The sequence below is a fragment of the Streptomyces sp. NPDC017529 genome (assembly GCF_044329785.1).
Taxonomy (GTDB): domain Bacteria; phylum Actinomycetota; class Actinomycetes; order Streptomycetales; family Streptomycetaceae; genus Streptomyces.
In genome coordinates, this window is sequence record NZ_JBIRJY010000002.1 from 440257 (window position 1) to 496688 (window position 56432).

At 69.4% G+C, this 56432-nt stretch carries 54 protein-coding genes and 1 pseudogene (2 of these 55 only partly in view); 25 read left to right on the forward strand and 30 right to left on the reverse strand.

Annotated elements, in window-relative coordinates; all coding sequences use genetic code 11:
* Positions 1-28: the end of an NUDIX domain-containing protein gene (locus ACH4K4_RS05680; protein ID WP_398165038.1), read on the forward strand. Its footprint begins 452 nt before the window's first position; only the last 28 of its 480 coding nucleotides appear in the window; its start codon lies off the left edge, out of view; it ends in the stop codon at positions 26-28.
* 23 nt (positions 29-51) lie between these two features.
* On the opposite strand, the gene ACH4K4_RS05685 is transcribed toward ACH4K4_RS05680, so the two are convergent.
* The 3 genes from ACH4K4_RS05685 to ACH4K4_RS05695 all read right to left on the reverse strand — a co-directional run bounded on the left by ACH4K4_RS05685 (position 52) and on the right by ACH4K4_RS05695 (position 4026).
* Positions 52-888 carry a pyridoxamine 5'-phosphate oxidase family protein gene (locus tag ACH4K4_RS05685; protein ID WP_398165040.1) on the reverse strand — a complete coding sequence of 279 codons (837 nt, stop codon included), beginning with the start codon at positions 886-888 and terminating at the stop codon, positions 52-54.
* Between the two features lie 177 nt (positions 889-1065).
* Positions 1066-2883: a globin domain-containing protein gene (locus tag ACH4K4_RS05690; RefSeq protein WP_398165041.1), complete on the reverse strand. Its 1818-nt coding sequence runs from the start codon at positions 2881-2883 to the stop codon at positions 1066-1068.
* A 510-nt stretch (positions 2884-3393) separates the two neighbouring features.
* Positions 3394-4026: an HAD family hydrolase gene (locus ACH4K4_RS05695; RefSeq protein ID WP_398165042.1), complete on the reverse strand. Its 633-nt coding sequence runs from the start codon at positions 4024-4026 to the stop codon at positions 3394-3396.
* 201 nt (positions 4027-4227) lie between these two features.
* Here ACH4K4_RS05695 and ACH4K4_RS05700 point away from each other — a divergent pair, with 201 nt between their 5' ends.
* Entirely contained in the window at positions 4228-4776 is a 549-nt protein-coding gene (locus ACH4K4_RS05700; protein ID WP_398165043.1) for a DUF2269 domain-containing protein, read from the forward strand.
* Here ACH4K4_RS05700 and ACH4K4_RS05705 read toward each other — a convergent pair.
* The gene (locus ACH4K4_RS05705; protein WP_398165044.1) at positions 4769-5200 is read right to left on the reverse strand and encodes a heme-binding protein; all 432 of its coding nucleotides are present in this window, start codon (positions 5198-5200) and stop codon (positions 4769-4771) included. The two genes, ACH4K4_RS05700 and ACH4K4_RS05705, sit on opposite strands and share 8 nt — an antisense overlap.
* A gap of 186 nt (positions 5201-5386) precedes the next feature.
* Positions 5387-6646 carry an MFS transporter gene (locus tag ACH4K4_RS05710; protein ID WP_398165045.1) on the reverse strand — a complete coding sequence of 420 codons (1260 nt, stop codon included), beginning with the start codon at positions 6644-6646 and terminating at the stop codon, positions 5387-5389.
* Between the two features lie 133 nt (positions 6647-6779).
* Between ACH4K4_RS05710 and ACH4K4_RS05715 the strand changes: the two genes are divergently transcribed.
* Together ACH4K4_RS05715 and ACH4K4_RS05720 are read left to right on the forward strand one after the other, a co-directional pair.
* Positions 6780-7346 carry a MarR family winged helix-turn-helix transcriptional regulator gene (locus ACH4K4_RS05715; RefSeq protein ID WP_398165046.1) on the forward strand — a complete coding sequence of 189 codons (567 nt, stop codon included), beginning with the start codon at positions 6780-6782 and terminating at the stop codon, positions 7344-7346.
* 24 nt (positions 7347-7370) lie between these two features.
* Positions 7371-7823: a GNAT family N-acetyltransferase gene (locus ACH4K4_RS05720; protein WP_398165047.1), complete on the forward strand. Its 453-nt coding sequence runs from the start codon at positions 7371-7373 to the stop codon at positions 7821-7823.
* 100 nt (positions 7824-7923) lie between these two features.
* Here ACH4K4_RS05720 and ACH4K4_RS05725 read toward each other — a convergent pair whose 3' ends face one another.
* From ACH4K4_RS05725 to ACH4K4_RS05735, 3 genes are all read right to left on the reverse strand, one after another.
* Complete coding sequence (locus ACH4K4_RS05725) at positions 7924-8715, reverse strand: TetR/AcrR family transcriptional regulator (protein WP_398165048.1); 792 nt, start codon at positions 8713-8715, stop codon at positions 7924-7926.
* A gap of 516 nt (positions 8716-9231) precedes the next feature.
* Complete coding sequence (locus tag ACH4K4_RS05730) at positions 9232-10386, reverse strand: pyridoxal-phosphate-dependent aminotransferase family protein (protein ID WP_398165050.1); 1155 nt, start codon at positions 10384-10386, stop codon at positions 9232-9234.
* 104 nt (positions 10387-10490) lie between these two features.
* Positions 10491-11972, reverse strand: coding sequence for a serine hydrolase domain-containing protein (locus ACH4K4_RS05735; protein ID WP_398165051.1), 1482 nt, complete (start codon positions 11970-11972; stop codon positions 10491-10493).
* 161 nt (positions 11973-12133) lie between these two features.
* Between ACH4K4_RS05735 and ACH4K4_RS05740 the strand changes: the two are divergent.
* A pseudogene (locus ACH4K4_RS05740) lies at positions 12134-12364 on the forward strand (MerR family transcriptional regulator); the annotation flags it as partial.
* A gap of 24 nt (positions 12365-12388) precedes the next feature.
* On the opposite strand, the gene ACH4K4_RS05745 reads toward ACH4K4_RS05740, so the two are convergent.
* The 4 genes from ACH4K4_RS05745 to ACH4K4_RS05760 form a co-directional block, all read right to left on the reverse strand.
* The gene (locus tag ACH4K4_RS05745) at positions 12389-13078 is read right to left on the reverse strand and encodes a hypothetical protein (RefSeq protein WP_398165052.1); all 690 of its coding nucleotides are present in this window, start codon (positions 13076-13078) and stop codon (positions 12389-12391) included.
* A gap of 13 nt (positions 13079-13091) precedes the next feature.
* Positions 13092-14195, reverse strand: a complete 1104-nt coding sequence (locus tag ACH4K4_RS05750) for a MerR family transcriptional regulator (protein ID WP_398165054.1) — start codon at positions 14193-14195, stop codon at positions 13092-13094.
* Positions 14196-14242: 47 nt separating this feature from the next.
* Positions 14243-14680 (reverse strand): hypothetical protein, encoded by a 438-nt coding sequence (locus ACH4K4_RS05755; RefSeq protein ID WP_398165055.1) that lies wholly within the window; start codon positions 14678-14680, stop codon positions 14243-14245.
* Positions 14681-14836: 156 nt separating this feature from the next.
* Positions 14837-15415, reverse strand: coding sequence for a winged helix-turn-helix domain-containing protein (locus ACH4K4_RS05760; RefSeq protein ID WP_398165056.1), 579 nt, complete (start codon positions 15413-15415; stop codon positions 14837-14839).
* A 107-nt stretch (positions 15416-15522) separates the two neighbouring features.
* Between ACH4K4_RS05760 and def the strand changes: the two genes are divergently transcribed.
* Positions 15523-16185 carry a peptide deformylase gene (gene def / locus ACH4K4_RS05765; protein WP_398165057.1) on the forward strand — a complete coding sequence of 221 codons (663 nt, stop codon included), beginning with the start codon at positions 15523-15525 and terminating at the stop codon, positions 16183-16185.
* A gap of 131 nt (positions 16186-16316) precedes the next feature.
* A complete protein-coding gene (locus tag ACH4K4_RS05770) occupies positions 16317-17330 on the forward strand; it encodes an NADPH:quinone reductase (RefSeq protein WP_398165059.1) in 1014 nt (337 codons plus the stop codon).
* A 75-nt stretch (positions 17331-17405) separates the two neighbouring features.
* On the opposite strand, the gene ACH4K4_RS05775 is transcribed toward ACH4K4_RS05770, so the two are convergent.
* Positions 17406-17993: a TetR/AcrR family transcriptional regulator gene (locus tag ACH4K4_RS05775; protein WP_398165061.1), complete on the reverse strand. Its 588-nt coding sequence runs from the start codon at positions 17991-17993 to the stop codon at positions 17406-17408.
* Between the two features lie 70 nt (positions 17994-18063).
* Between ACH4K4_RS05775 and ACH4K4_RS05780 the strand changes: the two genes are divergently transcribed.
* Both ACH4K4_RS05780 and ACH4K4_RS05785 read left to right on the forward strand, forming a co-directional pair.
* The gene (locus tag ACH4K4_RS05780) at positions 18064-18957 is read left to right on the forward strand and encodes an NADP-dependent oxidoreductase (RefSeq protein WP_398165062.1); all 894 of its coding nucleotides are present in this window, start codon (positions 18064-18066) and stop codon (positions 18955-18957) included.
* Positions 18958-19114: 157 nt separating this feature from the next.
* On the forward strand, positions 19115-19555 hold the full coding sequence (locus tag ACH4K4_RS05785) for a nitroreductase family deazaflavin-dependent oxidoreductase (protein ID WP_398165064.1): 441 nt from the start codon (positions 19115-19117) through the stop codon (positions 19553-19555).
* Between the two features lie 84 nt (positions 19556-19639).
* Here ACH4K4_RS05785 and dnaB read toward each other — a convergent pair whose 3' ends face one another.
* The gene (dnaB, locus tag ACH4K4_RS05790; RefSeq protein WP_398165065.1) at positions 19640-21103 is read right to left on the reverse strand and encodes a replicative DNA helicase; all 1464 of its coding nucleotides are present in this window, start codon (positions 21101-21103) and stop codon (positions 19640-19642) included.
* 464 nt (positions 21104-21567) lie between these two features.
* On the opposite strand from dnaB, the gene ACH4K4_RS05795 reads away from it, so the two are divergent.
* Positions 21568-22905: an MATE family efflux transporter gene (locus ACH4K4_RS05795; protein WP_398165066.1), complete on the forward strand. Its 1338-nt coding sequence runs from the start codon at positions 21568-21570 to the stop codon at positions 22903-22905.
* Positions 22906-22944: 39 nt separating this feature from the next.
* The gene (locus ACH4K4_RS05800; protein WP_398165068.1) at positions 22945-23823 is read left to right on the forward strand and encodes a trypsin-like serine peptidase; all 879 of its coding nucleotides are present in this window, start codon (positions 22945-22947) and stop codon (positions 23821-23823) included.
* 134 nt (positions 23824-23957) lie between these two features.
* On the opposite strand, the gene rplI is transcribed toward ACH4K4_RS05800, so the two are convergent.
* From rplI to rpsF, 4 genes are all read right to left on the reverse strand, one after another.
* Positions 23958-24404 (reverse strand): 50S ribosomal protein L9, encoded by a 447-nt coding sequence (gene rplI / locus ACH4K4_RS05805; RefSeq protein ID WP_360125336.1) that lies wholly within the window; start codon positions 24402-24404, stop codon positions 23958-23960.
* Positions 24405-24422: 18 nt separating this feature from the next.
* Positions 24423-24659 carry a 30S ribosomal protein S18 gene (rpsR, locus tag ACH4K4_RS05810; protein WP_003978893.1) on the reverse strand — a complete coding sequence of 79 codons (237 nt, stop codon included), beginning with the start codon at positions 24657-24659 and terminating at the stop codon, positions 24423-24425.
* A 98-nt stretch (positions 24660-24757) separates the two neighbouring features.
* Positions 24758-25339, reverse strand: a complete 582-nt coding sequence (locus ACH4K4_RS05815; RefSeq protein ID WP_398165069.1) for a single-stranded DNA-binding protein — start codon at positions 25337-25339, stop codon at positions 24758-24760.
* 81 nt (positions 25340-25420) lie between these two features.
* Complete coding sequence (gene rpsF, locus ACH4K4_RS05820; RefSeq protein ID WP_003978891.1) at positions 25421-25711, reverse strand: 30S ribosomal protein S6; 291 nt, start codon at positions 25709-25711, stop codon at positions 25421-25423.
* Positions 25712-25941: 230 nt separating this feature from the next.
* On the opposite strand from rpsF, the gene ACH4K4_RS05825 reads away from it, so the two are divergent.
* The 3 genes from ACH4K4_RS05825 to ACH4K4_RS05835 all read left to right on the forward strand — a co-directional run bounded on the left by ACH4K4_RS05825 (position 25942) and on the right by ACH4K4_RS05835 (position 28606).
* Positions 25942-26259 (forward strand): hypothetical protein, encoded by a 318-nt coding sequence (locus ACH4K4_RS05825; protein WP_398165071.1) that lies wholly within the window; start codon positions 25942-25944, stop codon positions 26257-26259.
* Between the two features lie 127 nt (positions 26260-26386).
* Positions 26387-27505, forward strand: coding sequence for a lipid II:glycine glycyltransferase FemX (locus ACH4K4_RS05830; RefSeq protein ID WP_398165072.1), 1119 nt, complete (start codon positions 26387-26389; stop codon positions 27503-27505).
* 69 nt (positions 27506-27574) lie between these two features.
* Positions 27575-28606 carry an alanine racemase gene (locus ACH4K4_RS05835; RefSeq protein ID WP_398165073.1) on the forward strand — a complete coding sequence of 344 codons (1032 nt, stop codon included), beginning with the start codon at positions 27575-27577 and terminating at the stop codon, positions 28604-28606.
* 79 nt (positions 28607-28685) lie between these two features.
* Here the strand turns inward: ACH4K4_RS05835 and ACH4K4_RS05840 are convergent, their stop codons facing one another.
* Positions 28686-30179 carry a glycosyltransferase family 87 protein gene (locus ACH4K4_RS05840; RefSeq protein WP_398165075.1) on the reverse strand — a complete coding sequence of 498 codons (1494 nt, stop codon included), beginning with the start codon at positions 30177-30179 and terminating at the stop codon, positions 28686-28688.
* 108 nt (positions 30180-30287) lie between these two features.
* Complete coding sequence (locus ACH4K4_RS05845; RefSeq protein ID WP_398165076.1) at positions 30288-32984, reverse strand: transglycosylase domain-containing protein; 2697 nt, start codon at positions 32982-32984, stop codon at positions 30288-30290.
* Positions 32985-33349: 365 nt separating this feature from the next.
* On the opposite strand from ACH4K4_RS05845, the gene ACH4K4_RS05850 reads away from it, so the two are divergent.
* From ACH4K4_RS05850 to ACH4K4_RS05860, 3 genes are all read left to right on the forward strand, one after another.
* Positions 33350-34027: a helix-turn-helix transcriptional regulator gene (locus tag ACH4K4_RS05850; RefSeq protein WP_398165077.1), complete on the forward strand. Its 678-nt coding sequence runs from the start codon at positions 33350-33352 to the stop codon at positions 34025-34027.
* Positions 34028-34075: 48 nt separating this feature from the next.
* Positions 34076-35158 (forward strand): inositol-3-phosphate synthase, encoded by a 1083-nt coding sequence (locus ACH4K4_RS05855; RefSeq protein WP_360125351.1) that lies wholly within the window; start codon positions 34076-34078, stop codon positions 35156-35158.
* 79 nt (positions 35159-35237) lie between these two features.
* Positions 35238-36497: an MFS transporter gene (locus ACH4K4_RS05860; RefSeq protein ID WP_398165078.1), complete on the forward strand. Its 1260-nt coding sequence runs from the start codon at positions 35238-35240 to the stop codon at positions 36495-36497.
* A 97-nt stretch (positions 36498-36594) separates the two neighbouring features.
* Here ACH4K4_RS05860 and ACH4K4_RS05865 read toward each other — a convergent pair whose 3' ends face one another.
* On the reverse strand, positions 36595-38070 hold the full coding sequence (locus tag ACH4K4_RS05865; protein WP_398165080.1) for a CCA tRNA nucleotidyltransferase: 1476 nt from the start codon (positions 38068-38070) through the stop codon (positions 36595-36597).
* 210 nt (positions 38071-38280) lie between these two features.
* Here ACH4K4_RS05865 and ACH4K4_RS05870 point away from each other — a divergent pair, with 210 nt between their 5' ends.
* From ACH4K4_RS05870 to trxA, 7 genes are all read left to right on the forward strand, one after another.
* The gene (locus tag ACH4K4_RS05870; protein ID WP_398165081.1) at positions 38281-40566 is read left to right on the forward strand and encodes a DUF6049 family protein; all 2286 of its coding nucleotides are present in this window, start codon (positions 38281-38283) and stop codon (positions 40564-40566) included.
* 46 nt (positions 40567-40612) lie between these two features.
* Positions 40613-42811: a murein biosynthesis integral membrane protein MurJ gene (murJ, locus tag ACH4K4_RS05875; protein ID WP_398165083.1), complete on the forward strand. Its 2199-nt coding sequence runs from the start codon at positions 40613-40615 to the stop codon at positions 42809-42811.
* 107 nt (positions 42812-42918) lie between these two features.
* Positions 42919-44643 (forward strand): protein kinase family protein, encoded by a 1725-nt coding sequence (locus tag ACH4K4_RS05880; RefSeq protein ID WP_398165084.1) that lies wholly within the window; start codon positions 42919-42921, stop codon positions 44641-44643.
* A 149-nt stretch (positions 44644-44792) separates the two neighbouring features.
* Positions 44793-45488: an RNA polymerase sigma factor SigM gene (gene sigM, locus ACH4K4_RS05885; protein WP_360125363.1), complete on the forward strand. Its 696-nt coding sequence runs from the start codon at positions 44793-44795 to the stop codon at positions 45486-45488.
* Positions 45485-46420: an anti-sigma factor family protein gene (locus ACH4K4_RS05890; RefSeq protein ID WP_398165085.1), complete on the forward strand. Its 936-nt coding sequence runs from the start codon at positions 45485-45487 to the stop codon at positions 46418-46420. The genes sigM and ACH4K4_RS05890 overlap by 4 nt, the downstream gene beginning before the upstream one ends.
* Before the next feature lie 117 nt (positions 46421-46537).
* Complete coding sequence (trxB, locus tag ACH4K4_RS05895; RefSeq protein WP_360125367.1) at positions 46538-47512, forward strand: thioredoxin-disulfide reductase; 975 nt, start codon at positions 46538-46540, stop codon at positions 47510-47512.
* A 46-nt stretch (positions 47513-47558) separates the two neighbouring features.
* On the forward strand, positions 47559-47885 hold the full coding sequence (gene trxA / locus ACH4K4_RS05900; protein ID WP_398165087.1) for a thioredoxin: 327 nt from the start codon (positions 47559-47561) through the stop codon (positions 47883-47885).
* Between the two features lie 70 nt (positions 47886-47955).
* Here trxA and ACH4K4_RS05905 read toward each other — a convergent pair whose 3' ends face one another.
* The 9 genes from ACH4K4_RS05905 to rpmH all read right to left on the reverse strand — a co-directional run bounded on the left by ACH4K4_RS05905 (position 47956) and on the right by rpmH (position 54723).
* A complete protein-coding gene (locus tag ACH4K4_RS05905) occupies positions 47956-48573 on the reverse strand; it encodes a GNAT family N-acetyltransferase (RefSeq protein WP_398165088.1) in 618 nt (205 codons plus the stop codon).
* 308 nt (positions 48574-48881) lie between these two features.
* Positions 48882-49982: a ParB/RepB/Spo0J family partition protein gene (locus ACH4K4_RS05910; protein WP_398165090.1), complete on the reverse strand. Its 1101-nt coding sequence runs from the start codon at positions 49980-49982 to the stop codon at positions 48882-48884.
* A complete protein-coding gene (locus ACH4K4_RS05915) occupies positions 49979-51049 on the reverse strand; it encodes an AAA family ATPase (protein ID WP_398165091.1) in 1071 nt (356 codons plus the stop codon). Before ACH4K4_RS05915 ends, ACH4K4_RS05910 begins: the two co-directional genes overlap by 4 nt.
* 255 nt (positions 51050-51304) lie before the next feature.
* On the reverse strand, positions 51305-52072 hold the full coding sequence (rsmG, locus tag ACH4K4_RS05920) for a 16S rRNA (guanine(527)-N(7))-methyltransferase RsmG (protein WP_398165093.1): 768 nt from the start codon (positions 52070-52072) through the stop codon (positions 51305-51307).
* Positions 52073-52130: 58 nt separating this feature from the next.
* Entirely contained in the window at positions 52131-52664 is a 534-nt protein-coding gene (locus ACH4K4_RS05925; RefSeq protein ID WP_360125379.1) for a R3H domain-containing nucleic acid-binding protein, read from the reverse strand.
* A gap of 14 nt (positions 52665-52678) precedes the next feature.
* The gene (gene yidC, locus ACH4K4_RS05930) at positions 52679-53848 is read right to left on the reverse strand and encodes a membrane protein insertase YidC (RefSeq protein WP_398165094.1); all 1170 of its coding nucleotides are present in this window, start codon (positions 53846-53848) and stop codon (positions 52679-52681) included.
* Positions 53849-53851: 3 nt separating this feature from the next.
* Positions 53852-54169, reverse strand: a complete 318-nt coding sequence (yidD, locus tag ACH4K4_RS05935) for a membrane protein insertion efficiency factor YidD (RefSeq protein WP_360125382.1) — start codon at positions 54167-54169, stop codon at positions 53852-53854.
* Positions 54166-54564, reverse strand: coding sequence for a ribonuclease P protein component (rnpA, locus tag ACH4K4_RS05940; protein ID WP_398165095.1), 399 nt, complete (start codon positions 54562-54564; stop codon positions 54166-54168). The genes yidD and rnpA overlap by 4 nt, the downstream gene beginning before the upstream one ends.
* 21 nt (positions 54565-54585) lie before the next feature.
* The gene (rpmH, locus tag ACH4K4_RS05945; RefSeq protein ID WP_003949374.1) at positions 54586-54723 is read right to left on the reverse strand and encodes a 50S ribosomal protein L34; all 138 of its coding nucleotides are present in this window, start codon (positions 54721-54723) and stop codon (positions 54586-54588) included.
* Between the two features lie 357 nt (positions 54724-55080).
* On the opposite strand from rpmH, the gene dnaA reads away from it, so the two are divergent.
* A protein-coding gene (gene dnaA, locus ACH4K4_RS05950) for a chromosomal replication initiator protein DnaA (protein WP_398165097.1) crosses the window boundary here: on the forward strand, positions 55081-56432 show its 5' portion. Its footprint extends 595 nt past the window's final position; only the first 1352 of its 1947 coding nucleotides appear in the window; it begins with the start codon at positions 55081-55083; its stop codon lies off the right edge, out of view.

A 56432-nucleotide genomic window follows, 5' to 3' on the forward strand; every position in this document is an offset into this window, starting at 1 on the left:
GGCCATGCACGCACCTGACCTGGGCTGACACACCTGCCGTCCACAGGCCCCTTACCCGAACCAGCCCCGGAAACCGCCACCCTCGGAGACGGGCGCGCTCCGCTCAGCGCGCGCGAGCACCCGCTCGACCTCCCGCTCCACTTCTTTCCTGACCTCTCGCACTTCGGGGATGCCGGGTGTTGCGGTGGCGGAGGGGATAGGGGGTGCGGCGGTGGCGGAGGTGCTGGGGTATGCAGCGGTGGCGGGGGTGGCAGGGGTGGCGGCCGGCTCGGCCTCGGTCATGGCGGACCGGTCACCGGCAGCCTTCCGGCGGGAGTCGGCCTCCGCCGCCGCGCCGAAGAAATCCCCGCCCTTGCGCTTGGCGTCATCCGTCCCCCAGGCGCGTGAACCAGCCGCCTGACGTGGCACCTTCTGTAGGTGCGGGATGTGCTTGGCGCAGTGAATATACGTTTCCTCTACGGTCACTTCCACCCACAGCTGAGCGCGCCGCCCGGGGATGGGATCGACGGGCAGGTGTGGGTGCCGCTCCAGCATCTCGTCGTCCATGACCACCCGCGCACGCCCGTTGACGTGCAGGCCGATGCGGTCGCCGGTGAAGTCGATCATCAGAATGCCGAGGTGCGGGTTCTCGGAGAGATTGCCGACGGACGCCATGACGCCGTTGCCGCGGTACTCCGGGTACGCGAGCGTGCGCTCGTCCAGGACCTGGAGGAAGCCCGGCGGCCCGGCCCTGAAGGTGGAGTCGCACTCACCGTGCCGGTCGGCCGTGGCCAGGAAGAACATCTCCTGCCGCCCGACGAACTCCCGCATGCGGTCGTTGAGATGGTCCAGCACCTGGTCATCGTAGAAACGGTCGGCGCGGTCGGTCGTGCCGAGTCGCTGCTGCACCAGGTGTTCCCCATCGCTCCCCGGCCGCTCCCCCCGCGCCCCTGTAGGCGAACCTGTAAGCGCATCCGTACATGCGTCCGTGCGTGTGTCCATACGTGTAGCCGTATCTATCCCCGGCGCCGCGGGACGGTACGCACCTGGTCCCGCCAAGCCGTAATCACCGTATGTCGTCACTGTTCAATCTCCCGCCGCGACCAGCTCTTCAACGGAGTCGTGCCGTATGCGGTCGGAGGGAATACCGACCCCCACCAATGCGTCCACGCCGTTTCGGATCATTCCGGGCGGCCCGGACAAGTAGGCGTCATATTCCCTCCAAGGCCCGTACTGACGCACCGCGTCCGGGAGTTGACCGCTGAGGCTGTTCATCGGACCGCCGGCCGGTCCGGTGGCGACGACCGGGCGCACCGACAACCACGGATGACTCTGCGCCATCCGCAGCATGGTGTCGATGTCGTAGAGGTCGTAGCCGCTGCGCGCGCCGTAGAAAACCTCCATCGGGCGCCGGCGGCCGCGCTCGGCCACGTCCTCGACCAGGGCCTTGATCGGTGCGATGCCGGTGCCTCCGCCCAGGCACAACAGCCCGTTGTCAGTGGTGTGGTCTACGGTCATGGAACCGGATGGGGGACCGAGCCGGAGGACATCGCCGGGGCGGGCGCGATGCACCATGGCATTGGACACCCAGCCGGCCGGCACGGCCTTCACATGGAAGGAGAGCAAGCCGTCGGAGCGGGGCGCCGCGGCGAAGGAGTAGTGCCGCCATACGCGCGGCCACCAGGGGGTTTCCAAGCTGGCGTACTGACCGGCCAGGAAGGGGTAGGGCTGGTCGGGACGGACGGTCACGACCGCGATGTCGGACGTACGCAGTTCGTGCGAGACAACCTCGGCATGCCACCAGGCGGGGGCCACCGCCTCGTTCTCGGCGGCGGCGTCGATCATGATCTGCGAGATCGTGGTGTACGCCCGCACCCAGGCGGCTTCGGCCTCCGGGTGCCAAGTGCCGGGCGCGTAGCGAGCGAGCGCGTTGAGCAGGCATTCGCCGACGGCCGGGTAGTGCTCGGGCAGCGTGCCGTACTTACGGTGCCCACGCCCGAGGTGCGACAGGTAAGCGGTGAGCGTGTCCGTGTCGTCGACGGCTTTGACGGAGGTGAGCAACGCCCTGAACAACCGGTCGCGTTGGGCCTCCATCGCAGCGGGAAAGAGCGCACGCAGGTCCGGATGCCGCACGAAGAGCAGTGCGTAGAAGTACGAAGTCGCCTTGTCCGCCACCGGCTCGATCTCATCCAACGTCCGCCGAATAAGCACCGCGTCGGGGGATGCGCCCTCGGGGCGAGGAGCGGGGTCCGCCGCGCCGGGGGCGTGCGTGGCGGGGGCGGACGGGCTGGTGACGTACGCACCCGCGGCAGGCGCGCTGGTGGCGGACGTGGTGGGCTCGCCGGACGGGCCACTGGCGTACGCGGCCGCGTCAGGCGCGCTGGTGGCGGCGTGTGCGCCGGTGGCCGAGGTGCTGCCGACGGGCGGGTCGGCGCGTGATGCGCTGGTGGCGGTGGAGGTGGTGGTGGGCGGGTGGGCAGGGGGAAGGGGGGAAGGGGAAGCGAACTCCGCCCCGACTCCGGCCCCGGCGCCCCCAGCCTCCGGCTCGCCCCCTGGCGTCTGCTCGCGCTCCGGCGTCTGCCCGCGCTCCGACGCGGTGCCCACGGGCGTTATGGAGCTGACCGGTCGGCTGGGCATGCGCTCCCGCTCGCCCCCGGACAGCCGCGCGTCGTTGTCACGGTGCGAATCGTGAACACCGTGCGAATGGTGAACGCTGTGTGAGTCGTGAGCACTGCGCGAGTCGTCAGCGCTGGGCGAGTCGTCGTGACCGTCCCGCTCTCTCTGGCCGTCCGGCCGCTTCTGGGAGTCTTCGGCGGACTTCTTCGACGGAGTGAACCATCCCCAATCGCCACTGTCGCCGCCAGAAGAGCCGTTACCGGCCGTCGTGGTGGTCGGAGCGTCCATGGTCTGCCTCGCCTCGAACGTCTTTCGATCGTCTTCGTACTTCCGCAGTCCGGAATGTGCCCGGAATTCCCCGCGCCGCTTCGGAATTCTTAATCGATCACCGCTATTCCGGCAACACCCTCCAAAGCAGACACGCCTCTCGCCCTCGCGACATGCAGCGCGCCCCCTTCTCCCCGCAGCCCTCTCCTCCTGCGGGGCCCGTCGCCGCAGCGTGCCATCCGGCCCGGCCGTACCGGGCGAACAGCCGGAAGTCCGTACGCCACCGCCCGCGTTGCCGCTAGGCTGACGGTCTCCGTGCGCCGTCAGGGACCATGGCACCAGGCCACGGACGCGCTCTCCTGCCGAACCGGACTAGACCATACCGGCAGTAGTTGAAAGCACAACCCCCGAACTCCGAAATCTTCCGTCGCCCTCCACTTTTCGCGCTTCTTGTCGTCCTCTTGACGCGACCTGTTCCGCAGAACGCAATTCACCGGGCATGGCGACGAATCGCACGCGTGCAGCCCGGAATTACCGGCCGGTCCGCACCAGTTCGTACGCCTCGCGCAGGTCACGGCCCTCGTACGTATATGAGGCCAGGTCGCTGACATGGTGGTCCGCATTCACCGCCACGGACGCGGGAACGGCGGCGAACAGCGCCGCGTCGGACATGGAATCGCCATACGCCACGCAGTCGGACCGGCCCAGTCCGAACCCGGCGCACAGTTCATCCGCAATCCTCACCTTTGCAGATGCGGAAAGTATCCCGGTCGGTTCCACCGGTTCCCGAAATGGCAAGGCAGGCCAGCGTGAGCCGTGCGCGGCGTCCGCTCCCCAACCCGTCAACCGCTCCACGAAGAAAGCGGGCGACAAGGAGATCACCGCGCAGCGCTCCCCCCGCGCCCGTATGTCGGCCCACACCTCACGGATGCCGGCCAGCCACGGCGCGCCGTCGAAGGCCGCCGTCACCAGTTCCTCGGTCAGCTCGGACCACAGTTCGCAGGCCAGCTGCGCGAAGCGCGGCGGCGTCAGCTCGCCGGCCGCGAAGGACCTCTCCAGTTCGGCGGTCTCTCGCTCCAGCCCGAGCTGCCGGGATATCTCGACAGCGGCAGCGGAACCGTAGAGCAGCGTTCCGTCCATATCGAATAGATGCAGCTTCGCCATACCGGCGAGCCTAGGACGTGGGTGTCGCCGACGCCCCGTACGTCGCTCTGCTCACCTGGTTCACGCCGGTGACCACCCGACGCGCATGTACCGCTTACTACCACCGCCGCGCCCGGAGGCCGCCCGTACTCGGGTATGCGTACCGCCGGATACTCCCTCGGACAGATGTCGCGGAAGCCGCCGAACGCGACCGTGGTTCACATGAAACAGCTCAGCCGGCCCGAGCGCCGCGCCCTCCTCGTCGTCCATGTCGCGGTATCCGTCGGCTGGCTCGGGCTCACACTCGGCCTGCTCACCCTCAGTGTCACCGGATACGCCTCGAAGTCGCCGGACACGACCGTGGCCGCGTACCGCGCCATGAAGATCTTCAGCGACTGGCTCGTCGTCCCGGTGGCGCTGCTCACCCTGGTCAGCGGGCTTGTGCTCGCGCTCGGTACGCCCTGGGGCCTGGCGCGGCACCGCTGGGTCGTCGTGAAGTTCTGGATCACCTTGGCGACGGCCATGCTGACCGCCTTCTCCCTGCGCCCGGGCATCGACCGGCTCGCGGCCGATGCCGTCGCCGGCATCCCGGACACCGGGCTGAGCATGGTGTCCGCCCCTGCCGTGGCGACGGCCACCTACCTCTTCGTCACCGCGATCTCCGTACTCAAGCCCTGGGGGCCCACCAAACGCGGCGGCCGACTGCGCGCTGCACAGTCGGCCGGGGATCGCGATCGGGCCCGTAATCGTACGAGGGAAGTGGTCAGTTGAGCCCCGCCGCCTCGATGGCGGTGCGGGCGATGCGGTCGTCCTGCTCCGGAGCGCCACCGCCGACACCGATCGCACCGATCAGCCGCCCGTCCCGGTGGACCGGCACACCGCCCGCGATGAACAGAAGCGGGCGGTCGAGCGCGGTGGGCAGCGTGTGGAAGAGGCCGTCGGGACGTACCGCGTCGACGAGGTCCGCGGTCGGCGCGTCCAGCTGCAGGGCGGTGTAGGCCTTGCGGGTGCTGGTCTCGCCGGAGATCAGCACGGCGGTGTCGTCGCGCCGGAAGCCGAGCAGGTGGCCGCCTGCGTCCAGAACGGTGACGCTGCCCTGCACACCGAGCCCGGCGGCGGCGCTGCGAGCGGCTTCGATGAGGGCGTCCGCGTCGTGCGTGGTGAGGGGGCGGACTGGGGTGGGGGTGGTGCTCATGGGGGTGGTGCTCCTGGGTGTACGGATGCCGTTTTGGTACGGATAGCGCGTTTGGTGCGGGGGTTGTTCGGGTGGGCGTTCCGATGGCTGGGTGGACGCTCTGGTGACCGGGTGGACGCTCTGATAGCTGGGTGGGTGACCCGACGGCTTACGGGTCCGTATCGAGGGGCCCGCGGCCCGGTCCGCTCAGCTGCGCGCGGCTGCCGCGATGCCTTCCTCGGCGCTGCCGACCACGTCCCCTGACCCGGCGACGACCCGGCCCCGCTGCTGCCCGGGACCGGCCTCGCTGTTCCCGCGCCGCATCGCGCGCCGTTCCAGCGTCCCGGCGACCACCGCGACCCCCAGTGCGAGGACGGTCATCGTCACGCCGACCCAGTTCGGCGCGGCCAGACCGAGCCCGGCCGAGATGACGATCCCGCCGAGCCATGCGGCGAGCGCGTTGCCGAAGTTGAAGGCCGCGATATTGCCGACCGAGGCCAGCGTGGGGGCGGCCGCGGCATGGTCCATGATCCGCTTCTGTAGCGGCGGTACGGTCGCGAAGCCGAAGGCGCCGACGAGGGCGATGGTCACGATCGCGGCCGCCTTGTTGTGCGCGAACAGGCCGAACGCGGCCAGCGAGAGTGCCAGCCCGATCAGGGACACGTACAGCATCGGCATCATGTGCCGGTCGGTGAACCGGCCCGAGACGAGGTTGCCGGCCACCATGCCCAGGCCGAAGACGGCGGTGATCCAGATGACGGACGACGCCGCGAAGCCGGTGACCTCGGTCATGGTCGAGGCGAGGTAGGTGACGGCCGCGAAGACGCCGCCGAAGCCGAGGACCGTCATCAGCAGCGCGAGTCCGACCTGGGGGTTGCGGAAGACGGCGATCTCCCGGCCGATCGGGGAGGCGGCCTTGATCGGCTGCGCCGGTACCAGCTTGGCGACGCCGAGGAAGCCGAGCACTCCCAGGACGGCGATGGCGGCGAAGGTCGCGCGCCAGTTGATCTGCTGGGCGAGCAGGGTGCCGACGGGTACGCCCACGACGTTGGCGACGGTCAGCCCGGCGAACATCATCGAGATGGCGCCGGCCCGCTTGTGCGGCGCGACGAGGTCCGCTGCGACCAGCGCCCCGATGCCGAAGAACGCGCCGTGTGCAAAGGACGAAACGATCCGCCCGGCCAGCATCACCGCGTAGACCGGCGCCACGGCCGTAATCAGGTTCCCCACGACGAACAACCCCATCAGCAGCATCAGCATCTGCTTACGGGTCATGCGGGTGCCGAGGACGGTCATCAGCGGCGCGCCGACGACGACGCCGAGCGCGTACACGGTGGTCGCGTATCCGGCCAGGGGGATGGAGACGCCGAAGCCCGCGGCCACGTCGGGCAGCAGCCCCATGACCGCGAACTCGGTCATCCCGATCCCGAAGGCGCCGATGGTCAGCGCCAGGAGGGCGAGAGGCATGACGGATCCCTTCAAACGATTGCATCCAGCTTTAACAAGCGTCGACAATAATTGCAGACGCGGGTTACTTGCAAGCGCGGGCTATTTCGAAAGTGTCCTATCCTGGCTCGTACGACCTGTAAGGAGGTCCCCGATGACGCAGCAGACCCGGCAGCAGGAGCAGCGGCCGCAGCAGGCACCGCAGCGGCGCCAAGGGCGGCAGGCGGACGGGCCCACGGCCCCGGCCGAGCCGGGCCAGGGCTGCCCCACGGGATCCGGCACCGCCCCCGCTCTCGCCCAGGGCTGGTGCGCCCTGTCCGCCCTGCACGGCCGCATCGAGTCGCACATCGAGCGCGCGCTGCAAGCCCGGCACGACCTGAGCGTCCGGGAGTTCTCCGTCCTGAACGTGCTCAGCGAGCAGCACGACGGACCCGGCGGCCACCTGCGCATGCACCAGGTCGCGGACTCGGTCGTACTCAGTCAGAGCGCCACCACCCGGCTGGTCACCCGGCTCGAAGAGCGTCGGCTGCTCTCCCGCTACCTGTGCCCCGACGACCGGCGCGGCATCTACACCAACGTCACCGACGAGGGCCGCCAACTGCTCGAAGAAGCACGGCCCACGCACGACGCGGCGCTGCGCGAAGCACTCCAAGACGCCGCAAAGCGCCCCGAATTGGCGCCCCTGGTGACCGCTGTGGAAACCCTCGCGCCGTCCGCCTGACTGCGGCTGCGTAGGGTCCCGAACATGAGCGAATTCGAGATCCGCCCGGCGGCCGAAGACGATATTCCCGCCATCGTCGCGATGCTGGCCGACGACGCACTGGGCGCCACCCGCGAGTCCCCGGACGACCTGACCCCGTACCTCGCGGCGTACAAACTGCTGGACGCCGACCCGAACCAGCACCTGGTCGTCGCCGCCCGCGCGGGCCGGCCGGTGGCAACGCTCCAGCTCACGGTCGTTCCTGGGCTCTCACGGCGGGGCAGCAGCCGCGCGATCATCGAGGCAGTGCGCGTCCACTCCGACGAGCGGGGCAGCGGCCTGGGCACCCAGTTGATCGAATGGGCGATCGACAGGTCGCGGACGCTCGGCTGCGCTCTGGTGCAGCTCACCAGCGACACGACGCGCATCGACGCGCACCGGTTCTACGAGCGCCTCGGCTTCGAAGCCTCCCACCTGGGCTTCAAGCTCCAGCTCTGACCCACCGGACCGGTACCGCACCCCTTCGGCAGGCCCGGACGGCGACTCGACCTCTCGGCTCCTCCGGCCTGCCGTTTTTCCGTGCGCGTGACCGGTCACCTCACGCGCCCTCACTCTGCGGGACCGGCCCCTGATCCCGGGCGCTTCCCCCGTTCTCGTCACGCGTACGGGACCTGGCCCGGTGCGCCTTCTGCCTGCACGCCCCGCCGCAGTACCTGGCAGGCCGCCCCGTACGCGCCGAGGGCACCGGCCCGGCACACACCTCACACCGCGTTTCGTTACGGCTGACACCCTGGCGCGGCAGTTTCGTAACACCCCTGCGCGCCCGCAGGCCGTCGCACATCAACGCCGTCATCCGCCCCGGCGCAGCCCCTGACGACGACCGACGCTGCTCCATCGAAATGCACCCGACCAGCAGCGCCTGCACGTCGTCGAGACCGGCGTCTCGCCTTACGCCACCGGCCTCTTGGGCACGCGCGAGCAGGACGCCCAGGGCCTCGCCGAACTCTCGCTCGGCCGCCGGAGACGGTTCGTACGCACCCTCGCCGGCCGCCTCCAGCGCGTCGCACAGCGCCTTGTTGCGCGCTGCCAGCCGCACCACCGACCCGAGAAAGCGAAAGAAGACCCCGGCGGGGTCCGCGGCATCCGCCAAGTCCCTTGCCGTGTCGGTGAACAGCTGCACGCGGTCCGCGACGGTGGCCCTGAACAGGGCTTCTTTCGAAGGGAAATGGCGGTAGACGGTCCCGGCGCCGACTCCCGCACGCCTTGCGATCTCTCCGAGCGGCACCCCCAACCCCTGCTGTTCAAAGGCCGTTCGCGCCGCTTGCAACACAAGCGCCCTGTTGCGCCGCGCATCCGACCGCGAGGGAGCCGAGCCGCCACCCGTCATCATCGAGCCTCCTGGAAACCGTCGACTTCCGGACCGAGCCGTCCGTACTTTCAAGCGGGTCGCTCGTTCCGATTATACGGAGGTCTCAATCCATGATCGTTAAGGGCTGCGTGAGCGCGGTGCCCAGTTCGCCCGGACAGCGCAGGGGCACGGCGGCCCACCGCTTCGTAGAGATGGGCCAGCAGGTGCGGAAGGGAGCAGGCAGAGACTCCAGTGTCCAGCCTGTGTCCGGTACGCCCGGTTTGCCACCGGTGTACGGCTGAATGGTGGAGGTCAATTGAGGCCTGTCGAAGTCAGTTGCGGCTCTGGATCCAGAGCTTCGATGCCTCGCTCAGCGCGTGGCAGTGGCGACCTACTGATACATCTGTTCGACTGGCAGGGCGAGGTACAGCAACAGGACACTGCTTCAGTGGCCTACCAGCAAGCCAAGCCACCTAATCCCGTGCATGGCACAAAAGTTGGGGGCGCTGTTTCACGTGAAACAGCGCCCCCAACCTTGCGGTCTGGCCGACGTACGGCTCAGCCGTTGATCGTCTCATCCCACGCCGCGCCCGCCGCCGCGGCCGCGCCGTCGCCGTCCACCGTCACGCCGAGGACCCGCAGGCCGGCTGCCAGCGCCGCGATCGAGGCCAGCACCACGCCTCGCTCCGCGGCCTGCCCATAGTGGTTGACCCGGATCATTTCCTTGGCGAGCGCGCCTGCCGCGGCCTGGACCGGCACCCCGACGGGGCCGTCCGCCGCGTCCAGCGCGGCGGCCACGATCTCGCGGGCGTCCAGGTCCGAGGGCGCACGCAGCGTCGTAGCCACGGGGGCGGCGTCCTCGTCCCGGAGCACGTACGGGGACAGTGCCCCCAGTGTCCGCACGCCTGCCCGCACCGCTGCGGCGGCCGCACGGTGCCGGGTGACGACCGCGTCGAGACCCTCCGCGTCGATACGGTCCACGGCCTGCTCCAGAGCGAGCATCTCCAGCTGCGCCGGGGCATGCGGGAGGACGGTACGGCCGCCGTCGATCCAGCGTTCCTTCCAGTCCAGAAGCGAGAGGTAGGAGCGGCGCGGAGCCTGCTCGTTGGCGGCGATGCGTTCCCAAGCGCGCGCACTCACCGATACGGCCGACACCCCTGCCGGGCCCGCCAGCGCCTTCTGCCCGCCGATCACGCACAGATCGACGCCCCACTCGTCGGTGAGCAGCGGTTCGGCTCCGACCGAGGCGACCGCGTCCAGCATCAGCAGCGCCCCGTGCTCACGTACGACCGCGCCGATCTCCGCGACGGGGTTGGTGTTTCCGGTCGCGGCCTCGGCGTGCACCAGGCTGACGAAATCGATGGCCGGGTTCTCCCGCAGGGCCTCCGCCACCTGCTCGGGGCGTACGGCCCCCGTGAACGGTGCGCTGATCGTCACGACCTCGGCGCCGCAGGACCGCAGCCAGCCGCCGAAGGTCTCGCCGTACGGCCCGGTCACGATGTTGAGCGCGGTGCTGCCGGGGCCCACGGCTGAGCGGATGCACGCCTCCAGCGGAAGCAGAGCCTCGCCCTGGGTGGCCACCACATCGGCCCGGGTGCGCATCAGCGCCGCGACCTTGTCCTCGATCCGCGCGAAGTGTCCGGCGGTGAGCGGCGGCAGGTCGAGCAGGGCCGGGGCGTCGGAGGTCGTGTTCACGGCGTTCGCGTCAGTCACGGTGGCCTTCCAGCGGTAGCGGGCCGCGATGCGGCGGCTCCTGTTTTCTGGCTCGACTGTACGTCCGGGGCGGACGACGCGGCCGTACGGGCCCGGCGCGGCCGTCAGCACCCGCGCCAGCCCTCCGCGTCCACTCCGCCCGGCACCGGCCCGGCGGGCTCGTACGGGCCGCGCGTGAAGACGAAGGTGCCCACGTCCAGGTGGCTGACCGAGCCGTCGCCGGCACGGACGACGCGCAGCGTCTCGGCGGCGAAGTAGCCGTCCAGTCCCGTCCAGGTACCGTCGGTCTCCGCCCTGAACCGGGACGCACGGCCACCGGGCCCCTGCATGGGCGAGATCTCCAAGGCCCGGTCGGCGCGCAACCGCAGCACGTACGGATGCGTGCCCCAGTACCAGGGACCGGTCAGCGCCAGCAGTTCCCCGTCCACAGGACCCGTCTGCGGGCCCCACGGCTCCGGTATCCGCGGCTCGCGCTCCGCGACGATGGCGGCCAGGTCGGCGGCCACGGCGCTGATCGCGGGGCCCGAGGTGCAGTTGGTCAGGGCGATGCCCGCCACGTCCTGCTCCACGTCGATCCACAGGGCTGCCAGGAACCCGGGCATGGAGCCGGAGTGACCGACCAGTAGCCGCCGGTTCCGCCGCATGAGCTGGAGGCCGAGGCCGAAGCCGGCGTCCCATTCCGGGCCCTGGGGAGGAACGGCCGGCGTCCGCATCTCGGCGAGGCTCGATGCACTGAGTACCCGGTCATCGCCGTGTGTCAGGAACGCCGCCCAGCGACCCAGGTCCCCGACCGTGGACCACAGCTGCCCGGCCGGGCTCATCAGACCCGTGTCCTGGGCGGGCTCCGGCAGCAGCACGTCTGCCCAGGGGTGTACCGCCCAGCCGTCGGCGTGCGGTGCCTCCGGCCGGAGCGTCGTACGACGCATCCCCAGCGGCTCCAGCACCTCGCGACGCAGCACCTCTCCCCAGGGCTCGCCATCACGCAAGCGCTCGACCAGGGCGCCCAGCAAGGCGTAGCCCGGGTTGGAGTAGTGGAACCGGCGCCCGACCGGCAGGCGACGTGGGTTTTCGTCGAAGAGGTCACCGGCCTCCGGCCGCAACTCACCAGACGTCCGCTCCCACCAGGGCCCGCGGGCCTCGGCTGCCAGGCCGGAGCTGTGCGACAGCAGCTGGGCGATCGTCACGTCCGGAGCCACGCTGCCCGCCAAGTGCTTCCCGAGCGGGTCGTCCAGCGTGAGCAAGCCCTCGTCGCGCAACCGGAGCACCAGTACCGCGACGAACGTCTTGGTGATCGACCCGATCCGGTACTGGACGCCGGGCCCGTTGGCGGCTCCCGGAGAGGTGCTGCCACCGGCCCCGTCCGCCGCCGCGCGGGCCCCGGTCCAGGCCAGCCGACCACCCCGTACCACCGCTCCCGCCATCGACGGCGCGCGTCCCTCCGCCTGTCCGACCGCCAGCCGCCGCAGCAGCGCCCGCCGCGTGTCCGGCAACAGCCCTTCGGCGCGCTCTCCGTCGTGCGCTTCCGAACCGCCCAACTCACCGGTCGCTTCCCACTCCGTCGGCACACCGGATGATCCTGCGGTCATGGCACTCCTCGACAGCTCGACACCACGCTTACGGACAAGGACTGGGCCCATTTCAACACCCACTCCGGGCTCTGGACATGACGTCAACGTCAAGGGCTGCCGTCAAGACCAGGCAACGCCCGGACGACCAGCACCGCACCGGGCCGGAGAGGGGCGCGGACATGCGGATCGGAGAGCTCGCCGAGCGAGCAGGCACCACCGCCCGCACCCTGCGGTACTACGCGGCACGCGAACTCCTGCATGCCGGCCGCACGGCCAACGGCCACCGCACCTACAGCGAAGCGGACCTCCGGCTGCTTCAGCAGATCAAGACGTGGCAGCGCTTCGGCTTCGAACTGGAGGAGACCCGGCCCTGGCGGGCCGCCCCACGATGCGCACTGTCCCCGGCCGGATCCTGACACGAGCCAGCCCCGGCCTCATTCGACCGCCGGCGCCCCAACCTGCTCAGTCAGCGCGGCGATGGCCTCCCCGAGAACCGCTTGTTCCGGAGCCGAAAGCCACCGCGCTGCGTGCACCATGTGCAGCGTCGTACGGAGCCGTTCCCGATCCTCCTCAGTACCCAGATCACCCAGATACGCGGGCAGGATCAATCCCAGCGCCTTGAGTTCGGCACGAGCGCACAACTTGGTCAGGAGACCCGCCAACAGCTCCACCGCGCCACGGTTTCCTGGTGCGTCGCCGGTTGCCGACGGAGCGGTCTCCCGCAGCCCCTCCGCGATCGCGAACCGGTTCCACACCCCGTAGTCGCCTTCGGGGACGTCCCGCACTCTTTCGGCCGCTCGCGCGTAGTACGCGTACGCGGCCGCACCGTCGCCCAGTTCCCGGTGCGCCCGCCCCATGTTCGCGTACAGCGACGCGTAGAACCCTCGAACGCGCTCGTCTCCCACCCGGTCTGCCCGGTCCAGGCATTCCTGATTCCACTGGAGCGTGTCCTCGGGGGTGGTCTGATGCCGCGCAAGGTAGTGGGCGGCAATACATGCCTCGTAGTCATCGACCGCGTCGTCCCACGCCAGCTGGAACAGCCGGCGCGCCTCCTCGCCCTCACCCCGCGCCTCGGCTTCCATTCCGCGTACGCAAAGCCGGACGACGTGATTGTCCGCGTCCACGGCCCCGCTCTTCTCAGCCCGTTTCACGTGAAACAAGCTCCTGCACCGGCATGACCAAGGTGGTGAAGCTGCCCTGGTCAGCGGAGCGCACCACGACCGGCTCGGTACCGGAAGCGATCTCCAGCAACACATCGGGCCCCACGCCGGCATCCAGCGCGGGTACGAGCACCGCCGGGTCGAAAGCGATACGGAGCGGCGGCCCCGTACAGACCGCTTCCACCGCGACCCGATCACCGCCGACCCCACTGACCACGACCTTCTGCTCACCGGCCCGCATCCTCATCACGGCGCCCTTCTCCCGCTCTGCGAACGCCTCACGCAGCACCGATCGATCCGTGATCACCCGATGCCGCACATCCCCCAGTCCGTCCAGCAGCAATCGGTAGTCGGGGAACTCCCCCTCTCGCCCCGCGAACTCGCGACGCTCCCCGCCCGCCCCGACCAGGCACCCACCGGCGCTGGTCACCTCGACCCGGACGTTCTGCTGCCTCAGGGCCCAGGCCGACAGGCCCGCCAGTTCCCCGGAGTCGACGAGGGCACGGCACTCGCCCCCACCAGCCGACTCCGCCCGCAGTGTTCGGATCGCCAAGCGGTACCGGTCCGTGGCGACCAACCGGACTTCGCCCTCACCCAGTTCGAGCAGGACGCATCCAAGGGCCGGGAAACGCGCCCGCTCCTCGGCCTCCGCGACCGCGGGTGCCACCTGCCGCACCGCACTGGCCAGTTCCGCGCCCCCGATGTCGGCCCACCCCCGCCCCCGGCCGCGCTCCGGCGCTACGTCCGGCAGCCCGCGCAGCAGGCCCTTCACGACCGCGTGCGCCGCATCCGCCGCCCGCCGCGTCCGTTCCAGATGGCCGCGGAGCACCGCACGGGCCTCCGTCTCGTCCCCGTCGAGCACCACCCTGGCGTCCACCAGCGGCAGCCCCGCCTCCCGCAGCCTGCGGAGCAGTACGGCGCGGTCTTCCTGCTCCGCGCCGTAGAACCGGTATCCGCTCGCCGGGTCCACCCTGATGGGACGAAGGAGCCCGCAGTCGTCGTAGAAGCGCAGGGCGCTCGGAGCCAGCCCCACCCGCCGCGCGAACGCTCCGATGCCCAACAGCTCATCGTTCTCGTCCATGCACGGAATCCTCGGGCTTCAAGCAACCTGAAGGTCAAAGCCGCCGCTCACGGCCGTGCCCCGGCCACCTGCTGCGAAGCGCCACCCTGCGGAGGAGTGCCACCGAGCCTGCGCCATACCCGGTCACGGAACAGCTCGTACTCGTCCCACCGCGGCGCAGGCCGCCCCGTGGGCCTCGCAACGATCCGGCCCTCGGACACCACCTCGCCCAACCGGAACTGCTCGTAGGTCAGGTCGATCTCGATGCCGCTGGGAAGCCGGTTCCACCAGTGGAAATTGCGCTGCTCAGCGCCGAGGTGGACCTCACCGACCACCAGGTCGCCACCGAACAGGTCGTTGACCACCAGGGACGTGATGTCGCAGTGCCCCAAGGCCGGGTTGTCCCCGGTCCAGCCGGCCCAAGCGAGATCGTCGGGGGAGCAGGTGTCGGCCGCCCAACTGGCGCGCACAGCTTCGGTGATGTCGGTAAGAGTCCAGGGATTCATGTGGCGGAGCCTCCCAGAGACCACTGACAGTGCAGGATCCCTCGTCGTGACAACCCACCAAACAGCCCACCGAGCAGCCCACCCAACAGCCCACTGAACCGCCCACCAAAAGGCCACCCCAAGCCGACCGAGGTGTACTCGGCCCCGCTCGCCCCCTCAGTCCCCCTCCGCAGGGCCCGTCGCGTGCGGCAGGAGAGGGAACAGGCGCGTGATCAGGGCGACCGGCAGGGCGCCTTCGGGGCGCGCGAGGGGCCGTTGTTCTCGGTCTTGGTAGGGGGCGAGGGCGCGCCGGATGGTGTCCGCAACGCGGCTCATCTCTTCGGGCGTCAGGTAGGTGATGGCGCTGAAGGCCTCGTCGTGGCGCCAATCCGACGGTGCGTGCTCCCGTTGTGCGAGCCATCGCTGCCAGCTCTCGTCTTCCAAGCCGCGGGCCAAGTCCCCGAACTGGCCTTCCACAAGCGCGTCGGGAGCCGAGTCGTGCCGCTTCAGGCGCCAGGGACGCGCCCGGCCCCCGCTGTGCGGAGCTTCCTCGATGTAGCCGTGACGGGCGAGCTGCCGCAGGTGGAACGAGCAGAGTCCGGAGCTGTGGCCCAGCCGGTCGGCGGCTTCGGTCGCCGTGACGGTGCCGACTTCGGCCAGCAGGTCCAGGAGCGCCGTGCGGACCTCGTGCTCGCGCAACGCGTCGCCGGCGCCCCGCGCCTGGCCGGTCCGGTGGTGAAGGTCATCTTCGGTCACTTTGCAAAGTCTGCTACTTTGCAAAGCCCCTGGCAAGCGGATCTTGCCGGGACGTCAGCCGCAGTGCCCCCGCGACAGACGTGGCGTGCGCAGAAAGGGAAACAGAGATGGGCGTTCGTCACGACCGGTCCCACCCCGCCGACCTGCGCGTCCGTGTGCAGGGTCACCCCGTCGACTCGTACCCGGCGCTGTCACCTGAGGCGGAACGCGGTTCGGTACGCCGCATAACGGTGGTGGGCGAGGAGGTTCTGAGCCGCCCCTGTCGAGAGGTGGCGGAGTTCGGGACTCCGGAACTCTCGGCCTTGATCGACGACATGTTCCTGACGATGTACGTGGCCGACGGCGCCGGCCTGGCCGCCAACCAGGTGGGCGTCGACCTGCGGTTGTTCGTGTACGACTGCCCGGACGACGACGGCATCCGGCACGTCGGCCACATCGTCAACCCGGTGCTGGACCTGCCAGGGCCCGGCAGCCGCCGGCTCGTGGACGCGCACGAGGGCTGCCTGTCCGTACCCGGTGCCACGATGCCGGTCCCGCGCACCGACCGTGCCGTAGTCCGGGGGTTCGACAAGGACGGGAAGCCTCTCGTCATCGAGGGCACGGGCTACTTCGCCCGGTGCCTCCAGCACGAGGCCGACCACCTCGTCGGCCACACCTACCTCGATCGTCTCTCCAAGCGGGACCGCAAGGACGCCTTGCGGCAAATGGAAGACCGGCGCGAAGAGGTCTTCGCACGACGTGCCAACAAGGCGGCCAGCGTGGGCCACTGAGCGCTCTCGTACAGCGGAAGACTTCCGGAATACCGCGCTCCATAAGGGAGTTCAGTGGGTGCCCCTCACAAGGCGGCGCCCTCCCGGGCACCGGCCGACCGTACCGGGGGGCGACGAAGGAAGGGTGAGACATGAAGTCCGTCATCCGGACGGCTGCCGGCGGCCCCGAAGTCCTCCGACTCGTCGAGCGTCCGTTGCCCGAGCCCGGTCCAGGCGAGGTACGGGTGCGTGTGCACGTCTCGGGCGTCAACCCCACCGACTGGCGCAGCCGCAGACGCGCGCTCCCGCCGGGCATGGGCGAGCAGGTGCCCCACCAGGACGGCGCGGGGGTCATCGACGCTGTAGGCCCGCAGGTCGACCCGGCGCGGGTCGGACAGCGGGTGTGGATCTGGGAAGCCGCGTGGGAGCGTCCCTGGGGCACGGCACAGCAGTACACGCTCGTTCCCGACCAGCACGCCGTCACCCTTCCCGACCATGCTCCGTTCGAGCTCGGCGCGGCCCTGGGCATCCCGGCCCTGACCGCCCACCGTGCGCTGACCGTTCACGACGGCGGCCCGGGGCGTATCGCGCCCGGCTCCCTCAGCGGTGTGACCGTTCTGGTGGCCGGTGGCGCCGGCGCGGTCGGCAACGCGGCCGTCCAGCTCGCCTGCTGGGCCGGGGCGCGCGCGGTGACCACGGTCAGCAGTGCCGCCAAGGCCACGCTGGCGCGCGCCGCCGGCGCTCACCGGGTGGTCGACTACCGCACGCAGGACGCTGCCACGGAGATCCTGGACTTCGCCCCCGCGGGCGTCGACATCGTCGTGGAGGTCGCACCGGGCACCAACGCCGCTCTCGACCTCGCGGTGACGGCCCAAGGGGCTGTGGTGGCCTACTACTCGGGTGGCGAGGAAGAGCGGTTGTCCATTCCGGTGCTTTCCTCGCTGTCGGCGAACCTGCGCTGGCAGAGCGTTTTCGTCTACACCGTGCCGCCTGCCGCGAAGCAGCAAGCGCTCACCGACGTCGCGGCGGCCGTGGACGCTGGCGCGCTGCGCGTGGGCGAGGAGGCCGGACTGCCGCTGCACCGCTTCACGCTGGAGCACACGGCTGACGCCCATGCCGCGTTGGAGCAGGGCCTCGTCGGCAAGGCCCTGATCGATATCCCGTAATGACGACACCGCCTGCCGGCCGCCTGGGCCTCCCGGCGCGCGACGCCTGCCCTGCCTTGGCGGGGGAGGCGTTCCTCACGTACGTCGAGACGGGCCGGTGACCTCCCAGGCCGCCTCGATCATCTGGAAGATCTCGTCCACCGCGGCGTCCGGGTCGGCTGCCTCGCGGGCCAGTGAAAAGGCGTCGACCGCGAACCTCGCGATGGCCCGGCCGGCCGTCGGGGTCCGGGGCGGGCCGGGGTCGGCGGCGATGGCGGCTGCCAGCGATTCCGCGTGGCGCAGCCGCATCGACTCCTCGTAGGCCCGCAGGGCGGATGAGGAGTCGATCATGTCCCAGATCGGAGCGGCGCCTTCCGCCGTGCAATGCCGTACCAGGGCGTGGATCTCGCGGCGCAGCGCGGGGATGAGCGGCTCGTGCGGCGCCCGGTCGGTGACCGCCTGGGTGAGACGGCGCTCGAAGTCCTGGTCCTGCTCGAAGACCAGGGCCTCTTTCGAGGCGAAGTGGGAGAAGAGCGTGGTGACGGCCACGTCGGCCTCGGCGGCCACGTCACGGATGCCCACGGCGTCGTAGCCGTGTTCCAGGAAAAGCCGCAGGGCTGCCTCCGCGATCTTCTGGCGGGTCGCGGCCTTCTTACGTTCACGGCGTCCGGGCGGCTCGGTCATAGCCTCACGCTATCAGCAACGAATCCGTACCAGTTCCAAAACACTAACAGTTAGTGCTACGGTCCGCGGCATGAAGAAAGTGAGCTTCGCCGAGTTCGGCGGCCCGGACGTTCTGCACCTCATCGACGCCGAAGAGCCCCACCCGGGCCCCGGCCAGATCCGCATCGCCGTGCGGGCGGCAGGCGTTAACCCCGTCGACTGGAGGATCCGCGAAGGCCAGGTCCTGGGCGCCCACCCGGTCCGGTTGCCCGCCGGCGTCGGGCTGGACGCCGCCGGGGTGGTGGACGAGGTCGGTGAGGGCGTCGAAGGGGTCGCGGTCGGCGACCACGTGTTCGGCGAAGGTTCGAACACCTATGCCGAGTTCGCCGTGCTGTCGGCCTGGGCCCGTATGCCCGGGAACATGACGTACGAAGAGGCTGCCGGGTACCCCTCCGTCACGGAGACCGCGCTGCGCGTCATCCGCGAGGTCGGTGTGCAGCCCGGGCAGACGCTGCTGGTCAGCGGGGCGTCCGGAGGAGTCGGATCGGCGGTGCTCCAGATCGCCCGCGACCGCGGCATCACGGTGATCGGCACGGCCGGAGCCGCAAACCAGGACTATCTACGGAGCCTGGGCGCCCTCGCCACCACCTACGGCCAGGGCTGGGTCGAGCGGGTGCGGCAGCTCGGCCGCGTCGACGCCGCCCTCGACCTCGCCGGCTCGGGCGTACTCCCCGAACTCGTCGAGCTGACCGGGGACCCGCACAAGGTGGTCTCCATCGCCGACCTCGGGGCGCCGGAGTTCGGTGTCCGGTTCTCCGGCGTGGCCGGGAGCGTACCGGAAGCACTCGCCGAGGCCGCCCGCCTCATCTCGCGGGGCAAGCTCCACATCCCCGTCGAGAAGACCTACACACTCGCCGACGCCCCGGCCGCCCACGCCGACAGCCAGGCCGGCCACGCGCGCGGGCGCCGCGTCATCGTCATCTGACACCGCTGCTGCGAGGCCGGCCGCCGACGTCGGGGCTCCGTCCGTGTCCCGCGGTGCGCAGTAGCGGCGACATGGCGGGAACGGCGGTCTCGCCTCCGCGCGAGGCTTTGTGTTGAATGACGCAACGATGGTCCGCGAGCGATGACGAGGTGACGCGATGCCTTTCGAGGGCGACTACGAACCGAGTCCGGTGCAGTGGGTGCGCGAACAGGTCGAGTTGTACGAGAACTCAGACGGTACGCAAGGGGGAACGCTTTGGGACACGGGCCTGCCCGTCGTCATTCTCACGACGCGCGGCGCGAAGAGCGGCAAGATTCGCAAGATTCCGTTGATGCGCGTGGAGCACGAGGGGCGGTACGCGGCCGTGGCCTCGAATGGCGGCTTCCCGCGTCACCCGGTCTGGTACTTCAACGTCTCTTCCGACCCGCACGTGGAACTCCAGGACGGGGCCGTACGCCGCTACATGACGGCCCGTGAGGTCACTGGGGGCGAGAAGGACCAGTGGTGGGAGCGCGCGGTCGCCGCGTTCCCGCCGTACGCCGAGTACCAGCAGAAGACCGACCGCGTGATCCCCGTGTTCGTACTGGAACCCGTGTAATTCGTACTGAAACTCGGGTAAGCGGCAGGGCCGGCCACTCTCACTTGACCTTGTCCCGGAATGCGAGGCCCTACAACATCGGCATCAGGTCTGTGCCATGTCCACAAACCGCGAATAGTGGCCTTGGAAAGCCACCGTGATGGTCGCCGTCGGGCCGTTACGGTGCTTTGCCACGATCAGGTCCGCCTCGCCCGCGCGCGGAGATTCCTTTTCGTAGGCGTCTTCGCGGTGCAGCAGGATCACCATGTCCGCGTCCTGCTCGATGGAGCCCGATTCACGCAGGTCCGAAACCATGGGCTTCTTGTCCGTGCGCTGCTCGGGGCCACGGTTCAGCTGCGACAGCGCGATGACCGGGAGTTCCAGTTCCTTGGCGAGCAGCTTGAGGTTACGGGACATGTCCGAGACCTCCTGCTGGCGGCTCTCGGCGCGCTTGGAGCCGCCGGACTGCATCAGCTGGAGGTAGTCGATGACCACCAGCTTCAGCTCGTTGCGCTGCTTGAGGCGGCGGCACTTGGCGCGGATCTCCATCATCGACAGGTTCGGCGAGTCGTCGATGTAGAGCGGCGCGGCGGACACGTCCGGCATCCGCCGGGCCAGCCGGGTCCAGTCCTCGTCCGTCATGGAGCCGGAGCGCATGTGGTGCAGGGCCACCCGCGCCTCGGCGGACAGCAGACGCATCGCGATCTCGTTGCGGCCCATTTCGAGCGAGAAGATCACGCTCGGCAGGTTGCTCTTGATGGAGCACGCGCGCGCGAAGTCCAGCGCGAGGGTGGACTTACCCATCGCCGGGCGGGCGGCGATGACGATCATCTGGCCGGGGTGCAGGCCGTTGGTCAGGGAGTCCAGGTCGGTGAAGCCGGTGGGTACGCCCGTCATCTGGCCCTGGCGGGAGCCGATCGCCTCGATCTCGTCGAGCGCGCCCTCCATGATGTCGCCGAGCGGGAGGTAGTCCTCGCTGGTGCGCTGCTCGGTGACGGCGTAGATCTCCGCCTGGGCGCTGTTGACGATCTCGTCGACGTCGCCGTCGGCGGCATACCCCATCTGCGTGATGCGGGTGCCGGCCTCGACGAGCCGGCGCAGTACGGCCCGCTCGTGGACGATCTCGGCGTAGTACTCCGCGTTCGCCGCGGTCGGAACGGACTGGACCAGGGTGTGCAGATACGACGCGCCGCCGACCCGCGCGATCTCGCCGCGCTTGGTCAGCTCGGCCGCGATCGTGATCGGGTCGGCCGGCTCACCCTTCGCGTACAGGTCGAGGATCGCCTGGTAGACCAGCTCGTGTGCCGGCCGGTAGAAGTCGTGGCCCTTGAGGACCTCGACGACGTCCGCGATGGCGTCCTTGGACAGCAGCATGCCGCCGAGCACGGACTGCTCGGCGTCCAGGTCCTGGGGCGGTACGCGCTCGAAGCCGCCGCCCGACCAGCCGCCTTCCTCGTCACCTCGGTCGTCACGGCCGCGCCCCTTGCCGTCGCCTCGGCGGGAGCGGGCGGCGGGCAGCCGGTCGCTGGGGCCGGCGTCCGCCCAGGGGTCCTCCACGGGCTCGGGCATGCTCACCCCGGCACCTCCTCCCGTCCGCGGCGCGGACCTTGCTGTGCTCTTCTTTCTTACGGCACAGCTCTGACAAACGAGACGCCCGACTCCGGTTACGGCGCGTGTACTTCGGATGGGTTCCGAGACCGGAACAGGGGCCAGGCGCCGGACTACGGTAGGCCCGGCGGCACCGTCCGCCAATCTGGTTATCCACAGGCCATGTGGACGATGGGCCCGTTCCTGTGGAGAAGTCCTCCGAACCTGTGCACCGCACGGGGGACAGCGCTGTGGACAAACACACAATCAGCCGATGGCGACCTACCTGACCTGCGGCTTTCTCATCCATAGCCTGTGGGGGAGAAAAACTTCCGCAACCTGTTCATGATCGGCCCATTCGCCACGGAGGAGAACGCTCCACCCGGCACGCGGTAAGGATCGCAATACGGTTGTGTCACTTACCTGTGGAAGATTAGATTGGCGGCATGACACAGGCCCCCGCGACGCCGCGGCGTACCGACCGCCGCCACGACCGCGAGATCATCTCACTCGCTCTCCCCGCGTTCGGCGCGCTCGTCGCGGAGCCCCTCTTCCTCATGGTCGACAGCGCCGTCATCGGCCACCTCGGCACCCGGCAGCTCGCCGGGCTCGGCGTCGCAGGACCGCTCCTGAGCACCGCGGTCGCGGTCTTCGTCTTCCTCGCATACGCCACCACCGCCGCCGTCGCCCGCCGGGTCGGCGCCGGCGACCTGCCCTCCGCCATCCGGCAGGGCATGGACGGCATCTGGCTCGCCCTCCTCCTGGGCGCCGCCGTCGTGGCCGTGGTCCTGCCGACCGCCCCCTGGCTCGTCGACGTCTTCGGCGCCTCCCGCACCGCCGCCCCGTACGCCGTCACCTACCTGCGCATCAGCGCCCTCGGCATCCCGGCGATGCTCATGGTGCTGGCGGCCACCGGCGTACTCCGCGGCCTCCAAGACACCAAGACGCCGCTGTACGTCGCCATCGGCGGCTTCTCCGTCAACGCGGCCCTGAACATCGGCCTGGTGTACGGCGCCGGGCTCGGCATCGCCGGTTCCGCCTGGGGCACCGTCGTCGCCCAGTGCGGCATGGCCGCCGTCTACCTGATCGTCGTGGTGCGGGGCGCCCGCCGGCATGGTGCCTCACTGCGCCCGGACATCGCCGGCATCCGCGCCAGCGCGCAGGCCGGTGTGCCGCTGCTGGTGCGTACGCTCTCGCTGCGTGCCGTCATGATGATCGCCACCGCTGTCGCGGCCCGCCTCGGAGACGCCGAGGTGGCCGCCCACCAGATCGTCATCACCCTGTGGTCGCTGCTGGCCTTCGCCCTGGACGCCATCGCCATCGCCGGACAGGCGATCATCGGACGCTACCTGGGCGCCGACGACGTGGCGGGCGCCAAGGCGGCCTGCCGCCGCATGGTGCAGTGGGGCATCGCCTCCGGGGTGGTGCTCGGCCTGCTCGTGGTGCTCGCGCGTCCGCTGTTCATGCCGCTGTTCACCGCCGACCCGGCCGTGAAGGACGTCCTGCTGCCCACGCTGCTGATCGTCGCCCTCACCCAACCGGTCTCCGGCATCGTCTTCGTTCTCGACGGCGTGCTCATGGGCGCGGGCGACGGCCCGTACCTCGCCTGGGCGATGCTCGTGACGCTGGCGCTCTTCGCCCCGGCCGCGCTCCTGGTACCGGCCGTCGGCGGCGGCCTGACCGCGCTCTGGTGGGCCATGGCCCTGATGATGACCGTGCGGATGCTGACATTGTGGGCACGTACCCGGTCGGGCCGCTGGATTGTGACCGGGGCCTCGCGTTGAAGGCACCCGAAACAACGGCCCCGTGTTGATAATGACCCTGTGCGCCCGCTTGCCAGGAAGTTCGTCCTGCCCCTGACGCTGACCGTCATCGGGGCAGGCGTCATAGTGGGCTACGCCTCCCTGGACGCCGATACCAGCAGTCGCGGCGGCAGCACCATCCGCAGCGGGTACGGCAAGGCAGGCGAGCCCGGCCAGGACCCCCAGGACCAGGACCCGTCCGCCACGGCCCCCGCCGACGACGGCAGCGCCTACACCCCGCGCAGCACCGAGCAGAACGCCCGGGTGGGCGCGATCTTCGAAAAGGACGACACCGGCGACCACTTCTGCACCGCCAGCGTCGTGCAGAGCCCCGGCCGGAACATGCTGATCACCGCCGCGCACTGCGCTTTCGACCCCGAGACCGGCAAGGCCGTGGACGACCTGGTCTTCGCCCCCGACTACCGCGACGGCCAGGAGCCGGCCGGCCTGTGGAAGGTCAGGAACGTCGTCGTCGACGACCGCTGGGCCAAGTCACAGGACGAGGACATGGATGTCGCCTTCCTCGTGCTGGACAGCAAGGACGGCAAGCAGATCCAGGACGTGCTGGGCGGCAACACCCTCGGCATCGACCCCGGCTTCGACAACGAGGTCAAGATCACCGGCTACCCCACCAGCAGTGAGACGCCGATCTCCTGCCACAACCGCACGACGCGGTTCAGCGACACGCAGATGCGCGTCGAGTGCACCGACTTCGCCGGCGGTACGAGCGGCAGTCCCTGGCTCGCCGACTACGACCCCAAGAGCCACACCGGGACCGTGATCGGCGTCCTGGGAGGCCACGAGGGCGGCGGCGACGAGGACGACGTCTCGTACGCCTCGTACTTCGGTGACGAGGTCGCCGATCTCTACAAGCGCGCCCAGGACGAGGGCGAGGGCTGAGCAGCCGGTACCGGACGGCGGCGCGCCCGTAACCCTCCAGGGCCGGAGCTCTGCTCACGGCCCGAGACGTACGCGAAAGGGCCGCACCCCGTTTCCGGAGTGCGGCCCTTCGGCGTGGTGCTACGACACTGCGATCAGGCGGCGACGACCTCGACGCCGACCTTCGCGACAACGTCGCTGTGCAGACGCACGGACACCTGGTGCGCGCCCAGGGTCTTGATCGGCGAGCCGAGCTCGACGCGGCGCTTGTCCACGTCGGGGCCACCGGCGGACTTGATCGCCGAGGCGACGTCGGCCGGCGTGACGGAGCCGAACAGGCGGCCGGCGTCACCGGCACGCACGGACAGCTTCACCTTGACGCCCTCAAGCTGGCCCTTGATCTCGTTGGCCTGCTCGACCGACGCGATCTCGCGGATCTTGCGACCGCGGCGGATCTGCTCGACGTCCTTCTCGCCACCCTTGGTCCAGCGGATCGCGAAACCGCGCGGGACCAGGTAGTTACGGGCGTAACCGTCGCGGACGTCAACGACGTCGCCGGCGGTGCCGAGGCCGGAGACCTCGTGGGTGAGGATGATCTTCATGAGTCGGTCACCCTTCCCTTATCGCGCGGTGGAGGTGTAGGGCAGCAGCGCCATCTCACGGCTGTTCTTCACGGCCGTGGCGACGTCACGCTGGTGCTGGGTGCAGTTGCCGGTCACCCGGCGGGCACGGATCTTGCCGCGGTCGGAAATGAACTTCCGCAGCAGGTTCGTGTCCTTGTAGTCGACGTAGGAGATCTTCTCCTTGCAGAACACGCAAACCTTCTTCTTAGGCTTGCGAGCAGGCGGCTTCGCCATTGTCTCTCTCCAGTGAGTTCAAGAAGTTTGTGCTGACGCCCTCGGGCCCCGGCCGTTTCGCGCTGTTTCACGTGAAACAGCGCGCGTACGGACCGGACCTAGAAGGGCGGCTCGTCCGAGTAGCCGCCGCCGGAGCCGCCGCCCCAGCCACCGCCGCCACCCTGCTGGCCGCCGCCTGCAGGGGCACCGGTCGCCCACGGGTCGTCGGCGGGAGCACCGCCGCCCTGGCCGCCGCCGGGGCCGCCGCCCCAGCCGCCGCCACCCTGGCCACCGCCCTGCGGGCCGCCGCCGAAGCCGCCGCCCTGGCCACCGCGGCCGGTGGTCTTGGTGACCTTGGCCGTGGCGTTCCGCAAGCTGGCGCCGACCTCGTCGACGTCGAGCTCGTAGACCGTGCGCTTGACGCCCTCGCGGTCCTCGTACGACCGCTGCTTGAGGCGGCCCTGCACGATCACGCGGGTGCCCCGGGTGAGGGACTCGGCGACGTTCTCCGCCGCCTGACGCCACACCGAGCAGGTCAGGAACAGGCTTTCGCCGTCCTTCCACTCGTTGGTCTGGCGGTCGAAGGTGCGGGGAGTGGACGCGACGCGGAACTTCGCGACCGCCGCACCGGACGGGGTGAAGCGCAGCTCGGGGTCGTCGACAAGATTGCCGACGACCGTGATGACGGTCTCGCCTGCCATTAGGGGAACCTCTCGGCGGGTGTGCTGCTGGCTGCTGGTGTTGCTGCTACTCGAACCCGGTTACCGCTGACGCTGATGCGTTCAGTGGGTCTCGGGACGGAGGACCTTGGTCCGGAGGACCGACTCGTTCAGGTTCATCTGACGGTCGAGTTCCTTGACGACCGCAGGCTCGGCCTGCAGGTCGATGACCGAGTAGATGCCCTCGGGCTTCTTGTTGATCTCGTACGAGAGACGACGACGGCCCCAGGTGTCGACCTTCTCGACCTTTCCGTTGCCCTCACGGACGACGGAGAGGAAGTTCTCGATCAGGGGAGAGACAGCGCGCTCTTCCAGATCGGGGTCGAGGATGACCATCACCTCGTAGTGACGCATGTAGAACCCACCTCCTTTGGACTCAGCGGCCACGGTCGTTCCGTGGCAGGAGGGTCATGATGCGTTCCGCACCCGGCCCGGCCAGGAGACCTGGACAGACATGGGCGCAGACCGTACACAGTACCTGCCTCCGGGCTTCCGGTTGAAATCCGGCCGCTGATCCCCCCAATCTGGAACACAACGGGTGTGAGCGGCGTTACAGTTCGCCGCCCTGTCTTCGGAGGTGCCGCATGGCACAAGCAGTCCGGCCGCAGCACGGCCTTCTCTCCCTTCTGAACAGCGACGGCAAGGCCCATCCCGTCGAGAACTCCCTTGTCGCCGTGACCCTGGTGCTCGGCGCCATCGCCTTCTTCACCGCCCACTTCCACCACCTCCACCTGGTGAGTTCCTGGACGGGACTGATCGGCATCGGCACCGGCGCATGGGGCCAGTTCATCTCCGCGACCACCGGGGAGCGCTTCTTGCTGATCATCGGCCTGGGCGCGGCGGCCGTCGGCTTCTTCCTCGGCATGGCGCACGGCGGCCTCTTCGGCGGGGTACTCGGCTAGGCGGCAGATCGGGCGCGGGACGCTCCACCCCCCTTCGCCCAAACGGGGTGCTCTCCTGTCGCAGTAGGCTTCGGCGCGAGAGCCGGAGCCCCGACCCTGGGGACAAACCTGCCGAGGAGCGCCCCGCATGAGCCTGACCCTGAGGACCATCAGCCGAGAGCAGCATCTGGCGTACATCCAGAGTCTGCCCTCGGCGAGCCACATGCAGGTCCCGGCCTGGGCCGATGTGAAGTCCGAATGGCGCTCGGAGAACCTGGGCTGGTTCGACGCGAGCGGTCAGCTGGTCGGCGCGGGCCTGGTCCTCTACCGCCAGCTGCCCAAGATCAAGCGGTACCTCGCCTACCTGCCCGAGGGCCCGGTCATCAACTGGTTCGCCCCGAACCTGGAGGACTGGCTGAAGCCGATGCTGGCGCACCTGAAGCAGCAGGGTGCCTTCTCGGTGAAGATGGGCCCGCCGGTGATCATCCGGCGCTGGGACTCCGCCGCGATCAAGTCCGGCATCCAGGACCCGGACGTCAAGCGCCTGCGCGACATCGAGGCCACCCACATCGAGCCGCGCGCCTTCGAGGTGTCCGACAAGCTGCGCCGGATGGGCTGGCAGCAGGGCGAGGACGGCGGGGCCGGCTTCGGGGACGTACAGCCCCGTTACGTCTTCCAGGTGCCGCTGGCGAACCGTTCACTGGAGGACGTCCACAAGGGCTTCAACCAACTGTGGCGCCGCAACATCAAGAAGGCCGAGAAGGCCGGCGTCGAGGTCGTCCAGGGCCGCTACGAGGACCTCGCCGAATGGCAGCGGCTGTACGAGATCACCGCGGTGCGCGACCGCTTCCGGCCGCGCCCGCTCGGCTACTTCCAGCGCATGTGGACGGCCCTCAACACCGAGGACCCCAACCGCATGCGGCTGTACTTCGCACGGCACAACGGCGTGAACCTCTCCGCCGCGACGATGCTGGTCGTCGGCGGCCACGTCTGGTACTCCTACGGTGCCTCGGACAACATCGGCCGCGAGCACCGGCCCTCCAACGCCATGCAGTGGCGGATGTTGCGCGACGCCTACGCGCTCGGCGCCACGGTCTACGACCTGCGCGGCATCAGCGACTCGCTGGACGAGAACGACCCGCTTTTCGGCCTCATCCAGTTCAAGGTGGGTACGGGCGGGCAGGCTGCCGAATACCTGGGCGAGTGGGACTTCCCGCTCAACAAGCTCCTGCACAAGGCTCTCGACATCTACATGTCGCGCCGCTGACCGTCACACCTCACGTTCGCCCCTCTGATTGACCGCAACGCAGCTACGAGAAAGGTTCCGGGCCCGGCCATGGCGCTCACTCTCTACGTCGACACCGCGCGCTGGCGGGCACACCAGCAGAACGTTCTCCAGCAGTTCCCAGGGCTCGTCCCGGTCTGCAAAGGCAACGGTTACGGCTTCGGCCACGAGCGCCTCGCCGAGGAGACGACCCGCTTCGGCGCCGATCTCCTCGCCGTGGGGACCACCTACGAAGCGGCCCGCATGAAGGACTACTTCAGCGGTGACCTGCTGGTCCTGACTCCGTTCCGGCACGGCGAGGAACCGGTTCCGCTGCCGGACCGCGCCATCCGGTCGGTCTCCTCGGTCGAGGGCGTGGGCGGCTTGGTGGGCGCCCGGGTGGTCATCGAGGTCATGAGCAGCATGAAGCGGCACGGTGTACTGCCGGAGGAGCTGCCGAAGCTGGCCGCCGCCATCGAGGACGTACGGCTGGAGGGCTTCGCCATCCACCTGCCGCTGGACCGCACCGACGGCTCCGACGCCGTGGAGGAGGTCATCGGGTGGATGGACCGGCTGCGGAACGCGCGCCTGCCGCTGCACACGATGTTCGTCAGCCACCTCAAGGCCGAGGAACTCGCCCGCTTGCAGCAGCAGTTCCCGCAGACTCGTTTCCGCGCGCGGATCGGTACGCGCCTGTGGCTCGGCGACCACGAGGCCACCGAGTATCGCGGCTCGGTCCTGGACGTCACGCGGGTCGGCAAGGGCGACCGCTTCGGCTACCGCCAGCAGAAGGCCGCCTCCGACGGCTACCTGGTGGTCGTGGCCGGCGGCACCTCGCACGGTGTCGGCCTGGAGTCCCCCAAGGCCCTGCACGGCGTGATGCCCCGCGCCAAGGGCGTGGCCCGCGCGGGCCTGGCGACCGTCAACCGCAACCTCTCGCCCTACGTGTGGGCCGGCAAGCAGCGGTGGTTCGCGGAGCCGCCGCACATGCAGGTCTCCATCCTCTTCGTGCCCGGGGACGCCCCCGAACCGCGGGTGGGCGAGGAACTGGTGGCGCACCTGCGGCACACCACGACGCAGTACGACCGCATCGTGGACCGCTGAGCCACGACCGCTCCGTGAAAGCCTCGGGCCCGGGGCCGCAGATCCGCTCTGCGGCCCCGGGCCCGTTCCGTGCGTCCGGCTACCGGCGTACCGAGTCCCGGGCCACTCCCCAGCGGAGATTCGCGGCCCCTTCGAATTGCATGGCGTGCCGCGGTACGCGTTGCGCGTGACCGAGTACGAAGACGTCCGGCGCGTGGTCCAGCAGGCCGCCCGACGGATCGTCTTCGCCGTCCTTGCGCACCACGTCCCGCTCCGGCAGCAGCACATCGCGTACGACCACGGCACACAGGTACAGCGTCCCCGCCAGGTGGAGCACGATCGCCAGCTGGTAGCCCTCCAGCGGCAGTCCCTGGTGCTTGTCTCCGTTGCCGGTGTAAGCGAGGTAGAGCCAGATCCCGAGGAAGTACATGACCTCGCACGCCTGCCAGATCAGGAAGTCGCGCCAGCGTGGCCGCGCCAGCGCGGCAAGCGGGATCAGCCACAGCACGTACTGCGGCGAATAGACCTTGTTGGTGACGATGAAGAGCGCGACGACGAGGAAGGCGAGCTGCGCGAACCGCGGCCGGCGCGGCGCGTAGAACGTCAGCAGCGCCAGTGCGCCGCACCCAAGAAGCATCAGCAGCGTCGCGTAGGTGTTGGCGTCCTCCAGCGGGCTGCCGGTGCGCTGGGAGATGAGCAGCCAGATCGAACCGAAGTCGATGGGCCGCTCCTGGCTGAAGGTGTAGAACTTCGCCCAGCCCTCCCGGATGTGGAAGCCGGAAGCATCGTGCGTGATCATCACCGGCACGTTGACCACCAGCCAAGCGGCCACTGCTCCGGCTACGGTCTTGCCGTACACCTGCCACCGTCCGGCACGCCAGCACAGGAGGAGCAGCGGCCCGAGCAGCAGCACCGGGTACAGCTTCGCGGCGGTTGCCAGCCCGATGAACACACCGGCCGCGAGGGGCCGGCAGCGCGACCATGTCAGCATCGCGACGGCGGTCAGCGCTACGGCGAGCAGGTCCCAGTTGATCGTCGCAGTGAGCGCGAGGGCGGGGGCGAGGGCAACGAGGAGACCGTCCCAGGGACGGCGCCGGTGCGTACGGGCCACGCACACGGCGAGTACCGCGGCGCAGGCCATCAGCATTCCGGCGTTGACCAGCCAGTAGATCTGCTCGCGGTCCTGGATGGATCCGCCGTGCGGAGTCATCCAGGAGGCGACCTCCATGAACACTCCGGTCAGCACCGGGTATTCGAGGTACTCCATGTCGCCGGGCAGCTTGTCGAAGTACGGGATGAGCCCGTCGGCGAAGCCACGTCCCGCGTACAGGTGCGGGATGTCGGAGTAGCAGGCGTGGGTGTACTGGCTGGTGGCGCCGAAGAACCAGCCGCTCTCGTAGCACGGGAGCTTCTGCACCATGCCGAGTGCGAACATGCCGATGGCGACCAGCGCGATGACACGTACCGGTGTCCACCAGCCGGTGCCGAAGAGCGCGCGCCGGCCCGCCGGCCCGCCGAACAGCTCGCTCCCGGCCGCCGCCACGTCGTCCCGCCTCGTCGGCCGTACGGGCTCGTCCTGTCGCACGCTCGTCATGCGCCCATCCTGCCGTACGGTCCTCGGCCGAACAGGGAGAAGCCCCCGGCCCGTATGTAGCGGGTCGGGGGCTTCTCCGTTTCACGTTTCACGTGAAACCGCCAGCGGTCAGTAGCGTCGTCCGCCCGACGCTCCACCACCGCCGGGGCCGTCGAAGATGCCGCCATCGGCGCCACCACCCGGGCCGCCGGTGCTCGGGTCGGGCGACGACGAACCGCCGCCGGTGTGTCCACCGGGCCCGCCACCGGTCTCGCCTCCGCCGGTCGCCCCGCCGTTCTGCTGGCAGGCGATGTCCCAGTCCGCGCACGTCTTGGTCGGCGTGGGGCTGGGGGTCGGGCTGGACGGTTTCGGCTTGGTGGGCGTGGGCTTCGGGCTGCTCGGCTGCGGAGACGGCGGGGCGGGTGTCGGGGACGGGCTCATGCCGTCGCCGTACACCTTCTGGCCGATCGGCGCGGGCTTCGGGAAGGGTTCGAGCTTCTGCCCCTTCATCGCCTGCGTCATGTACTCCGCCCAGATCCGGGCGGGGAAGGACGCGCCGTGGATCTTTTCCTCGCCGCCGACGCCGTACATCTTCAGGAATTCCTGCTGCTTGGCCTGGTCGTCCACCCGCCACATGCCGATCGTGGTGGCCAGCTGCTTCGTGTACCCGGCGAACCAGGCGGACTTGTTGTCGTCGGTGGTACCGGTCTTGCCGGCCGCCTCACGCCCGTCGGGCAGCTTCGCGGCCGTACCGGTGCCCTTCTCCACCACGGTCTTCAGGACATCCGTCACGTTGTCCGCGACCGCCGCGCTGAAGCCGGTCTTGGGCTTCTTGGTGTGCTCGTACTTGGTCTGGCCGTCCTTCTCGACGGACTCGACCGAGTACGGATCGTCCTGCTGGCCGCTGGCGGCGAAAGTGGCGTACGCGCCGGCGAGCCGGATCGCGCTCGGCGCCGAGGTGCCCAGCGAGTAGGTCGGCGTGGTCTTGGCCATGCTCTGGTCGTCGCGCAGGCCCGCGGCGATTGCCGCTTCCTTCACCTTGTCGCGGCCCACGTCCATGCCTAGCTGGATGTAGGGAGTGTTCACCGAGAACTGCATGGCGGTGCGGAGGGTGATCTTTCCGCGGTCCTCGTTGCCGTCGTTCGCTTGGTGCCACTCCTTTCCGTCCTTGTCGTGCCAGACGGTCCCGTCGTAGTTGAGCAGCTTCAGCTTGTTGTCGCCGTTGTAGATGCTGTTCGGTGAGACGCGGGTGCGCCGTTCGGGATTGCGCGGATCGCGCACACCGTCGCTCATGGCGGACGCCAGCACGAACGGCTTGAAGGTCGAGCCGACCTGGACACCGGTGTAGTCGGCGTTGTTCGTGTAGTGCTGGGTCGCGTCCTTGCCGCCGTAGATGGCGACGATCTTGCCGGTGCCCGGTTCGACCGAGGCGCCGCCGAACTGGACGTACTTGTCAACCTCGCGCTGGTCCGGCTTGATGTGCTCCTTGGTGACCTTGTCGACGGAGGCCGCGAGTTCGTTGACCTTCTTCTCGTCGAAGGTCGTGTGGATCTCGTAGCCGCCCATCTTCAACATGGAGTCGGTGATACTGGTGTTCGCCGTGATGTAGTTGTTGGCGAGGTCGACGAGGTAGCCCTTCTGGCCGCGGAGGTCCATGGCCTTCTTGGGCTTCTTGGGCATCGGGAAGTCCTTGATCTGGTCCCGCTCCGCCTTGCTCATCCGCTTGACCTCGACCTCGCGGTCCAGCGTCCACTTCCACCGTGCCTCGGCCCGCTTGAGGTTCGCGCCCTTGGTCTCCGTCGTGATGTACGGGTCGTAGAGGTTGGGGCCGTTGAGCAGCGCGGCCAGGAAGGCGCTCTCGCTCGGCGTGAGCTTGTCGCAGTCCTTGCCGTAGTACGCCCGGGACGCCGCCTGGATGCCGTACGCGCCTCGCCCGTAATACGCGGTGTTGAGGTAGCCGGCCAGGATCGTGGGCTTCTTCTCCTTGATGCCCACCTTCACCGAGATGAACAGCTCGGTGAGCTTGCGCTTGAGGGTCTGCGACTGGTCGAGGTAAGTGTTCTTCACGTACTGCTGGGTGATGGTCGACCCACTCTGGGTCTCACCGCCCTTGGCCATGTTGAAGACCGCGCGGGCGATGCCCATCGGGTCCACGCCCGAGTCCTCGTAGAACGAGGCGTTCTCGGCGGAGATCACCGCGTTCTGCATGGACTTGGGGATCGAGGTGATCGGCACGATCTGGCGGTTGAGGTCACCACCACCGGCGACGACCATCGGCTTGCCGTTGGACCAGTAGTAGACGTTCTTCTGCAGCTTCGACGCCTTCTGCGCATCCGGGATGTCCACGTAGGCGAGCGCGAGGCCGGCCGCGCCGACGATCACTGCGATGAAGCCGATGCAGGTACTGAGGACCTGCTTCCACGAGGGCACGAACCGGCGCCAACCGACCTTGCCCGCACGCGGATAGTCTATGAACCGCTTCTTTGCGGGCCCGCCTGCTCCCCGGCCCCGCCCACGGCCGCCCTCGCTGCCGCCGCCACCGGTGCGCCGGCCGCCGCCGCGCCCGCCACGGCCACTGCCGGAAGCCATCTCGGCCGTATCGGACGCACGTCGTCGGCCACCGCGTTGAGCGGCGCGCCGGGCCTCGGCTCTACCGCCGGCCGGCCGTTCCTGCCCGTACGCTCCGGACTCGGCGTTCGGACCGGGGGCAGGGGCGGAGCCGCGGGAGGGCGCAGCGCGACGCCCGGATGATTGCTGTGCGGCTCGTCGGGCCGCAGCACGTCCGCCGCCCTGCGGCTGGGGCGGTTTGCGACGGTGCTCGCTCATGGAACGAATACTCCTCGGGCAGGCGCGCGATCTATCTCGTCGCCTGAAGGCGGCAGTTGGCTTCAGGTCCCCCCGACGTACGGCACCCATATGGCTCATGGGGTCGCACTACACCGAGGACGGGGACGTCAGTCATCGCCCCTCGGTTCCCGGCAGTTTGCATGCCGCACAGACTACGCAGGGCCAAAACCTGCCCACTGTTGAAATTCACTCCAAATCAGTCAGGTTGGGTAGAACGAATCAGTGATGTGACGGCGTTCACCGTCCCCCCTCTTGTTCCTCTCGAATGGCCGATCTATCGTCTGGATGTATCGAATCGATACATCAGCTCGGCATAAAGAACGCACGAGGCCAAGGAGGCGGACATGAGCAGGCGGTCCGGCATCCTTGAGTTCGCCGTCCTCGGACTGCTCCGCGAGTCCCCCATGCACGGCTACGAGCTGCGCAAACGGCTCAACACCTCGCTGGGGGTCTTCCGTGCGTTCAGCTACGGCACCCTCTACCCCTGTCTCAAGGCGCTGGTCGCCAACGGCTGGCTGACCGAGGAGACGGGTGGTTCGCCGGAGGCCACGCCCGCGTCCCTCACCGGCCGCCGGGCGAAGATCGTCTACCGGCTGACGGCCGAGGGGAAGGGCCACTTCGAGGAGCTGCTCGCGCACTCCGGGCCGGATGCGTGGGAGGACGAGCACTTCGGCGTCCGCTTCGCCTTCTTCGGGCAGACCTCGCGCGACGTACGGATGCGGGTACTGGAAGGCCGCCGCAGCCGGCTGGAGGAGCGCCTGGAGAAGATGCGCACCTCCTTGGCACGCACGCGCGAGCGGCTGGACGACTACACCCTCGAACTGCAGCGGCACGGCATGGAATCCGTCGAACGCGAGGTCCGGTGGCTCAACGAGCTGATCGAGAGTGAACGCGCCGGACGCGATCAACGCGCCGCGGACCCCGCCGAGCGGGACCAGAAGGACACGTCAGGAGATACGGGCGGCCTGCCCCGGCGTCGGGGTGGTTCCCGGCCGGATCCGTCCGATGACACCACCACATGAGGCACCGCACTCCGCGGGGCCTTGTCGAGAACACAGGGAGCAACCGGAATGGGTTCGGTTCGCGTAGCCATCGTCGGCGTGGGCAACTGCGCCGCCTCGCTGGTACAAGGCGTCGAGTACTACAAGGACGCAGACCCGGACAGCCGCGTGCCCGGTCTCATGCACGTGCAGTTCGGCGATTACCACGTGCGTGACATCGAGTTCGTGGCCGCTTTCGACGTCGACGCCAAGAAGGTCGGCCTCGATCTGGCGGACGCCATCGGTGCCAGCGAGAACAACACCATCAAGATCTGCGACGTGCCGCACTCCGGTGTGACCGTCCAGCGCGGCCACACCCTCGACGGCCTCGGCAAGTACTACCGCCAGACCATCGAGGAGTCCGCGGAGACCCCGGCGGACATCGTCCAGGTCCTCAAGGACAAGCAGGTCGACGTCCTGGTCTGCTACCTGCCGGTCGGCTCCGAGGACGCCGCGAAGTACTACGCCCAGTGCGCCATCGACGCCAAGGTCGCCTTCGTCAACGCCCTGCCGGTCTTCATCGCGGGCACCAAGGAGTGGGCGGACAAGTTCACCGAAGCCGGTGTCCCGATCGTCGGTGACGACATCAAGTCCCAGGTCGGCGCCACCATCACGCACCGCGTGATGGCCAAGCTCTTCGAGGACCGGGGCGTCGTCCTGGACCGCACGATGCAGCTGAACGTCGGCGGCAACATGGACTTCAAGAACATGCTGGAGCGTGACCGCCTGGAGTCCAAGAAGATCTCCAAGACCCAGGCCGTCACCTCGCAGATCCGCGACCGCGAGCTGGGCGAGGACAACGTCCACATCGGCCCGTCGGACTACGTGGCCTGGCTGGACGACCGCAAGTGGGCGTACGTACGTCTGGAGGGCCGCGCCTTCGGTGACGTCCCGCTGAACCTGGAGTACAAGCTGGAGGTCTGGGACTCCCCGAACTCCGCGGGTGTCATCATCGACGCCCTGCGCGCCGCGAAGATCGCCAAGGACCGCGGCATCGGCGGCCCGGTGCTCTCCGCGTCCTCCTACTTCATGAAGTCGCCGCCGGTTCAGTACTTCGACGACGAGGCGCACGCGAACGTCGAGAAGTTCATCAAGGGTGAGGTCGAGCGCTAAGCAGCGCGCCGTACCGGTTCACAGCAGGCCCCCTGGCAATACCGCCCGGGGGCCTGTGCCCTGTGTGAGGCTGGGCCTCATGCCCGTTGTGCGTGATCTCCGCGTACTGCTCCAGCTGCGCGACTTCCGCTCCCTGCTGGCCGTACGACTGCTCTCCCAGGCCGCCGACGGCGCCTATCAGGTCGCGCTCGCCGCGTACGTCGTCTTCTCCCCCGAGAAGCAGGCGTCGCCCGCGGCCATCGCTTCCGCCATGGCGGTTCTCCTACTCCCGTACTCGCTCCTCGGCCCTTTCGCCGGCGTGCTCCTCGACCGCTGGAGGCGTCGGCAGGTCCTGCTCCACGGCAACCTGCTGCGCGCCGTGCTCGCCGTCGGCACCGCGGCTCTGATCACCGCCCGGGCCCCCGACTGGCTCTTCTACGCCTCCGCCCTGTGCGTCATGGCCGTCAACCGCTTCGTGCTGGCGGGCCTCTCGGCCTCTCTGCCCCGTGTGGTGGCCGGCACCGAGCGGCTGGTCACGGCCAACTCCCTTTCACCGACGGCAGGCACGCTCGCGGCCACCGCGGGTGGCGTACTCGCTTTCGCCGTCCGGCTGGCAGGCGTGGAGTCGAACAGCGTCGTCGTACTGCTGGCTGCGGCCCTGTACCTATGCTCCGCCGGTGTTTCCCTGCGGATGGCTCCAGGCCTGCTCGGCCCCGAACCGGAACACCTTCAACCGCAGGTGGGCGCCGCCCTCATGAGCACCACGCGCGGCCTGGTGGCGGGTCTGCGCCACCTCGCACAGCGCCGCACCGCGACCGCCGCGCTGGCCGGGATGGCCGTCATGCGTTTTTGCTACGGAGCGCTGACGGTGATGGTGCTGATGCTGTGCCGGTACACATGGACGGACAGCGAATCGGACGGGCTGGCGCTGCTCGGTATCGCCGTCGGCGTTTCGGGGGCGGGCTTCTTCGCGGCCGCGCTCCTCACACCGTCAGCCGTGGCACGGTTCACACCCCTGGGCTGGATGGCGTGCTGTGCGGGCCTGTCGGCGGTGCTGGCTCCGGGCTTGGGCCTCACGTTCGCGTACGGCCCTTTGCTGGCGGCTGCCTTCGTACTCGCCCTCAGCACCCAGTCGGTCAAGATCTCCACGGACACGGTGGTGCAGTCCTCGGTGGACGACGCCTTCCGGGGCCGCGTCTTCGCTGTCTACGACATGCTCTTCAACGTCGCCTATGTCAGCGCCGCTGCCGTGTCGGCCCTGATGCTGCCACCAGGCGGCAAGTCCAGCGCCCTCGTCCTCGTCATGGCTCTTCTCTATACGGCGACCGCAGTGGCGCTGGCTCGCCGCGCAGGGCGGTAAGCGTCATTCCGCGGAGGCCTCGGAAGGCAGGGCGCCGGCGGGCTGTTTCACGTGAAACACGGCAGCCTGGTGCCGTGTTTCACGTGAAACGGCAAGCTCAGCTCTGAGCGGCCCACCACTCCTGCAGGGCGGCGACTGCCTGCTCCCGTTCCATCGGGCCGTTCTCCAGCCGCAGTTCGAGCAGGTGCTTGTACGCCTTGCCGACCTCCGGGCCGGGTGCGATACCGAGGATCTGCATGATGTCGTTGCCGTCCAGGTCGGGACGGATCGAGTCCAACTCCTCCTGCTCCTGCAGCCGCGCGATGCGCTCCTCCAGCCCGTCGTACGCGCGGGACAGGGCATTGGCCTTGCGCTTGTTGCGGGTGGTGCAGTCCGACCGCGTCAGCTTGTGCAGCCGACTCAGCTGCGGGCCGGCGTCGCGCACGTACCGGCGGACCGCCGAGTCGGTCCACTCGCCCGTCCCGTAGCCGTGGAACCGCAGATGCAGTTCCACCAGCAGCGAGACATCTTTGATCATGTCGTTGGAGTACTTCAGCGCGGTCATCCGCTTCTTGGTCATCTTCGCTCCCACCACCTCGTGGTGGTGGAAGGAGACCCGGCCGTCACTCTCGAAACGACGCGTCTTCGGCTTGCCGATGTCGTGCAGCAGCGCCGCCAGGCGCAGCACGAGGTCCGGCCCGTCCTCTTCGAGGTCGATGGCCTGTTCCAGCACTGTCAGCGAGTGCTCGTAGACGTCCTTGTGACGGTGATGTTCGTCACGTTCCAGCCGCAGCGCGGGCAGCTCCGGGAGGACCCGGTCGGCGATGCCCGTCTCGACCAGCAGCTTGAGCCCCTTACGCGGGTGGGAGCCCATCAGCAGCTTGTTGAGTTCGTCCCGCACCCGTTCCGCGGAGACGATCTCGATGCGCTCGGCCATGGCCTTCATCGCGGAGACGACGTCGTCGGCGACCTCGAAATCCAGCTGGGCGGCGAACCGGGCGGCCCGCATCATCCGCAGCGGGTCGTCGGAGAACGACTCCTCCGGCGTGCCCGGCGTCCGCAGGACGCGTGCCGCCAGGTCCTCCAGCCCGTCGTGCGGGTCGATGAACTCCTTCTGCGGCAGGGCCACCGCCATGGCGTTCACCGTGAAGTCCCGGCGCACCAGGTCCTGCTCGATGGAGTCGCCGTAGGACACCTCGGGCTTGCGCGAGGTGCGGTCGTACGCCTCGGAGCGGTACGTGGTGACCTCGATGTCGAACGAGTCCTTCTTGCAGCCGACCGTGCCGAAGGCGATGCCGACCTCCCACACCGCGTCCGCCCACGGCCGGACGATCTTCAGGACGTCGTCGGGGCGGGCGTCGGTGGTGAAGTCGAGGTCGTTGCCGAGCCGGCCGAGCAAGGCATCGCGCACCGAGCCGCCGACCAGGGCAAGCGTGAACCCGGCCTCCTGGAAACGGCGGGCCAGATCGTCCGCGACGGGGGACACCCGCAGCAGTTCGCCGACGGCACGGCGCTGCACCTGGCTCAGGGCGTTCGTCGACTGCGAGGGCCGCTCGGGCTGCGGGGCGAGGAAGTCATTGTTGGCGTTCGGCACAACAGAACAGGGTACGTGGCCGCGTCGCGCGAGGCGCCCCGTCGCTCCGCGGCACCGGGTACCCCGTCAAAAGGGGACAACCGCTTCCCGGCAACCGGTTGAAGGCGATCTTGTGGAGCAGTCCCCAGCACTTCGGCACAGCGGTCCTCGTTACCATGCGTGGACGCACATTCCGACGACCACTGACGACGACGAGGGACGGGCGAACGCGTGGCCGAGGCGGCAGGGTTCCAGGGGAGTGAACGGCCGCGTGGTCGGTGGCTGCGCCGCGCCGCGGCGCTGATCGCCGGGGTGCCGCTGCTGGTGGGAATGCTGCAGTTTCCGGACGCCCCCGAGGCCCGCGCGGCGAGCGGACCGCGCACCGTCGACGTCTCCGTCGACGCGCTCACGCCGACCGCGCCGAAGAAGGACGACACACTCACCGTCTCCGGGACGCTCACCAACGACGGCGACTCCCCGATCACCGACGCGCACGTGGGCCTGCGGCTCGGTCCCGCCCTCAGCAGCCGCAGCGCCATCGACTCGGCCGCCAAGCGCACCGGCTTCTCGTCCGCGGACGGGCAGGAGATCCAGAACCGCACCCAGAAGATCGACAAGCTGGAGCCGGGCGTCAGCCGCCCCTTCACCCTCCAGGTACCGGTCAAGGACCTCGGCCTGGGCAGCGACGGCGTCTACCAGCTCGGGGTCTCCCTCTCCGGGCGGGCCCAGGGCACGTCGTACGAGCAGGTACTCGGCATGAAGCGGACGTTCCTGCCCTGGCAGACCTCCGACGCCGAGAAGAAGACCCAGCTCACGTACCTGTGGCCGCTGATCTCCTCGACGCACCTCACCGCGGAGACCGACGCGGACGCGGAGCAGACACCGGTCTTCCGCAACGACAACCTGGCCGCGGAGATCGCCCCCGGCGGGCGGCTCCAGCAGCTCGTCGCGCTCGGCAAGGACCTCCCCGTCACCTTCGTCATCGACCCCGACGTGCTCGCCTCCGTCGACGCGATGACCAAGACCTACAAGGTCGAAGGGCCGAACGGGCCCACCGCCGGCAAGAACCAGGCGGTCGCCAAGCAGTGGCTGAGCCAGGTGGAGGAGGCGGTGAAGACCCACGAGGTCGTCGCCCTGCCGTTCGGCGACCCCGACCTGGCCTCGCTCGCCCACCGCGGCAAGGAGGTGCCCAGCGCCCTCGGCCACCTCGGTCCCGCCACGACACTGGCGGCCAAGACCGTGGAGACCATCCTGGGCGTCAAGCCCCGTACCGACTTCGCCTGGCCCGCCGACGGTGCCGTCGACTCCTCCATCGTCGACGTGGCCACCTCGGGCGGCTCCCACAACATCATCGCCCGCAGCGACAGCCTCCAGGAGAACAGCCTCTCCTACAGCCCGACGGCGGCCCGCCCCATCGGCGGTGGCAACACCGCCATCGTCGCGGACGCACGGCTTTCCACCGCCTTCGAGGGCGACCTGTCCAAGGCCGAGAACTCCACGCTCGCCATCCAGCAGTTCCTCGCCCAGAGCCTGATGGTCAACGGGCAGGAGCCCGGGCGGCAGCGCAACATCGTCGTCGCACCGCAGCGCACCCCCTCGGTCAGCCAGGCCCAGGCGATGGCCGCCGGCGTGAAGGCCCTGGCGCCGGGCCGGTGGGCCGAGCCGTTGAACCTGGGAGGCGCCGCCAAGGCCGCCCCCGACCCCGGTGCCAACCGCGAGGTGCCCGGGGCCGGCGAGTACCCGGACTCGCTGCGCCGGCAGGAACTGCCGACCGAGGCCTTCGAGCAGATCCAGAAAACCCAGGCCGCGCTGGACGACTTCGAGCTCATCCTGTCGCAGCCCGGGCGCGTGGTCACGCCGTTCGGCAACGCGATCATGCGCGAGATGTCGACCGAGTGGCGGGGCGACGCAGCGGGTGCCGCCGCGTTCCGCACCTCCGTGCACAGCTACCTCGACGGCCTGACGAAGAACGTGCAGCTGATCCAGAAGTCGGACGCGACGCTCTCCGGGCGCAGCGCGACGATTCCGGTGACGGTGCAGAACAACCTCGTGCAGGGCGTCAAGGGCCTCACGCTGGAGCTCACGTCCTCGCAGCCCAACCGGCTCGACGCGGGCGAGCCGCAGCAGATCATGGTCGACGGCGGGCACAGCCAGTCGTTCAAGTTCGACACGACGGCGAACGCCAACGGCCCGGTGCAGGTGACGGCGCAGCTCTACACCTCCGACGGCAAGCCGTACGGCCGGCCGATGTCCTTCCAGGTGAACGTCACCGAAATCACCTCGGCCATCATGCTCGTCATCGCGGTGGGCGTGCTGCTGCTCGTGCTCGCCGGTGTCCGTATCTACCTCCAGCGCAAGCGCGCCGCGGCCCGCCGTGACGAGGAGGAGGCCGACGACGGCAACGGAGGCGACGGCGAGACGGACGGTGACGGCCCGGTGCAGCCGGGTGACCCCGAGCCGGACACCGGTTCGGAAAGCACGGACGCGTCCGGCTCAGGTGAGAAAGTGGACCGTTGATAGTTGGCGGGGCCGGATGGCCGGCGACGGATGAGGTGGGGCAGCGATGAATGCGCCGTACGACGGTGACCGCGGCAGGGGTGCGAGCGACACCCCCGCGGGTCAGGGACCGCCGACGCCCCAGGGGCAGCCGTCCCATGACCCGTACGTGCAGGACGCGTACGCCAACGACCCGTACCGGTCCCAGGACCCCACGGCCCAGGACCCGGTCCACGACGTGTACTACGACCGGTCCGCGCACCCCCCGCCGCATCACGGGCAGACCCCGCACCCGCTCTACCAGCAGCCGCCCGCACCGCAGCCCGCACCCGACCCACAGGTATGGGCGCCGCCTCCGCCGCCCGAGCCCCAGGGACCGACGCGGCACCTGCCTTACGGTGACGACGCCGCCGCGACGCAGTTCGTCGGCGTGGACGACCTGATCTCGCAGGCCGCCGACGAGCGCCCGGAGCCGGACGCCTTCGCCCACCTCTACCGCGACCAGCAGCAGCCGTACGAGCCGCAGCGCCCGATGCCCCCGCAGCCGGAGCCCGTGCCGCAGGCCGCTTCCGTACCGGAGCAACCGCCGGTGCCCGCGCCCGAGCCGGCCGCCCCCGCCAAGCGTTCCGGCGGGCGCGCCTCCAGCCTGCTCAAGTCCAGCGCGGTCATGGCGGCAGGCACGCTGGTCTCCCGCGTCCTGGGGTTCGTCCGCAACCTCGTCATCGCCGCGGCGATCGGCGTCGGCACCCTCAACGACTCGTACCAGGTCGCCAACACCCTGCCGACGATGATCTACATCCTCGTCGGCGGCGGCGCCCTGAACGCGGTGTTCATCCCGCAGCTGGTGCGGGCCATGAAGAACGACGAGGACGGTGGCGAGGCGTATGCCAACCGCCTGCTGACGCTGGTCACCGTGCTCATGGCCGGTATCACCACGGTCTGCGTGCTGGCGGCACCGGTCTTCATCGGCATGATGTCGCCGAAGATCGCCTCCGACCCCGAGCAGATGGACGTCGCGGTCGCCTTCGCCCGCTACTGCCTGCCGACCATGTTCTTCATGGGTGTGCACGTCGTGCTGGGCCAGATCCTGAACGCCCGTGGCCGGTTCGGCGCGATGATGTGGACCCCGGTCCTGAACAACGTCATCGTGATCGCGACGTTCGGGGCCTTCATCTGGGTCTTCGGCAGCTTCTCGCAGAGCGGCGTGAGCGCGGGCAACGTCTCCGCCGACGCCATCCGGCTGCTCGGCATCGGCACGCTGCTCGGGCTGGTCGTGCAGGGGCTCGCCATGTTCCCCTATCTCCGGGACGCCGGTTTCCGGCTCCGCCCCCGCTTCGACTGGCGGGGTCACGGGCTCGGCAAGGCCGCACGGCTCGCCAAGTGGACCTTCTTCTTCGTCCTCGCCAACCATCTCGGCCTGGTCGTGGTCACCCAGATCGCCACCTGGGCCGGCTCGGTGGCCGAGGGCGAAGGCCACTCCGGGACCGGTATCACCGCCTACAACTACGCGCTGCAGCTCTGGCAGATGCCGCAGGCCATCATCACCGTCTCGGTCATGACCGCCGTCCTGCCCCGCATCTCCCGGGCCGCGCAGGACGGAGACGTCACCGCCGTCCGCGACGACATCTCCTACGGCCTGCGCACGTCGGCCGTGGCCATCGTTCCGTGCGCCTTCGCCTTCCTGGCGCTCGGTGTCCCGATGGCGACGCTGATGTTCTCCAGCGCGGGTTCCGGCGCCACCAACATCGGTTACGTCATCATGGCGTTCGGCCTGGGCCTGATTCCGTACTCCGCGCAGTACGTCGTCCTCCGCGGTTTCTACGCCTACGAGGACACCCGCACGCCGTTCTTCAACACCGTGATCGTCGCCGCTGTCAACGCCGGGGTCTCCGGTCTGTGCTTCCTTCTCCTGCCGGCCCGCTGGGTCGTGGTCGGCCTTGCCGCGGCCTATGGACTGGCCTACGCCGTCGGCATCGGCGTGGCCTGGCGGCGGCTGCGCACACGGCTGGGTGGCGACTTGGACGGCCCGCACGTCATTCGTACGTACGCCCGTCTCGCCGGTGCCTGTGTACCTGCCGCGGTGGTCGCCGGCGCGGCCGCATACGGAATCACCCTGGCGCTCGGCAACGGCTTCACCGGATCCCTGGCCGCCTTGGCCGGTGGTGGTGTCACACTGATCGCCGTCTTCTTCCTCGCCGCGAAGCGGATGCGGATCGAAGAGATGAACGCGATGGTCGGCATGGTGCGCGCCAAGCTGGGGCGCTGAGCGGGCACAACCATCGACCGCAACCGTGTGTCGTGCATAGTGGCGGACTGTGGGCACAATTGTCTTGGCTCTTAGAGCCTGCAACGGATGGGGAGGCAGGAACGACGGTGGCGGAACGGAGCACGGCTGCCGTCGACGTGGCCGACACGAGCGGTGATGAGCCGCTGACCGCCCAGGCGGGACAGGCCACGAACGACGGTGCGGAGGCCGAGAGCGTAACCGGCACGGACGAGGACACCGCACACACCGGCGATCAGCCTGCCGCGGTGACCGACACCAAGCCGCCCGAACTGCACAGCGGCCACAAGCTCGCCAGACGCTACCGCCTCGAAGAGTGCGTCACCCGTCTGGACGGATTCAGCAGCTGGCGTGCGGTCGACGAGAAACTGCGCCGTGCGGTCGGCGTACACATCCTGCCCGCGGACCACCCGCGAGCCCGGCCCGTACTGTCCGCCGCGCGCTCCGCCGCGCTGCTCGGTGACCCTCGCTTCGTGCAGGTCCTCGACGCGGTCGAGGAGAACGACCTCGTCTACGTCGTGCACGAGTGGCTGCCGGACGCGACCGAGCTGACGGCCGTGCTCGCGAACGGCCCGCTCGAACCGCACGACGCCTACCAGCTCGTCAGCCAGGTCGCCCAGGCGATGGCCGCCGCCCACCGGGAGGGCCTGTCCCATCTCAGGCTCAACCCCGGCTCGGTGCTGCGGACCGAGTCCGGGCAGTACCGCATCCGCGGCCTGGCCGTGATGGCCGCGCTGCGCGGCATCACCAGCGAGCACCCGCAGCGCACGGACACCGAGGCGATCGGCGCGCTCCTGTACGCCGCCCTGACCCAGCGCTGGCCGTACGAGAGCGACGCGTACGGCCTGTCGGGGCTGCCCAAGGACGTCGGCATGATCCCCCCGGACCAGGTCCGGGCCGGGGTGCACCGCGGGCTGTCCGAACTGGCCATGCGCGCGCTGGTCAACGACGGGGCCACCGCCTCCCGCCAGGAGCCGGCCTGCACCACCCCGGAAGAGCTGGCGAAAGCGGTCACGGCCATACCGCGCATCCGCCCGCCGGAGCCGTCCTTCACCTCGCCGCCGCCTTACCAGCGCACCGCCTTCCAGCAAGGCTCATACGGCCAGCCGCCGACGCGCAGCGGCGGACCGACGGCCCGCGCCGCCGCTCCGGTGCCCACCCCGCCGCCACCGCTACAGAGCCGCACCGGCCGGGCGCTGAAGTGGTGTGTTTCCGGCCTGCTCATCGCGGCGCTGGGACTCGGCAGCTGGCAGCTGGCGGACACCCTGCTGCAGGGCGAAGGCCAGGACAATCAGGAGAGCACGCAGCCGGAGAGCGGGACGCAGCAGAAAAAGCCCGCTCCGAAGCCGCTGGCGATCGCCGGCGGCACCGAGTTCTCCCCGCTGTCCAGCACGCCCGTCGCCTCCCGTGACGTGGCCGCGAACGCCGTGGACGGGGACCCGGGCACCGCTTGGATCACCGGGGAGTTCAGGGGCTGGCCGAACTTCGGCAACCTGCCGCAGCGTGCGGACGGCAGCGGTGTCATCGTCGACCTCGGCAGCGTCAAGGACGTCTCCGAAGTACAGGCCAGCATGTACCGGGCGGGACAGACGGCCGAAGTCCTGGCCGCCGACCCCGAAACGGCGAACCCCACGACACTCAGCGCCTTCTCGAAGCGCCTGTCGAAGCTGGAGAAGGCCGGCTCCTCGCTGTCCGTGAAACTGGACAAGCCGGTCAAGACGCGTTACCTCCTGGTCCACATCACGGAACTCCCCGTCGACCAGGACGGGGACGGCTACCGGGGCGGCATCTCGGAGATCAAGGTCAGCGGCTGACCCCTTCGGGCGCTCTTCGCCGGGCGCCCGAAGGGCCGGTTCCGCTCGCTGCCCCCGCAGGATCCGGCCGACTCACAAGGCTTGTTTACTTCCTGCGGGTGACCGGCTTCAATGGGGCCCAGTTATCCGCTACCCGCACAGGGGGGCACGTGGAGGCGGGACCCTACGGGCCTCACGACATCAGCGACGGCGATCTTCTCGCTCGCCACGTCGCCGGTGATCCCGACGCCTTCGGCGAGATAGTCCGGCGCCACCGCGACCGGCTCTGGGCGGTGGCCCTCCGCACCCTCGGCGACCGGGAAGAGGCCGCGGACGCCGTCCAGGACGCGCTTGTCTCCGCCTACCGGGCCGCCCACACCTTCCGCGGCCAGTCGGCCGTCACGACCTGGCTGCACCGCATCACGGTCAACGCCTGCCTGGACCGGGCCCGCAAGGCCGCCTCCCGCCGTACGTCTCCCGTCGCCGAGACCGAACGGCTGGAACAACTGCTGGAGCCGCACGAGTCCGCCGCAGTGCCGGCCGAGCGGCAGGACCTGCACCGGGAACTGCTGAGCGCGCTGCGCACCCTGCCCGAAGAACAACGTGCCGCCTTGGTGCTCGTTGATATGCAGGGGTATCCCGTGGCGGAAGCCGCGGAGATCCTCGACGTCCCCACGGGAACGGTGAAGAGCCGCTGTGCGCGGGGCCGGGCGAGACTTTTGCCGATGCTCACCCATCTGCGCTCGGGTGGAGGGGATAGCAGACCCGTCAGCGGGGGAAGGAACCGGGCGCAGGGGACATCCGTCCCAGAGGCGGCAGGGCCGAAGGACACAGATGCCGTGAAGGGCGGAGGTGGGCGCTCGTGACTTCGACGACCGACACGGACGAGCACCCGGAGGTCTCCGAGATCTCCGCGCTCACGGACGGTCTGCTGTCCCCGTCCCGTACCGCCGATCTACGCGATCACCTCGCGTGCTGCGAGCTGTGCGAGGACGTACACGCCTCCCTGGAGGAGATCCGGGGGCTACTCGGCACGCTCCCCGGCCCCACCCGCATGCCCACCGACGTGGCGGAGCGGATCGATGCCGCGCTGGCGGCCGAAGCCCTGCTCGACTCCACCACGCCGGACCACGATCTTTCCGTTTCACGTGAAACCCCAGCGGAAGCCGTCGTCTCGGTTTCACGTGAAACCGAGACGACGCCGGCCACGCAGGCATCCAGCCCGGTCACCCGGCCCACCGGTCGCCCCCGCGCCGCCTCCGGCCCGGGCCGCCGTACGCCGGGCGCACGGGCCCGCACCCGGCGCTGGCCCAAGGCGGTGCTCGGCGCCGCTGCCGCCGCCGCGGTCCTCAGCGTCGGTGCGCTCGTCATCCAGAACACGTCCACCGACACCGGCCAGGGCAGCGCGCAGAAGCCGCACGTCGCGGCCTCCGAGAAAAAGGGGGCCGGGGCCACGTCCACGCTGACGGCCGCCACGCTGGAGTCGCGCGTCCGTGATCTGCTCACCTCCTCGGGCGCCAAGAAGACGCCGGATGTCGGCACCCAGAGCTCCGACTCCCCGCTGCGCGGCGCGACGGACACCGTCCCCTCCTGCGTCCAGCAAGGCACCGGGCGGACCGAGGCACCTCTGGCCTCCACTCGTAGCTCCTACGAGGGCCAGGACGCCTATCTCCTGGTGCTGCCGCATCCGACCGACCCCAGCCGCGTCACGGCCTACGTCATCGCTGCCTCGTGCGTCTCGGCGTCGCCTCCGGCCCCTGGCAAAGTTCTGCTGACCCACTCCTACCGACGAGACTGAACCGGCGGTACGGGCGCCGGGGCACTACGGGAATGCCTGCCCCGTAGGATCCGTTGGGTGGGGTGAGAGTTCACCGAGAGCCCCATCAAGCAGTCGGCAGAGACAAGGAAGACACCCGTGAGCGACGTCCGTAACGTGATCATCATCGGCTCCGGGCCCGCGGGCTACACCGCCGCGCTCTACACCGCCCGTGCCTCGCTGAAGCCGCTGGTCTTCGAGGGCGCCGTCACCGCCGGTGGCGCGCTGATGAACACCACCGAGGTGGAGAACTTCCCCGGGTTCCGTGACGGCATCATGGGCCCGGACCTGATGGACAACATGCGCGCCCAGGCCGAGCGCTTCGGCGCCGAGCTGGTGCCCGACGACGTCGTCTCGGTCGACCTGTCCGGGGAGATCAAGACCGTCACCGACACCGCCGGCACGGTGCACCGCGCCAAGGCCGTGATCGTCACCACCGGCTCCCAGCACCGCAAGCTGGGCCTGCCCCGTGAGGACGAGCTCTCCGGCCGCGGTGTCTCCTGGTGCGCCACCTGCGACGGGTTCTTCTTCAAGGACCAGGACATCGCCGTGGTCGGCGGCGGCGACACCGCGATGGAGGAGGCCACCTTCCTCTCCCGCTTCGCGAAGTCGGTCACGATCGTGCACCGCCGCGACACGCTGCGCGCGAGCAAGGCGATGCAGGAGCGCGCCTTCGCCGACCCGAAGATCAAGTTCGTCTGGGACAGCGAGGTCGCCGAGATCCACGGCGAGAACAAGCTCTCCGGGCTGACGCTGCGCAACCTGAAGACCGGCGAGACCTCGGAACTCCCGGTGACCGGCCTGTTCATCGCGATCGGCCACGACCCGCGTACCGAGCTGTTCAAGGGCCAGCTGGACCTGGACGACGAGGGGTACCTCCAGGTGGAGTCCCCCAGCACCCGTACGAACCTCACGGGTGTCTTCGCCGCCGGCGACGTCGTGGACCACACCTACCGCCAGGCGATCACGGCGGCCGGCACCGGGTGCTCCGCGGCCCTGGACGCCGAGCGGCACCTCGCCGCGCTCTCGGACAGCGACGACGTCCCGGAGCCGGAGAAGACCGCTTCCGCCTGACTCCGCCCCGCCCCGCCCCCCAACCCCACCCAGTAAGGAGACTGCCATGGCCGGTGCCACGGTGACCGTGACGGACGCCAACTTCGAAGAGGTCGTCCTCAAGAGCGACAAGCCCGTACTCGTGGACTTCTGGGCCACCTGGTGCGGCCCGTGCCGCCAGATCGCCCCGTCGCTGGAGGCCATCGCCGCCGAGCACGACGAGATCGTCATCGCGAAGCTGAACACCGACGAGAACCCGACCATCACCGCCAAGTACGGTGTCATGTCGATCCCGACGATGAACGTCTACCAGGGCGGCGAGGTCGTGAAGACCATCGTCGGCGCCAAGCCGAAGGCGATGCTGGAGCGCGAGCTGGGCGAGTTCCTCGCCTGATCGCTTCCCGCGTTCCCGCGAACGGGCCCGCCCCTCCCGGGGCCGGGCCCGTTCGCGTTGAGTGGAGGCACTACAGCGGCCGCAGTGCGGGTTCCTTCTGTACGGCGCCCAGAAGCCGGTCGAGCGCCAGCTCGACGTCTTCCTTCCAGGAGATCGTGGTGCGCAGTTCCAGCCGCAGGCGGGGGAAGCGGGGGTGCGGGCGTACGGTCTTGAAGCCCACCGCCAGCAAGTGGTCTGCGGGGAGCACGCACGCGGGCTCTGCCCAGCGGGCGTCGCCGAATGCCTCGATCGCTTTGAAGCCGCGCCGGATGAGGTCCTTCGCCACCGTCTGCACCATCACCCGGCCCAGTCCCTGGCCCTGGTAGCCGGGCGTCAGCCAGGCCGTGAGGAGCTGCACGGCGTCGGGGGACACCGGGCTCGTGGGAAAGGCCGTGGAGCGCGGTACGTACGCGGGAGGGGCGTACAACACGAAGCCGACCGGGGCGTCGTCCACGTAGACCACGCGTCCGCATGAGCCCCACTCCAGGAGCACGGCCGAGATCCAGGCCTCCTTCTCCAGCTCCGGCCGGCCTGCCTTTACCGCGGCTTCACCGCTGACGGGGTCGAGCTCCCAGAAGACGCAGGAGCGGCAGCGCTTGGGGAGATCCGGAAGGTTGTCCAGCGTGAGCGGTACGAGCCGACGGCCCATGAAGACTGGTCCTCACTTCCCTCGCCCGCCGCACCGCGCGATGCCGTCCGCATGTCCCGCTCTCTGAGCAGGCCACCGACGAATCCACCGACTGCTCCGAGGCCGAAGCCCGCTGCCACCAGTCCGGTGCGGCTCACCGTTCGCATGGCTTACTCCTTGATGTGGGGATTTCCCCGTGGATGTGCGCCATACCCGATCGCATCGTATCCACGGTCCGCGTGAGCGGGTACCGCCACACAGGAAAGGGCGGGCCGTGTTCCGGAATCGCCCCCGGAACACGGCCCGCCCTGGGGGCCTTACGGCTCAGCTCACTCTTCTTCGCCGGTCTCCTCGGCGAGGCTCTTGTCGAGCACCCGTCCCTCGCCGGGAGCCAGCGTCCCGAGGATGCGCTCCAGGTCGTCTATCGAGGCGAACTCGACGACGATCTTGCCCTTCTTCTGGCCCAGATCGACCTTCACCCGGGTCTCGAAGCGGTCGGACAGCCGCGAGGCAAGGTCGGTCAGGGCAGGCGCCACGCGGGTGCCGGCCCGCGGCCCCTTCGCCTTGGCGCTGCTCTTGGGCCGGGAGCCCATCAGCTGCGCGATCTCCTCCACCGCGCGCACCGACAGCCCCTCGGCCACGATGCGGTGCGCCAGCCGGTCCTGCTCCTCCGCGTCGTCCACGGAGAGCAGGGCGCGCGCGTGGCCCGCGGACAGCACCCCGGCAGCGACGCGGCGCTGTACGGACGGCGAGAGTTTCAGCAGTCGCAAGGTGTTGGAGACCTGAGGCCGCGACCGGCCGATCCGGTCGGCCAGCTCGTCGTGCGTGCACTTGAAGTCCCGCAGGAGCTGGTCGTACGCCGCTGCCTCTTCCAACGGGTTGAGCTGCGCCCGGTGGAGGTTCTCCAGCAGCGCGTCCAGCAGCAGCTTCTCGTCGTCGGTCGCCCGGACGATCGCCGGGATCTTCTCCAGGCCGACCTCGCGGCAGGCCCGCCAGCGGCGCTCGCCCATGATGAGCTCATACCGCTCAGGGCCGGTCTGCCGGACGACCACCGGCTGGAGAAGGCCTACCTCCTGGATGGAGGTGACGAGTTCGGCGAGGGCGTCCTCGTCGAAGACCTCACGCGGCTGCCGCGGGTTGGGCGTGATCGCGTCGAGCGGCAGTTCGGCGAAGTGCGCTCCGGCGACCTCCTCCGCACCGTCCTTGACCGTCTCTGCCTCCTGCGGCTCTTCCGTTTCACGTGAAACGGTCTTGGCGGCGATCGAGGTGACCTTCGCCGCCGCCACACCCCGCTCCGGTGCCAGTACCGGCACCGCGGACGGCGATGTCGCCCCCCGGCCCACCGCAGGACCGGCGTTGTCCGGGGTCTGCGGTGCCGCGGGGATCAGCGCACCGAGCCCGCGGCCCAGTCCTCTACGTCGTTCGCTCACTGATTCCCCTCCGACATGCTGTGCTGTGGTTCGTAGTTCACGGTGAGCCCCTGCCCCCCGGGCTGGGGGACTCCGCGCAAAGCGATCTCCCGGGCCGCCTCCAGGTAGGAGAGCGAACCGCTGGATCCCGGGTCATAGGTGAGAACCGTCTGCCCGTAACTGGGCGCCTCGGAGATGCGCACCGAGCGGGGGATGCTGGTGCGCAGCACCTCGTTGCCGAAGTGGTTGCGCACCTCTTCCGCGACCTGGGAGGCGAGCCGGGTCCGGCCGTCGTACATGGTGAGCAGGATCGTCGACACGTGCAGCTTGGGGTTGAGGTGCCCGCGCACCAGGTCGACGTTGCGCAATAGCTGGCCGAGGCCCTCCAGCGCGTAGTACTCGCACTGGATGGGGATCAGCACCTCGGCGCCGGCGACCAGGGCGTTGACGGTCAACAGGCCGAGCGAGGGCGGGCAGTCGATGAGGATGTAGTCCAGCGGCTGTTCATACGCCTTGATGGCCCGGTCCAGCCTGCTCTCCCGAGCCACCAGCGAGACAAGCTCGATCTCGGCGCCGGCCAGGTCGATCGTGGCGGGCGCGCAGAACAGCCCTTCCACGTCGGGAACCGGCACCACGACGCCGGAGAGCGGCTTGCTCTCCACCAACACGTCGTAGATGGAGGGCACTTCGGCGTGGTGGTCGATGCCGAGGGCCGTGGAGGCGTTGCCCTGGGGGTCGAGATCGATGACCAGGACACGGGCGCCGTGCAAGGCCAGGGAGGCAGCGAGGTTGACCGTGGTGGTGGTCTTGCCGACCCCGCCCTTCTGGTTGGCGACCACCATGACCCGGGTTTCCTCGGGTCGGGGCAGCGCTTCTCCCGAGCGGCCGAGCGTCTCCACCGCCAGCTGAGCTGCACGACCGATCGGGGTGTCGTCCATGGGGGGCGGCGTTTCACGTGAAACGTCATCCCCGAGCGACTCGCTACGGGGACCGGGGACCGGATCGGTCATCGGTCCCGCGATGTTGGCGTCGGACCGCACGGATTCACTCTCCTCGACATCAGGCTCGCAGTTCTCAGAGCCTGCCATGCTTTCGGTGTCGCGAACCAGTGAGGTCCGTTCTCCTGTGGATGAATCCACCTCTGTGGACACTTCCGTGACCCGTGTGGGTTTCCGGTCACGCGGCGCGGCAGCCGCGCGACCGCGGCTGATGATTCCATGCAGCAGAGAACGACGTTTCACGTGAAACACGATGACAGTGACGCGTCCGTTTTGTACGCGACACTCCGATTTGCGTCTTTTTGTTGGCTTTTCCGGCCTAGTTGGCGACTCGATGAGCCACGCTCAGCGACGCCGCCCCCTCGTTGCCCGGCTGGGCCTGGCCGCCTTGGCCCGCTTGGCCGCGAAGCGCACACCACCCGGGCTCTCGCCGACCTCGACTCGCACCACGGTCGACATCGGGTCCACGATCCCCTCGCCGACATGCACCACCGAGGTCTCCACCACACCGAGCTTGCTCAACGCGGCTCGGGCGCCCTTCAGCTCCTCCTCCGCGGTGTCCCCCTTGAGGGCAAGCATCTCGCCGTACGGCCGCAGCAGCGGGACGCCCCACCCCGCCAGCCGGTCCAGCGGGGCCACGGCCCGCGCCGTCACCACATGCACCTGGGGGAGCTTGCCCATGACCTCTTCCGCACGGCCGCGTACCACCGTCACATGGTCGAGCCCGAGCAGCTCGACCACCTCCGTGAGGAAGTTGGTACGGCGCAGCAACGGCTCCAGAAGAGTGATCTTGAGGTCCGGCCGCACCAAGGCCAGCGGGATACCCGGGAGCCCCGCCCCCGAGCCCACATCGCAGACGGTGACGCCCTCGGGAACCACTTCGGAGAGCACCGCGCAGTTCAGCAGGTGCCGCTCCCACAACCGCGGCACCTCACGCGGGCCGATCAACCCACGGCGCACGCCCGCGTCGGCGAGCAGCTCGCCGTAGCGCACGGCCTCCGGGAAACACTCACCGAACACCTCGCGCGCCACATCCGGCGCCGGTGGGAGCTCCGCTGCTGCGTCCGACACGGGAACCGCCCTTCCTGGACTGTTGTAAGGCTGACAAGACATGGCCCCGCCTGCGAGCAGACGGGGCCAATTACATCAAGGCTGAGAGGAACTCGGGCCGTCAGGCCGGGAGGACCACCACACAGCGCTGGGGCTCCTCGCCCTCGGACTCGCTGCGCAGCCCGGCCGCCGCCACGGCGTCGTGCACGACCTTGCGCTCGAAGGGCGTCATCGGCGCCAGCTTCACCGGCTCGCCGGAGCCCTTGGCCTCCTCCGCCGCCTTCGCGCCCAGCTCCGCGAGCTCCTCACGCTTGCGGGCCCGGAAGCCCGCGATGTCCAGCATGAGGCGGCTGCGGTCACCGGTCTCGCGGTGCACCGCGAGGCGGGTCAGCTCCTGGAGCGCCTCCAGCACCTCACCGTCACGGCCCACCAGCTTCTGCAGGTCACGGCTGGTCGAGTCGCTGATGATCGACACGGCGGCGCGGTCGGCCTCGACGTCCATGTCGATGTCGCCGTCGAGGTCGGCGATGTCCAGCAGGCCCTCGAGGTAGTCGGCCGCGATCTCCCCCTCCTGCTCCAGGCGGGTCAGGGTGTCGGTGCCCTCAGCGGCCGGGGTCCCCCCTGTCGAAGACGAGGGGCGGGTCGTGTCCGTCACGGAAGGACTCCTTCTTACTTCTTGGACGGGTGCTTGGGCCGCTGCTGGCCCTTGCGCTGTCCGGACTTGGCGTTACGGGAGCCGGTGGCGGAGGAGCCGCCCTTCGGCTTGCTGTCCTGCGGTGCCTTCTTCTCCAGCGACGGCTTCTCCGAAGCGTCCGAGGAGGCACCGGAAGCGCTGGAGCCGGCACCGGCGCGGGTGCGGCGCTGCGGGGTGCCGCCGGCCGGCTTGGCGCCGCCGGTCGGCTGGGTCTGGCGCTGGGCCTTGCTCTGCCGCTTGGGCTGCTGCCGGTTCTGGCGCGCCTCCTCGACGGCCTTCCTGGCCTCGACCTCGGCCGGGTCCTCCTTGAGCTTGCCCTTGGCACGCAGCCGCTGCTGGCGCTCCTCGAAGGCCTTGCTGCCCGGAGTCGGGTTACGGCGGATGACGAACATCTGCTGGCCCATGGTCCACACGTTGGTGGTCAGCCAGTACAGGAGAACGCCGACGGGGAAGCCGGGGAAGCCGATGCCGAAGACGGCGAACATGACCGGGAAGACGTACATCAGCATCTTCTGCTGCTGCATGAACGGCGTCTTGACCGTGAGGTCGACGTTCTTGGTCATCAGCTGGCGCTGCGTGTAGAACTGCGACGCCGACATCAGGACGATCATGATGACGGTGACCACACGGACGTCGGTGACCGACGCACCCAGAGACTGGATCTTCTCCGGGGTGTCCAGGAACTTCGCGGCCAGCGGGGCGCCGAAGATGTGCGCCTTCTGCGCGCTCTCCAGCAGCGACTGGTTGATGACGCCGACCGTCTGGTTGTTCGCGATGTGGCTGAGGACCTGGTACAGCGAGATGAAGAAGGGCGACTGCGCCAAGATCGGCAGGCAGCTGGAGAGCGGGTTGGTGCCCGTCTCCTTGTACAGCTTCATCATCTCTTCGGACTGGCGCTGCTTGTCGCTCTTGTAGCGCTCCTGGATCGCCTTCATCTTCGGCTGGAGCGCCTGCATGTTCCGCGTCGACTTGATCTGCTTCACGAAGAGCGGGATCAGGCAGATACGGATCAGTACCACCAGCGAGACGATGGACAGACCCCATGCCGCGCCACTGTTCTCGTCGAAGATGAGGCTGTAGAACGAGTGGAACTGGACGATGATCCAGGAAACTGCGTAATAGAGAGGACTGAGGATCGTGTCCACGAATCAGGCTCCTTGGGCGGTGGGCTGAGTCTCAGGCTGTGCGGCGGGCTCAGGGGCGGTGGGCCCGCCCAGGCGGCTCCTCAGCCGCTGATGCCAGACCGGACGCTTCCGGGGTGGGACGTGGTCGACGCCACCTGGCGACCACGGGTTGCAACGCAGGATGCGCCAAGCCGTCAGCGCGGTCCCTTTCACCGCGCCGTGCCGGTCGATGGCCGTATAGCCATAGTGCGAGCACGACGGGTAGTACCTGCAGACCGGGCCCAGCAAAGGGCTGATGGTCCACTGGTACAGCTTGATCAACAGCAGCAGCGGGTACTTCATCGCGGCACCCTCCCCTGACCTTCGGTTGGGGGATTTCCACTCAGCAGCCGCTGCAGCGCGGTGTCCAGGTCGCGGGCCAGCTGGTCGTGACCCGCATCACCCGCACCGGGCAGCGCCCGTACGACAACCAGGCTACCGGCGGGCAGCCGGTCGAGCCGGTCGCGCACCAGGTGGCGCAGCCGCCGCTTGACCTTGTTGCGGACCACGGCGACGCCGACGGCCTTGCTCACGACGAAACCCGCACGCGCCGGGGGAAGGTTTTCCCCCGCTGCGTGCGGGTCCGTTACACCGCTGCGTAGATGGACGACGAGGAGCGGGCGCCCGGCCCTGCGTCCCCGGCGTACCGCGGTCGCAAAGTCCTCGCGCCGCCTCAGCCGATGCTCGGTAGGCAGCACGTCATGGACCTAGCTCAGGGCTCAGGCCGACAGGCGGGCGCGACCCTTGCCACGGCGGGACGCGAGAATCGCGCGGCCGGCACGGGTGCGCATACGCAGGCGGAAGCCGTGGGTCTTCGCGCGACGGCGGTTGTTCGGCTGGAAGGTGCGCTTGCTCACTCGGGGGCTCCAGAGATGCTTGGTGTCTCCGGGGAGACAGGTGTGGGGCGTCGACTGGCTGTCACCGTGCGCCCACGAGTAGCTCGCAACGCCCGAGTGCACCGCTACACGATCACTAGAGCGCGATCTTTGCCCATCGGAGGCAGGCGGCAGCAGCCATCGACAACTCGACCTGGTTACGGTACGCGCGGCGGCGTCATCCGGTCAAACCGGCCCCCGGCCGGGACACACTATGCACAGCCTGTGGACAACAACTTGAATCACCAGGGTCGCCCTGACTACCGTGGGTCAACTCCGATTCCTTCCCGCCCGTCCTGAGAATCACACATTCGTGGGACCAGTGAGAGAGCGTGCTCTGTGGCTGACGTACCTGCCGATCTTGCCGCAGTGTGGCCACGCGTACTTGATCACCTCCTACGCGCGGAGAGCGACAGCCTCAAGCCGAAGGACCAGGACTGGCTGAAGCGGACCCAGCCGCTGGCGCTGGTGGCCGACACCGCGCTGCTGGCCGTCCCCAACGAATTCGCCAAGGGCGTGCTGGAGGGCCGGCTCGCGCCGCTCATCGGTGAGGCGCTGAGCCACGAATGCGGCCGCCCGATCCGGATCGCGATCACGGTCGACGACTCCGCCGAGGAGCCGCAGCCCCAGCAACAGCTCCCTCAGTCCCAGCAGCCGCCGCACAGGCAGCAGCATCACCAGCCCCAGCAGCAGGGCCAGCCCGGTCAGCAGCACGAGACGTACGGCGGCTACGACAGCCGGCAGAGCGACGGCTACGACAACCGGCAGGGCTACGGCCACCAGGACGACGACCTGCCGACCGTGCGCCCCGCCTATCCCGAGTACCAGCAGCAGCACCAGCAACACCAGCAGCCCCGGCACGAGCCCGGCGCCTGGCCGCAGCGCTCCGGCATGGGCGGCCCCGGCTCCGGGCCAGGGCCGCGTGAGGACTACGGCTGGCAGCAGCAGCGCCTGGGCGGCTTCCCCGAGCGCGACCCGTACGCCACGCCGCCCCCCTCCCACGTACAGCAGCACTCCCAGCGGTCACAGAACGACTACCGTTCGCAGGCTCCGGAGCGCTCAGGACCGCCGCAGCACCAGCACTCGGAGGGGCGCTCCCCTTACGAGCAGCAGCCGCCGCAGCGCCGCGACCTGTCCGAGCACCAGCCGCCCGCGCACATCCAGAACCCCGGCCCCGGCGGACTGCCCGCCCCCAGCGGCGCCCCCAGCCCGCTCGCCGCGCAGCCCGCGCCCGCGACCGGCCCCGGGGAGCCGACCGCCCGGCTGAATCCGAAGTACCTCTTCGACACCTTCGTCATCGGCGCTTCCAACCGCTTCGCGCACGCCGCGGCGGTGGCGGTGGCCGAGGCGCCGGCCAAGGCGTACAACCCGCTGTTCATCTACGGCGAGTCCGGGCTCGGCAAGACGCACCTGCTGCACGCCATCGGGCACTACGCGCGAAGCCTCTACCCGGGCACCCGGGTGCGGTACGTGAGCTCGGAGGAGTTCACCAACGAGTTCATCAACTCCATCCGCGACGGCAAGGCGGACGCGTTCCGCAAGCGCTACCGCGACATGGACATCCTGCTCGTCGACGACATCCAGTTCCTGGCCAGCAAGGAGTCGACGCAGGAGGAGTTCTTCCACACCTTCAACACGCTGCACAACGCGAACAAGCAGATCGTGCTGTCCTCGGACCGGCCGCCCAAGCA

Coding starts and splice junctions, on each gene's coding strand:
- ACH4K4_RS05690 (WP_398165041.1), bottom strand. CDS start 2,883: ATGGACGCTCCGACCACCACGACGGCCGGTAACGGCTCTTCTGGCGGC.
- ACH4K4_RS05695 (WP_398165042.1), bottom strand. CDS start 4,026: ATGGCGAAGCTGCATCTATTCGATATGGACGGAACGCTGCTCTACGGT.
- ACH4K4_RS05700 (WP_398165043.1), top strand. CDS start 4,228: ATGAAACAGCTCAGCCGGCCCGAGCGCCGCGCCCTCCTCGTCGTCCAT.
- ACH4K4_RS05705 (WP_398165044.1), bottom strand. CDS start 5,200: ATGAGCACCACCCCCACCCCAGTCCGCCCCCTCACCACGCACGACGCG.
- ACH4K4_RS05710 (WP_398165045.1), bottom strand. CDS start 6,646: ATGCCTCTCGCCCTCCTGGCGCTGACCATCGGCGCCTTCGGGATCGGG.
- ACH4K4_RS05715 (WP_398165046.1), top strand. CDS start 6,780: ATGACGCAGCAGACCCGGCAGCAGGAGCAGCGGCCGCAGCAGGCACCG.
- ACH4K4_RS05720 (WP_398165047.1), top strand. CDS start 7,371: ATGAGCGAATTCGAGATCCGCCCGGCGGCCGAAGACGATATTCCCGCC.
- ACH4K4_RS05725 (WP_398165048.1), bottom strand. CDS start 8,715: ATGATGACGGGTGGCGGCTCGGCTCCCTCGCGGTCGGATGCGCGGCGC.
- ACH4K4_RS05735 (WP_398165051.1), bottom strand. CDS start 11,972: ATGACCGCAGGATCATCCGGTGTGCCGACGGAGTGGGAAGCGACCGGT.
- ACH4K4_RS05750 (WP_398165054.1), bottom strand. CDS start 14,195: ATGGACGAGAACGATGAGCTGTTGGGCATCGGAGCGTTCGCGCGGCGG.
- ACH4K4_RS05755 (WP_398165055.1), bottom strand. CDS start 14,680: ATGAATCCCTGGACTCTTACCGACATCACCGAAGCTGTGCGCGCCAGT.
- def (WP_398165057.1), top strand. CDS start 15,523: ATGGGCGTTCGTCACGACCGGTCCCACCCCGCCGACCTGCGCGTCCGT.
- ACH4K4_RS05770 (WP_398165059.1), top strand. CDS start 16,317: ATGAAGTCCGTCATCCGGACGGCTGCCGGCGGCCCCGAAGTCCTCCGA.
- ACH4K4_RS05775 (WP_398165061.1), bottom strand. CDS start 17,993: ATGACCGAGCCGCCCGGACGCCGTGAACGTAAGAAGGCCGCGACCCGC.
- ACH4K4_RS05780 (WP_398165062.1), top strand. CDS start 18,064: ATGAAGAAAGTGAGCTTCGCCGAGTTCGGCGGCCCGGACGTTCTGCAC.
- ACH4K4_RS05785 (WP_398165064.1), top strand. CDS start 19,115: ATGCCTTTCGAGGGCGACTACGAACCGAGTCCGGTGCAGTGGGTGCGC.
- dnaB (WP_398165065.1), bottom strand. CDS start 21,103: ATGCCCGAGCCCGTGGAGGACCCCTGGGCGGACGCCGGCCCCAGCGAC.
- ACH4K4_RS05795 (WP_398165066.1), top strand. CDS start 21,568: ATGACACAGGCCCCCGCGACGCCGCGGCGTACCGACCGCCGCCACGAC.
- rplI (WP_360125336.1), bottom strand. CDS start 24,404: ATGAAGATCATCCTCACCCACGAGGTCTCCGGCCTCGGCACCGCCGGC.
- rpsR (WP_003978893.1), bottom strand. CDS start 24,659: ATGGCGAAGCCGCCTGCTCGCAAGCCTAAGAAGAAGGTTTGCGTGTTC.
- ACH4K4_RS05815 (WP_398165069.1), bottom strand. CDS start 25,339: ATGGCAGGCGAGACCGTCATCACGGTCGTCGGCAATCTTGTCGACGAC.
- rpsF (WP_003978891.1), bottom strand. CDS start 25,711: ATGCGTCACTACGAGGTGATGGTCATCCTCGACCCCGATCTGGAAGAG.
- ACH4K4_RS05825 (WP_398165071.1), top strand. CDS start 25,942: ATGGCACAAGCAGTCCGGCCGCAGCACGGCCTTCTCTCCCTTCTGAAC.
- ACH4K4_RS05830 (WP_398165072.1), top strand. CDS start 26,387: ATGAGCCTGACCCTGAGGACCATCAGCCGAGAGCAGCATCTGGCGTAC.
- ACH4K4_RS05835 (WP_398165073.1), top strand. CDS start 27,575: ATGGCGCTCACTCTCTACGTCGACACCGCGCGCTGGCGGGCACACCAG.
- ACH4K4_RS05840 (WP_398165075.1), bottom strand. CDS start 30,179: ATGACGAGCGTGCGACAGGACGAGCCCGTACGGCCGACGAGGCGGGAC.
- ACH4K4_RS05845 (WP_398165076.1), bottom strand. CDS start 32,984: ATGAGCGAGCACCGTCGCAAACCGCCCCAGCCGCAGGGCGGCGGACGT.
- ACH4K4_RS05850 (WP_398165077.1), top strand. CDS start 33,350: ATGAGCAGGCGGTCCGGCATCCTTGAGTTCGCCGTCCTCGGACTGCTC.
- ACH4K4_RS05855 (WP_360125351.1), top strand. CDS start 34,076: ATGGGTTCGGTTCGCGTAGCCATCGTCGGCGTGGGCAACTGCGCCGCC.
- ACH4K4_RS05860 (WP_398165078.1), top strand. CDS start 35,238: ATGCCCGTTGTGCGTGATCTCCGCGTACTGCTCCAGCTGCGCGACTTC.
- murJ (WP_398165083.1), top strand. CDS start 40,613: ATGAATGCGCCGTACGACGGTGACCGCGGCAGGGGTGCGAGCGACACC.
- trxA (WP_398165087.1), top strand. CDS start 47,559: ATGGCCGGTGCCACGGTGACCGTGACGGACGCCAACTTCGAAGAGGTC.
- ACH4K4_RS05905 (WP_398165088.1), bottom strand. CDS start 48,573: ATGGGCCGTCGGCTCGTACCGCTCACGCTGGACAACCTTCCGGATCTC.
- ACH4K4_RS05915 (WP_398165091.1), bottom strand. CDS start 51,049: ATGGCAGGCTCTGAGAACTGCGAGCCTGATGTCGAGGAGAGTGAATCC.
- rsmG (WP_398165093.1), bottom strand. CDS start 52,072: ATGTCTTGTCAGCCTTACAACAGTCCAGGAAGGGCGGTTCCCGTGTCG.
- yidD (WP_360125382.1), bottom strand. CDS start 54,169: ATGAAGTACCCGCTGCTGCTGTTGATCAAGCTGTACCAGTGGACCATC.